Source organism: Vreelandella aquamarina, assembly GCF_044805175.1.
GTDB classification, from domain to species: Bacteria; Pseudomonadota; Gammaproteobacteria; order Pseudomonadales; family Halomonadaceae; genus Vreelandella; species Vreelandella aquamarina_B.
In genome coordinates this window covers 2,351,002-2,406,860 of the sequence record NZ_CP085232.1, presented here as the reverse complement: position 1 = coordinate 2,406,860, position 55,859 = coordinate 2,351,002, and the positions used below count along the sequence as shown (strand labels likewise).

Here is a 55,859-nt window from a genome sequence, read left to right as displayed (position 1 = left end):
AAACTCAGTCTTCATTTGCCATAGAAAACGAGACACCATCGCCGGATAAACAGCAGCGTTTCATGCAGCTATTACACCAGGCCCATGACCGTAAGCCACTTTCAGAAACCTATTTGATTGAACTACAAAACAGCACCATTAGTAACCCTTTCGATAAAGCAGCCGCCTTTCGCCATGAGCAAAACTATTTGCATAACGGCTTGCCAGGTGCCATTGGCATTAGCTACTTACCCCCACCACCTGAGCTTTGTGACGAATTGATGCACGCTTTGATAGGGTGGGCAAACCAAGTGTCAGATCCCTCCACGGCTCAGCAGGTGCCTGCGTTGGTGGTCTCCGCGGTCATTTCATTTGGGTTTGTGTTTCTGCATCCGTTCATGGATGGCAATGGAAGAATTTCCAGGTTTTTAATCCACCATGCGTTATGTCGGATGGAAAGCTTATTTCACGATCATTTGTTGCCTATTTCAGTCGCTATGAAGCGTCATGAGGCCGATTACTTGGCAGCGTTAGAAGTGTTCTCGAAACCTGCCCGAGAGCATTGGCGAGTGAACTGGTTTGACGCGAACCAGTTCGATTTTCAATTTAACGGCCATCCAGCGCTTTATCGTTACTGGGACGCAACGAATGCCGTTGCATTCATATTGAAAATGGCCAAGGTGGCGCTTGAAGATGAATTAAAATCTGAAACACGTTATTTAGCCTGTTTTGACCAAGTGAGTGCTGCTATTAATGCGCGTTACGATATTCGTGGCAGTGACTTGTCCCGCTTGGTCATGATGTGTCTCAACAACGAAGGGCGACTTTCCAAAAATCGGCGTAAACAATTTCGCTATCAAGTGTCCGAAGATGTCTTGGATGCTATCGAAGCAGAGGCACAAACGGCGCTCACCGAGCATCACCATGATAGTTACCCCCCCTAAAAGGACACCCCCATGTTTACCGGCCTGAGTGCGTTTCCATTAACCCCCATGAATGAGCAAGGCATCAACGAGCAGGAATTTACCCAGCTAGTGGCGCGCTTGGCGCAGGCGCAGGTGGATTCCATCGGCGTGCTGGGTTCTACCGGTAGCTACGCTTATTTAAGCGTGGAAGAGCGGGCGCGGGTGGCCAAGCTGAGCGTGGAGAGTGCGGCGGGGGTGCCGGTGGTGGTAGGCATTGGTGCGCTGCGCACCCGCGATGTGCTGGCCAATGCTGAGCACGCACAGCAGGCTGGGGCTGGCGGCCTGCTGTTAGCGCCTGTTTCGTACCAAAAGCTGACTGATGACGACGTGTTTAACCTGTTCAGCACCGTCAGCCGCGCCATTAGCGTGCCGCTGTGCGTGTACGACAACCCCGGCACCACGCACTTTACGTTCAGCGACGAGCTGCACGGGCGCATTGCCGAGTTGCCCCAGGTGCGCTCAATTAAAATTCCGCCAGTGCCCTACAACCTAGAAGACGCCAAAGCTCGCGTGGCGCGGCTGCGGGCGCTGATTCCTAATGATGTGACCATCGGCATCAGCGGCGACCCCGCCGCCGCGACGGGCCTGTTGGCAGGCTGCGAGGCGTGGTATTCGGTGATGGGCGGGCTCTACCCAGAACTAGCGCTGGCGCTAACACGCGCCGCCCAAGCGGGCGACGCTGAACAGGCCCAAACCCGCTCAGACGCCTTAGCACCGCTATGGGCGCTGTATCACGACTATGGCGGCAGCCTTCGGGTAGCGGCGACCATTGCCGAACTCACTGGTCGCGCTAGCGCACCTTGCTTGCCTCAACCCCTGAACACCCTGCAAGGGGAAGCTCGTCAACGGGTGGCAGCGGTGATCGAGGCACTGGACCTTCACTAAATCGCATCAAGCAAAGCGCACGTGGCTAAAGCCCTTGCGCACCGCGCCGCAGCCAGTTGTGAACAAACTCCAGCTTGCGCAGCGCCACTTTGGAAAGCACAAACGGGTAGAGATCCGACAGCCCCATCGAACGGTTTACATGGTTTACGCCTGCCACTAAGGATGCCGCAATATGAATCAGCCGCTCTGAATCCGGTTCAGCGTAGGCATCCCAATTATGGTCATCCGGTAGCACGGGCGAGGTCATGCCCGACGACACAAAGCTATCGGTGATATCGGTTAAGTGCAGCAGGTGCGAAGTGGTTTCCGCCCAATCCTCATGGGGGTGAGAAGAGGCGTAGGTCGACAGAAACCGCGTTTGCCAATCCGCAGGCGGGCCGTTTTCATAGTGGCGCTGCAGCGCTGCCGGGTAATCCTCCCGCTCATCGCCAAACATCTCGCGGAAGTCATCCAGAAAATCCTTCCGCAAGCTAAGGCGCCACCACAGCATATGAGCAATTTCATGGCGCATATGGCCAATCATGGTGCGGTAAGGTTCATCCAACGCCTCTTTACGAGTGGTGCGTAGCACGGCATCAGCTTCCGCCACGCTAATCGTCACCACGCCACCCACGTGCCCCATGGGGACAGGCGTACCGCCTTCCGCCAGCATATGAAACACCGGCGGCGCGCCGGGGTCTTCCGGGCGAAACCAGTGCCAGCGGCCTAGGTTATCAATTACCCAGCGCTTGGCTGCCTCGGTTTGCGCCCAGTTGGGTATCGCATCGGAAATGGCAGGGTCTGGGGCTAGGGCGGTCATCGCACAGGCGCGGCAGAACTCGCCATGCTTGGGGGCAATCCAGTTACAGCCAATCACTTCACGATTGGCACAGAAGGGCGGCATGGGAATAAACGCCCGCGCCTGGGGGTCGTAAGCCACCGGCACACCATCCGCCGTGACCAAATTATCGAACCAGAGTGAACCGGCACCGACCGGATTAGAAAAAACGCGCATAGGTCGGGTATCTCAAGAGAAACGAAGCTTCAGTCTAGGAGCCGAGGCCTGCCTACGCCAATAGCGATTGAGATACCCGGCCAATTAAGCGCTACGCTACCGGCACCGTGCCGCCATCAATCACAAACTCGGTGCCCGTGATCGAGCCCGCCAGCGGCGAGGCCACGAACGCAATCAGGTTCGCCACTTCCGCCGGGGTAGAAGGCCTGCCCAGCGGGATGCCGCCCAGCGTGGCCATGATGATCTGCTTGCCGCCCTCGTAATCGGTGCCTGCCTGCTCAGCCAGACGCTCCGCCAAGGCAACGGCGGCTTCCGTCTCTATCCAACCCGGCGAGACGCGCACCACCCGCACGCCTTGTGGCGACACCTCCTTCGATAAACTCTTGCTATAGGTCGAGAGCGCCGCCTTGGCCGCCGCGTACGCAGTGGTGGATTCCGGTAAAGGCAGCTCCCGTTGAATCGAGGTCACGTGAACGATCACCCCTTCACCCTGGGCTAGCATGCCCGGCAGCAGGGCGCGATCTAGCCGCACGGCGGGGAACAGGTTCAGGTTCAGCTCCTGCTGCCACTCGTCTTCACCCAGGGCCGCAAAGCCGCCCGCCGGGGCGGATGAACCGCCCACCACATGCACTATGATATCCACACCGCCCATGCGCGCCTTCACGGCTTCCGCCACTGTCGCGCAGCCTTCGGCCGTGGTGAGATCGGCGGCGACGAACAGCTCCTCGGGCAGGGCAGCGGGGCGGTTGCGGGTAGTCGTCAGCACCTGCGCGCCCTCTTCACGAAACAGCGCCACCACCGCCGCGCCCGCGCCTTTACCGCCACCCGTGATCAATACGCGACGCCCACTAAGCTGCAGGTTCATGGGGTAATCTCCAAGCTTTGAATGCGTTCATCGGCCAGTTCGATATGGTGAAACAGCTGCACCGGGCTACCGGGAAAATCGCCGGTCACGGTGGTGGTAATCACCATCTTGTCGCCATCACGAGAGACGTCGGTGGGCGCCACGTGGTACTCAAACTGGCGGCGGGTGTCGCGTAACCAGGCACGAATGGCGGCAATGCCCTGGTGGGTTTGCCCTTCATCCACCACGCGGGCATCGGCAGTAAAGCACTCCGCCAGTGGGGCATCATCCGCGCCGTTGCTAATGTCGATATAGGTGGCAATGGGAGTAGAGAGTGACACGCTCATGGGAGGCCTTCCTCATCGTGGTTGCTGTACGAGGATCTTCTGCTTAGGCTTACCGATTATCAAGAACGCACAAAAAGGTAAGTGGCTTACCCATGAGAAGGATTTACACGCCCACTAGCGCGGCCAGCGGAGTGGAAGATGTGTTAAAAATGCTGGAAGGGCGCTGGAAGCTGATTATTCTCTTCCACCTCTTTGACGGTAACGTGCAGCGCTACTCCGATTTTGAAAAGCTGATCCCCGGCATCTCGCAAAAGATGCTCGCCCAGCAACTGCGGCAACTGCAAGCCGATGGCATCGTGGCGCGCAAGGTGTACCCGCAAGTGCCGCCCAAAGTGGAGTACCGCCTAACCGAGTGGGGCCAAGCGCTCTGCCCCGCGCTGGATGCGCTGCTGAAATGGGCCGAGCAGAAAGAAGTGTTTCACCCCACCGAACACGCGGACGATGCCAGCGCCTGAGCCTCGCCAGCGCCCACGGCGGAGCTCGCCAGTCGCCAAGGCTGCCCTGGCTCAGTATCATCACCGCTCATTTACCACAGAAGCCACTGCTTATGTCTTGCCCGCCATGCCCCCGCTGCCAGTCGGAATTCGTCTACCAGGATCAACGCCTGTTCATCTGCCCTGAATGCGCCCACGAATGGAACCCTGAAGAAGCCGCCGCCGAAGAGGCTGTGAACGTGGCAGATGCCCACGGCACGCCGCTCGCCGAAGGCGACAAGGTTACGCTGATCAAAGACCTCAAGGTCAAAGGCAGCTCCCAAGTGCTCAAGATCGGCACCAAAGCCGTCATCAAACGGCTAAAAGAGGGCAAAGACCACCAGCTAGACTGCAAAGTAGACGGCGCAGGCGACATGATGGTGACCGCACAGTTTGTGAAAAAGGCCTGAAGCAGTCGTTCTGTCTTATTAGCTGTACAGGTTTGCGAGCAACGGCTAGACTTGTACCCTAAATAGTACATGTGAGGCGTGTATGAAAATTGTGTCTTTTACAGAAGCGAGGAATGGCTTAAAAGCTGTGCTGGATGGCGTCGTTAATGATGCGGATACCACCGTGATCACGCGCAGGGATGCTGAAGATGCCATTGTGATGTCGCTGGATTATTACAATAGCCTAATGGAAACAGTGCACCTGCTTCGTTCGCCTAAAAATGCTGAACACCTTAACCGCTCAATAGCGCAATATCGTGCTGGCCAAACAAGCGCACGAGAGTTAATGGATGAGTAGTCAGCGACTGTTGTGTTGGACAGATGAATCTTGGAACGACTACGTCTCTTGGCAAGCGCAGGATAAGAAAACCCTTAAGCGCATTAATAAGCTGATAAACGATGTAAAGCGCTCTCCCTTTGAAGGAATCGGCAAGCCAGAGCCCTTAAAAGAAAACCTAGCGGGCTTTTGGTCTCGACGTATAGACGATACTAATCGGCTTGTTTATGCAGTCGATCACCACGCGATCACTGTCATTTCTTGCCGCTATCACTATTAGCCCGCAACTGAATCGGCCCCGAGAGTGAGCCAGCAGTGGGAGGTGACTTTAGCCCGCGACTGTGCCTGCACCCAGCCAGCTAAGTGGAAAAAATGACAACCACCACACCAGCCCCCATCACCATTGCACTCGCCCAATTGCCTGTTATCAAAGCAGCGGTAGACGACAACCTCAAAACACACTTGGCCTACATAGAACGCGCCGCCGCGTTGGGGGCCAACGTGGTGGCCTTTCCCGAACTCTCGCTCACCGGCTACGAGCTGCCGCTACTCAGCCAACTGGCCATGCCCCGCGACGATGCAACCTTTGCCGCCCTCACCGCCGCGGCCGTCGCCAATAACACGGTAGTAATAGCAGGCTGCCCACTGCACAACCCCAACGGCAAACCCTTCATCGCAGCGGTGATCTGCTTCCCCAACGGCGAATACACCTTCTACCTAAAACAACACCTTCACGAAGGGGAGGAGGTTTACTGTGCCCCAGGCCAAGAAAGCGGCCTTATCAACGTAAACGGCACCCGCATTGCGCTAGCCGTTTGCGCCGACTTCACCCACTCCATACACGCCGCTACCGCCGCTGCCCAACAAGCGGACGTTTACCTAGCCAGCGCGCTGATCTCCCCAGGTGGCTATGCCAACGATGCCGAGCTGCTCGCCGCCATCGCAAAGCGCCACCAACTGCCGGTACTGCTCGCCAACCACGTTTCCACCACGGGTGGTTGGCAAACCTGCGGCAATAGCGGCGGCTGGAACGCAGCAGGGGAGCTAGCAGTTAGCGCCCACGGCACTCAGCCTAGCTTAGTGCTGTGCCGCATTTACAACGGTGTATTAAGCGGTCGCGTTCATGTCTAATGTTATTTGTAGATAAATATTGTAGGAGTAGCCCTTGGCTGTACCTGATTTTCAATCATTGATGTTGCCGTTGCTCGAATTCTCTGCTGATGGTAAAGAGCATACTATGCAGGAAGCTCGTGAGAAGTTGGCAGAAATAATGGGTCTTTCTCAAGAAGATCTTGAGGAAAGGCTGCCAAGCGGACGGCAAACTACATTTGCAAACCGTGTAGCCTGGGCCAAGGTCTATTTAACCCAGGCCGGGGTGTTAGAATCACCTAAGCGGGGAAGGTTCTATATTTCTGATCGTGGCCGAAAAGCTCTTTTGGAAAAACCGGAGCGAATAGACATAAAGTACTTGCAGCGGTTTGATGAGTTTCAAGAGTTTCGGCAGGCAAGCAGTAAAAACCGAACCGAGAAGGTAACTCACACTGGTGATGACGCAACAGTAACGACGACTCCTGAAGAAACATTGGAGCAAGCCTATCAGCAGTTACGTGACGAAGTGGCAAACGAGCTACTTTATCTCGTAAAGAATAATACGCCCGAATTTTTTGAGAAACTGGTTGTTCACCTGATCGTTTCAATGGGATATGGAGGTTCTGTGAAAGAAGCAGGCAGAGCTACCCGCAAGACTGCAGATGAACCGTACCGGTTTTCTCGGAGACCCGTTAGTTTGAGTCAAGCAGCCTTATTTGCCTGACTCTGTTGCTCATAATACATGGCTTCTCGCTCTGCTGGTGGGATGTGGCCAATCGGCTCCAGTAACCGCCGGTGATTGAACCAGTCGACCCACTCCAACGTTGCAAACTCAACCGCTTCTAGTTGCCGCCATGGTCCGCGTCGGCGAATCACTTCGGTCTTGAAAAGCCCTATCACGGTTTCAGCCATTGCGTTGTCGTACGAATCGCCCACGCTTCCGACAGAGGGCTCAATGCCGGCATCTGCTAAACGTTCCGTGTAGCGAATTGAGACGTATTGAACGCCTCGGTCGCTGTGGTGAATAAGATCACCTTTAGGTCGCTGAGGGCGCTCATGAAGCGCCTGTTCAAGCGCATCCAACACCATATCGGTTCGAGGTGTACTGGAAACTCGCCAGCCGATGATTCGGCGAGCAAACGCATCAATGACGAAGGCGACATAAACAAAGCCCTTCCATGTGGCAACGTAGGTAAAATCTGATACCCACAGTGCGTTCGGCTGAGCTGGCTGAAACTGCCGCTTGACCAAATCCGCCGGACAGGCCTTGTTAGGGTCAGATACAGTCGTACGCACCGGCTTACCACGTATCACACCGCGCAGCCCCATTTGGCGCATCAGGCGAGCGACGGTGCAGCGAGCCACCGGAGTGCCTTCTCGGTGTAGTTGACGCCAGACTTTGCGGATGCCGTAGACACCGAAGTTCTCTTCCCAGACGCGCTGAATTTCGGCCCTCAGCCAGCGCTCACGTTTATTGCGGGGAGGCGCTCGGTTGGGCTCGCGTGCGCGGGCACGATGCTCATAGTACGTCGACGGGGCGATCGGCAGGACACGGCAGATCGGCTCGACCCCGTATAACGCTCGGTAATCTTCGATAAAGTTGATCATCACTTCCCGCGGCGGTCGAGCTCCGCCTGGGCAAAATACGCAGAGGCCTTTCGTAGGATCTCGTTGGCTTGCTTCAACTCTCGGTTTTCACGCTCTAGCGCTTTGATCCGTTCACGCTCGGAGGTCGTAGCGCCTTCCCGACGCCCTGTGTCACGCTCGGCCTGTCGGACCCAACTGCGCAGTGTTTCAGGCGTACAGCCGATTTTTGGGGCGATGGCACCGAGGGCTGCCCACTGGGAGGAATAATCGGCCTCGTGGTCGAAGACCATACGTACCGCCCGCTGGCGAACTTCAGGGGAATATCGATTTGATTTACTCATGGCTCCATCCTCTCAAGGTTTGGAGCCTCCGGGAATCCCGGTACGGTTCAAGATGAAGGTATTGATGGTGTTATCAAAGAAGATCGTCTCGGTTTGGAAACGATATATCTCCAAGCAAAACGTTGGGAAGCACCAGTTGGCCGCCCAGAAATTCAGAAATTTGTTGGAGCCCTTCATGGCCAGCGGGCTAAGAAAGGGGTTTTCATTACAACTAGCCGATTCTCAAAAGAGGCGCTGGATTATGTCGGGCAAATTGATCCCAAGGTTGTTCTGCTAGACGGTACGGATCTCGTACAACTGATGATTGATCATGGCGTGGGCGTTAGTTCTGCGGCGGTCTATGAAATAAAGAAAGTCGATACTGACTTCTTTATCGAAGACTAACCGAGAAACATTTAACAAAGCTAAGCATAGGCAATAGCTTTCTCATGTTAACCCCCAACCCCACTAACCCTAACCACCTCCCTCACTACCGCCTCATTCAACACCCCGCGTTTGGCTTCCACCACCGTGAGCCATTCGCGGGCGCGGGTGATGCCGGTGTACACCAGCTCGCGGGTCAGGATGGGGTTTAGCGTGGGCGGTAGCAGTAGGGCGGTGTGCAAGAACTCGGAGCCTTGGGATTTGTGCACCGTCATCGCAAACACGGTTTCTACCGCGTGCAGGCGGGAAGGCAGCACCCAGCGGATGGGTTTTTCGGTGTCGCTGGTTGGGAACGCGACTCTTAATAGCTTCTGCTGCGGGTTGCGCGGGTCGGGCACGGCCAGGGTGATGCCGATATCGCCGTTCATCAGTTTTAGGCCGTAGTCGTTTTGGGTCACCAGAACCGGGCGGCCCTCAAACCAGCCTTTCTCCAAGGTGTAGTCGCTGCCGAACAGCAGCTTTTCGCGGCGTAATGTGCTGGCAATGCGCTGGTTTAAGCCTTCTACCCCCCAGGGGCCTTTGCGCAGCGCGCACAGCAGTTGGAAGTGGCTGTAGGCGCTGAGCACCTCACTGGCCCAGGTGTTATAGGCGGTTTGGTTCTCCTCGAACGACTCCCCCCGTGGGCGCTGGGCTTGCAGCACGTTGAGGTAGTGGCGGTAGCCGGTGGGCGGGGCGATGGGCTGGCCTTGGTGGTCGGTGCGGCCTTCGCCGTTGCCTGCAAAGCCGTTGGGGCTGCCGTGAATCACCAGCTTATCCAGCGCGGCGTCGTCACTCATCACCAAATGGTGCACATCTGGGTAGCCGTGGCGCAGCACGGCGCTTACCGCCTGCTGCTTTTCCCGTTCGCTTTGTGCATGGCCCGGCTGGTTAATGGCTTTTGCCAACTGGCCGATGCCGCTGCGTTCATTGAAGCGGTGGCTTACCCGCAGCATGGTAATGGCTTGGTCGAGCGGTTGGCCTGCGGGGTCGATGAACTGCCCAGGCAGCGGCTGGCCGGTGGCTTGGGCCAGCCAGTCGGCGGTGGCGGGGGTGTAGTGGGCGGCGTCGGCGCGGCGGCATAGGTCGCCGAGTACCGAGCCTGCCTCTACCGAGGCGAGCTGGTCTTTATCCCCCAGCAGAATGCACTGGGCGTGGGCGGGCAGGGCGCTGAGGGTCGCGGCCATCATTTCGATATCCACCATCGAGGCTTCGTCGATCACCAGCACGTCCAGCGCCAGCGGGTTGGCGGCGCTGTGGCGGAAGTGGCGGGTATCGGGTCGTGCGCCGAGTAGTCGATGTAGTGTCGTGACTTCTGTGGGAATCGCGATCTCGCTAGCTGCCGCAGCAGGTGAATGTTCACTTAACAGCGTTGCCAATTCAGCGAGCGGTAACGCATTCACCTGCCCGGCAATGGATTCGTTCAAGCGGGCGGCGGCTTTGCCGGTGGGGGCGGCTAGGCGAATGCGCAGCGGCTGGCTGGGGTGCTGGGCCAGTTGCAGGGTTTGCAGCAGGGCGAGCAGGCGGACCACGGTGGTGGTTTTGCCGGTGCCGGGGCCGCCGGTAATGATGCCGAAGCGGCTGCGGGCAGCCAGGGCGCAGGCGGTTTTTTGCCAGTCTAGGCCGTTGTTTTGCTTGAAGAGGATGTTCAGGGCTTGGGGGAGTAACCCAGGGTGACTGGCGTCACCCGTCGCCCAATGAATTGGCCTCCCACTTTGGCCTTCTGTGCTCGTGCTTTCTGTGCCGGTGGCTTCCAGGCGGGCGGCGATGTGTTGGTGGAGGCTTTGTTCGTACTGCCAGTAGCGGCGAAGGTAGAGCTGCGTGCTGGGGGTGCCGCTGGCTGAGTGAGTGGTCACTACGACCAACGGGGTGTTGCCGGGGCCTTCGCTGGTGAGCAGCGGGTGGTGCAGGGCGGCTTGCCATTCGCTGAGCGTGAGCGTGGCCAGCACGTTGCTGGGCAGCGGCGGCGGGTCGGTGAGGTCGTCCCCTTCGGGCGGTAGCGAAAGGGCGAAATCCGGCGCGTTGAGCGTGGCGTTAATATCCAGGCATACGTGGCCGCGGCCTAGCTGGTGGCTGGCCAGCGCGGCTGCCAGTAGCAGCAGCGTGGGGGCGTCTGGGGCTTCACTAGCGAGAAAGCGCACCAGGGCGCGGTCTAAATCCCGCAGCCAGCCTCGCGCTACCCAGCGTTCGCACAGGGCCAGCAGTTCCGGGATGCTGCCGAGTGCCGGGTGGGCGCTGGCGGCTTCTCCGAACATATCGAAGGTGTGGCTATCGTGTTGGCGGCTCATGCCGTGGCCTCCTGCTGGGTGGCGTGTGGCTCGCCTGCAAACAGGCTATCCAGGGCTTCGATGAGTTCAACCGGGGCGGGTTCGCCCACTACGCCGCGCCCAGGGCTGCGGCTGCCGCGTAGGAATACCGTCATCGAACCGCCCAAATGCTGGTGCGGGTCGTAATCCGGCAGGCGCGCTTTTAAAAGCCGGTGCATGGCGAGTAAGTAGAGCGCCGCCTGCAGGTCGTAGCGTTTGGCCAGCAGCGCGTGGCGCAGGGCCTCGGGTTCGTAGGCGCTGTCGTTGGGGCCTAGGTAGTTCGATTTCCAGTCCAGCACGTAAAAGCGCCCCTGGTGCTCGAAGGCCAAGTCGATAAAGCCTTTCAGCATGCCGTTGAGGGTGTCGGCATCCAGCGCGGGGCGCTCTACCCCTGGCAGTAAATGCTTGCTTACCAGTGCATCGATAGCTTGGGTGTTCACCCGTTTGGCGGCGAACCAGAACTCTAGCTCTACTTGGTAGCTTTCTAGCTCATTCAGCGCCACGCTTTGCGGGGTGGGCGCGGCCAGCGGTAGCGGCGTGGTGAGTAGGGCGCTTAGCCAGCCCGCCAGCGGTTCTTGCCATGCCTGCCAGCCGCGTAGCTGCACCCGCCGCCACAGCATGTCGTTGAGTGCTTCCATATCGTTGGCGGCGGTATTAAAGCCTTGCTTGCCCGCCCACTCCAGCAGCCCGTGCAGGAAGGTGCCGGGGCCGGGGCCACGGGGGAATTTGTGCAGGTGAAACGCTTCTGGTTGAGATCGTTCCTGGGGCTCATCCAGCATTTCAAACGCAGTGGCTTCTTGGGCGGTGGTGGGTTCCAGTGGCTGCAACACCGGGGCGGTGAGCGTGCCGGAAAGCCGCAGCGCGGAGTAGCTGGCAATCCACCAGTGCTCTTTGGCGGGGCGCGTGGGCGTGCGGGCGTGGCCCAGCGCTCTGCTTTGCTCCACTTGGGCAACGCGCTCTGCGGTGGGCGCGGGTGGCTGGTGAATCTGTATCTCGCTGCCTTCCACCAGTTTGTCGAGCGCGTTATTGAGCGCCTCCGGTGAAAGGGCGCTGCCGCCTTTCAGCAGGTAGCCCATCGCGCTGTTCTCCAGGCCTTTCAGCGGTGCCAGCCCCAGCCAGGTGGCGTGGCGGGCGCGGGTAAGCGCGACGTAGAGTTTGCGCAGGTCTTCCCCCAGCCGTTCGCGGTCGGCGGTGGCGAGTATCGCGTCATCGGCTTCTAGGCTGAGCTGCAGGTTGCCTTCGCTGTCGTGCCAGCGTAGCGGTACGTCGTCGGCTTTCATCGGGCGGTGGTTGGCGATGAACGGCAGGAACACCAGCGGGTACTCAAGCCCTTTGGATTTGTGGATGGTGACCACTTTGACCAAATCCGCGTCGCTCTCCAGGCGCAGTTTGTGGCTGTCGCCGTGGCTTTCCGGGTCGGCAATGGCGTCAAACAAAAAGCGAATCAGCGCGTGCTCGCCATCCAGTTCGGCGCTGGCCTGCTGCAGCAGTTCGCCCAGGTGCAACAGGTCGGTAAGCAAACGCTCACCCTCTTCAAACTCCGCCAGCAGGCGGGCGGGAATATCAAAATCCACCATCATGCGGCGCACCAGCGGCAGCACGCCCTGGCGCTGCCACAGGCGGTGGTAGTGGCTGAACTGCTCTACCCGCTCTTCCCAGGCCAGCTCGTTTTGCTGCAGGTGGTCCAGCTCTGCCAGGCTTAGCCCCAGCGCCGGCGTGGCCAGCGCGGCGCGCAGGTGCGCTTCGGCCTGGCGGGAGCTGGCTAGCGGCTCGGCGCAGGCGCGCAGCCAGCGCTCTACCTGGGCGGCCATGGGCGAGCTAAACACCTTATCGTGATCCGAAAGGTACACGCTCTTCACCCCACGGCTGGCCAGCGCTTGGCGAATGGCGCGGGCTTCCTGCAGACCGTTCACCAATACCGCCATATCCGAGGGCTTGAGCAGGGTGAGTGTGTCGTCGGTTTGAAAGCCGCTCTCGCCTTGTTGGCCTGCGCTGAGCAGTTCCGCCATGTACGAGGCGCAACGTTCGGCCATCTCGGTTTGGTAGGCGGTTTTGGAGAGCGGCTCGTCGGCGGCCAGCGGCCAGAGCGTCATGGCGGGCAGCGGTTGGCCTTGGTGAACGAGCTGTTCTCTTCGGCCTTTGGCGTCTACCGGCAGAAACGGCAGCGGGTTATCGCCGCCTTCTTCGCGGAATAGAAACGCTCCGGCCGGGTGCTGATCGGCGTAGCGGAAGCAGTGGTTCACCGCGTCGACCATGGCGCGGCTGGAGCGGTAGTTGGTGCCCAGCGTGACGTGGAGGCCTGCGGTGTCTTCGCGAGCTTTTAAGTAGGTGAAGATATCCGCGCCGCGAAAGGCGTAAATGGCCTGCTTGGGGTCGCCGATCAGCAGCATGGCGGCGTCTCGGCGGGGTTTAGCGACCTCATACACCGCGTTGAAAATACGGTACTGGATGGGGTCGGTGTCCTGGAACTCGTCGATCAGCGCCACAGGGAACTGGCGCAGTATCTGCGCGGCCAGGGTCTCTTTGTTGGGGCCTTGCAGGGCGCGGTCCAAGTGGGTGAGCAGGTCGTTGGGGCCCATTTCGGCGCGGCGCTCTTGCTCCCGCTCCAGGCGCACTTTGCACCACTGCACAGCGTGAATCAGCAGATCGTTACGCGGCTCGGGCAGGGCGTTTAGCGCGGCGGGCAGCTCGGCCAGCGCTGCCCAGGCGGCGGGGCAAGGGGGCGCGCCCTCTTTCCATATCTCGGCCATGCCGTCTGGGGTGAGGCGTTTCCAGGCGGCATCGGTGAGTGCGGGGCGGGTGGCGTCGCTGTCGCACCACTCCCGCAGAGCGCCTAGCCAGTTGGCGCGGCTTTTGGCGTTGAAGCTTTGGCCTTTGAAGGCTTTGCGCTTGGCGGCGTCTTCTAATGCGGGCACTAGGTCATCCAGCCAGGCGGGCCAGGGGGCTTTTAGCTCGGTTAGGCGTGCGCTGCGCTCGGCTTGGGCGGCGCTTAGGGTTTGCTCGGGCGCGGGGCGCGGGCTGCCCAGGGCTTCGCTTTCGGCCAGCAGTTTGCGCACCTGCCCGTGGAGTTGGTCCGGCGATTTCCAGTAGCCGGTAATGCTGCCCAGCGCTTCGGCGTCCAGCGGGTAGTAGAAGGTGCGCCAGTAGTCGCGCACTACCTCTTGCTCCAGCTCTTGCTGGTCGTTTTCTAAATTGAGCGAGAACAGGCTGCCGCTATCGAAGGCGTGTTCTCGCAGCATGCGGTAGCACCAGCTATGAATGGTGGAAACGGCGGCTTCGTCCATCCACTCGGCGGCCAGCTCCAGGCGGCGGGCGCAGGCGGGCCACGTGGCCTCGGGGTATTGGCTGCGTAGTTGGACAAGTAAAGGATCGTCAGCAGACTCGGAAGCAGGCCACTCCGAGGGCGCTGTGAACCCATCCTTGGGCGCTACTTTTTCCATCCCTGGAAAAAGACCCTCTCCGTGGCCTGCTTCCTTCGTGTTTGGTGCTTTCCTAAACACCTCCGCCGCTTCTACCAGTCGATGGCGGATACGTTCGCGCAGCTCTTGGGTGGCAGCGTTCGTGAATGTCACCACCAGAATTTCCGGCGGGGTGAGCGGGCGTATAAAAGCGGTATCGTCTTCGCTGTGCTGCCCGCCCAGCACCAAGCGCACGTACAGCAGCGCGATGGTGAAGGTTTTCCCCGTGCCTGCACTGGCTTCGATCAAACGGCTGCCGTGTAGCGGCAGCGTCAGCGGATTCAACGGGGCGGGCTGGCTCATTCTCATTCTCCGAACATCACGGCAGGCGGAAAGCAAAGCGCCTTTGGCGGGTAGCCAAAGGCACCGGCACTATATCGCGTTGCCAAGAGCTGGGCAAAAGAGCAAAGCAGCGTTAGAGGCTGGTTTGAAAGATGGTGTCGAATTCGTTGGAGAAGTCTTGGCTCATGCGGCTACCTCAAGCGTCATTGGCCGTGACTGGGCGAGTGCAATGGCTTGAAACGGAGTAGGTTCAGCTGTTGTGACGTAGGTCACGATATCGAGCGGTAGCTGGAGGCGTTGTTCTAGCGCCATTTTGAGCTCAGCACAGGCGAGTAGCGGGATGGCGTTGGGGGATATAAGCAGCAGATCGACATCGCCGCCTCGCTTACTATCATCTAGCCGCGAGCCGAAAACATGCACTGCCACCGAAGGCCCTACAAACTCACGGACGCCTGACAGAATAAGCTCGCGCTGTGATTGCGAAAGACGCATAGAGTCCGCTCCTAGTGATAAACCGGTGTTTAAACTCACGATAGCAGATAGCCGCTCGCCCGCCTGCTAGCCACAGTAAACAGGGGTTAGGCTGTGAGGTATCGTCGCCAACTGGTAATCTAGCGGGCTAGCCGCTCTTGGCGATCTGTTGATGCTGGTGAAGGGATCTCATGCCGACCTCGCTCCTGGATAACGATTTCTACAAGATCACGATGCAGAATGCCGTGATGAAACGCTTCCCCTATGCCCATGCACGCTACGCGTTTATCAATCGCGGCGAGCATGCGTTTCCCGAGGGCTTTGGCGAGGCGCTGCCCGAATCAGCCGCATGCTAAACTGCTCTTCGTATCGCTGTTTTTGCTTTGGAGGCCGCCGTGCAGGATGCCCATCGCCGCAAGCTACCCATCGGGATTCAGACGTTCTCGGATATCCGCGAGGGCGGCTATTACTACGTCGATAAAACCCCGCATATCGAGCGTTTGGTTAACCAGAACAAATACTACTTTCTCTCGCGACCGCGCCGCTTTGGTAAAAGCCTGTTGCTGGATACGCTGCGCTGCTTATTCGAGGGCCGCCAGGCGCTGTTTGAAGGGCTCTATATTCACGATCAGTGGGACTGGCAACAGCGTTACCCGGTCATCCGTATCAGCTTTGCCGATGGCGTCATGCAGAGCCGTGAAGGGCTGGATGAACGTATCCGTGACCAGCTTCGGGTGCAGCGCGAGCAGCTTGGCATTACTCAACACCATGAAGCCGATATTCCCGGCGAGTTTTCCGCCCTTATTCGCATTGCCCACCAGCAATACGGCCAACGGGTGGTCGTGCTGATCGATGAATACGATAAGCCGATTCTGGATAATATTTTGGTGCCAGAGCGCGCTCGGGAACTGCGCGAGGGGTTGAAGAACCTGTATAGCGTGCTGAAAGATGCCGACCCTCATTTGCACTTTGTGCTGCTCACAGGCGTATCAAAGTTCAGCAAGGTCAGCCTATTTTCGGGCTTGAACAATCTCAACGATATCACCTTAGACGCTCCTTTCAGCACGATTTGCGGCTATACCGACGAAGACATCAACAAGGTGTTCGCGCCGGAGCTACCTGGCTTGGATCGTGAGGCCATTCGTCAGTGGTACAACGGCTACCGCTGGGGTGGGCGCGAGGTGGTGTCCGTCTACAACCCCTTTGATGTGCTGCTACTGTTTCAAAAGCGTGAGTTCGCGCCGTACTGGTTTGAGTCTGCCACGCCGACGTTCCTGGTCGATATTCTCAAACAGCGGGGGGTATTTACGCCCTCACTAGATCACTGGGAAACCGAGTATGAACTGCTCAGCCAGTTCGATGTGGATCAGATCAGTACCGAAGGCCTGCTGTTTCAAACCGGTTACTTGACCATCCACCAAGTAGAAGAGCCGCTGCTGGGGTACCGCCAGTACACGCTGGGCTTTCCTAATCGTGAAGTCGAAACCAGTCTCAACCACGCCTTATTGCCATCGCTGGGGGTCGAAAACGCCCCGCGTGAACGTAGGACGCTGTTCCGCCATTTAAGCCAGCATGATCTTGTCGGGCTAGAAGCGCACCTAAAGGCGCTCTATGCCGGACTCCCTCACGACTGGTATCGCAACAACCCGATTGCTCGCTACGAAGGGCATTATGCGAGCGTGTTCTACAGCCACTTCGCGGCCCTAGGCCTGGATGTGACGGTGGAAGATGCCAGCCACCACGGCAAGGTGGATATGAGCGTGGATTTTGGCGGGCATATCTACCTGTTCGAGTTCAAAGTGGTCGAGCAGCTGCCGGAAGGTAACGCGCTGGCGCAAATCAAACACAAGGGCTATGCCGACAAGTACGGGGCCTCTGGCAAACCTATCCATTTGGTCGGCGTGGAGTTCTCCAGCATCAAACGCCAGATCGTGGCGTTTGATGTGGAAACGCTCGATGCTGTTTGAAAATGCGCACGGGGTGCTGACTAGTTATTTTTTGACCGCATGGTGAAGCGGCGCATAGAGCGCTTCTGTGAGCGTAGCAAAGGTGTACCCGTTGGCTTGCTCGAAGAACAGCCGCTCGAAGCGGGGCCACTGGTGGCTTAGATACGCGCTTTGGGCCACTTCACCGGTTTGGTAGCGGCCGCCTTCATAGGCGCTTTCGGCGGCGGCGTAGGCGTCGCAGTCTCGGCCTTTCTCTTGCGCCATGTCCGGCGTGCCTTGCTTACTTAGCCAAGCAAATGCGGCTTGCGGTGCGAGCGGTAGCGGGGTTTTCAGGCCCGCTTGCCACGCGGCTAGCTGGGTTTCTAAGTGCTGGCGGGCGGTCTCGGCATCCACTGGCGCTAGCGTGACATGACCCGCTTTGGAGAGCAGCTGCGTCGCCATCGGGCCATCCAGGTTGCCCGCTAGGTGCGCAACCCAGGGGCGCAGCAGGTGGCTCCAGCGGTACTGGCCGCGCCCACTGCCTTGGCTAATCAGGCTGCTACTCAGCAGCAGCAGGCGGCAGCGGTGGCCTGCGTCATCCTGGCGCAGCTCGCCCAAGGGTTCTTCCAGCGTGAGGCCGTGGGCCTCAAAGTGAATCATGGTGTCGGGCAGGGTATGCGGCCACTCGGCCAGTGCTTCTTCGTAGGCGTTGAAAAGCGCCTCCATGGGTTCGGCGAGTGCCGCGCGCATGCGTTCGCCGAACGCGCCCATGGCCAGTACGCCCTGGCCTTGAAAGCGCTCCAACGCCTCGTGCAATGCTTGCATACGCGGCTGGCCGTTATCCACCGCGTGGCGCTGGGCGGCAATTAGCTGGTCTTGGAGCTGCCAGTTTTGCAGGCCGTCGAGAGCGAAGGGCTCGGCGTCCAGCTCGGCTATGGCTTCCTGCTCGAAATAGACCCCCAAGCGAGTATTAAAGAAGCTGCGCACCGGCTCGCGCAGAAAGCTGCCTAGCTGCCCTAATGAGAGGCTGGTGGGGGCGTTTTCCGGCGCTGGCAACGTGCGGCTCGCGGCGGGCGGCGTGCGCGGGGCGTGCACCTCGCGCCATTCATGGGCATAGGTGAACAGTCGGCTTGCTGAGTGGTGGAAGTAAGCGCGGCTAAAAGGCTGCAGTGGATGCTCGGTGGTGAGTGTTTCCAGCAGCGGTTCGCCGCTTTCCGTTTGCCAGCCGGCTTCCAGGTGGTCGCGCAGTTGGCCCACCAGCACCGAGGGCGGCAGCGGGGTGTTGTCGATCTGGCTGCGGCCAACCCAACTCACATACAGCTGGTCGCGGGCGGAGAGCAGCGCTTCCAGAAACAGGTAGCGGTCGTCTTCCCGGCGGGAGCGGTCGCCGGGGCGGTAGTCGCTGCCCATCAGGTCGAAATCCAGCGGCGGCTGGGAGCGGGGGTACTCGCCGTCGTTCATGCCCAGCAGGCATACCCGCTTGAAGGGAATGGCGCGCATGGGCATCAGCGTGGCGAAGTTGACCGCCCCGGCCAAAAAGCGCTGGGAAAGGCTGTGCTCATCGATCTGCGCCAGCCAATGCTCCCGCACCATGGAGAGCGGCAGCGGGTCGTTGAGTTCGGCTTCCCGGCTGCTTTCTAGCATCTGCTGCAAGCCGCTTTCTAGCTTGGTGAGCATGATGCTCTCTTGGGCATCGTCGGTAAGAAAGAAAGTTTCCAGCAGCTCCCGTAGCCGCGCAACCCAAGTAGCGGCATCGGTGGGTTGGCAGAAGCTCTCCCAGGTGGCTTCGAGCTTTTCTAGCAGTGTCGCCAGCGGCCCAGCCAAGCCCGCTTCCAGCCCGCCGATATCGTTAAACGGCTCGATGCCTTGCCACGCGTGGCCATCGCCCACGGTGTAGCCCAGCAGCAAGCGGCGCAGGCCGAATGCCCAGGTGTTTTGGCTCAGCCCGCCGGGCAGTTCCAGCCGCTGGCGCTGCTTGGCGTTGAGCCCCCAGCGAATGCCCGTACCCTCCATCCAACGCTCCAGTACCGGCAGGTCGCGCTCTTCTAGGCCGAAGCGCTGGCGCAGGGCGGGGACATCCAGCAGGTCGAGCAAATCGCTCACCGACAGGCGCAGTTCTGGAAGCCGTAGCAGCTTTTCCAGCGCAATCATCAGCGGCAGGCGGTGGCGGCTGGCCTGGTCGGAGAGCGTGTAGGGAATGTGCCGCGGGTCGTCGGTGGGCAACTGACCAAACACCGCTTCGATGTGCGGCGCGTAGCGGTCAATATCCGGCACCATGACGATGATGTCCCGTGGGCGCAGGTGTGGGTCGGCGCTGAAGGCGGCCAGCAGCTGGTCGTGGAGAATCTCCACTTCCCGCTGGGGGCCGTGGGCGATATGGAACACGATGGAGTCATCGTCTGCGGGCAGTGCGGGCCAGTGGCCTTGCGTTTCCGCCACGGGGCGCAGCTCGCGGATGTCGTCTTGCAACTGGCTGAGCAGGCAGTGGCGATCCTCGCCGCTGAACGGCTCAAACATATCGATGCGTAGCGCCTGCTGCTCGAATAGGGTTTGGTAGTTGCCCGCGTCGTCGTGCTCATCGAGTAGGCGCAGGTAGTCGCGGCCCTGCTTGCCCCAGGCGGCTAGCAGCGGCTGGGCGTGCAGGTGCAGGGCGTCATCGGCATCGCCGGTGCCCAGTACATCCAGCGCTTCGGGCATGCCGGTTTTACGCCGCTGGCGGTAGCGCTGGGCGCGCAGCAGGTCTTTGTGCTCGATGATATCCGCCCAGTAGAACTGGCAGGGGTTGTGAACACACAGCACGATTTGGCAGCAGCGAGAAAGCGCTGCCAGCGCTTCCAGGGTTTGCTGGGGCAGCGATGAAATACCGAAGATAATCAGCCGACGAGGCAGCCCCGGCGGGCAGTCTTGGCCTTCCAGGTGCTCGGTGGCCTTCAAAAAGCGCTGGTGAACCTGGGCGCGGCTGCTGTTCAGCCCTGCATCACCTTGGGTGGCGGCCACATCGTCACGCAGGATGCGCCAGAGCGCGGGCTGCCAGCGCTGGTGCTCTTCCAGCGGGCGGTGCTCGCCTCTGGCGGTAATTAGCACATCGTGGCCGTTGGCCCAGGCGTCTAACCAGTCGGCGCGGTAGACTTGGTACTGGTCAAACAGATCCGCCAGCCGTTCGGCCAGTTGGTAGTGCTTGCGCTGGTCGCGGTCGGTTTCCAAAAACTGCGCCAGCGGTTCGAATACCGGCTGCCCGGCCAGGGTAGGCAGCAGGCGCAGCAGCCGCCATACCAAGCGCGATTTATCGAATGGCGAGGTTTCCGGAACGGCATCGGCGTTTTGCGACACGTGAGTGAGCACCGTGCGGTAGGCCTGCCATAGAAAGCGTGCGGGCAGCATCACCTCCAGTGCTGCCGCAATGCCCGCGCCGCCATTTTTAGGATCTTCCGCCAGCGCCAGCTTCAGCCACTGCCCAATGCCGTTACTCTGCACCAGAATGGTTTCGTTCTCCAGCGGCCCCAACGGGTGCAGCCGCATCCACTCCACCGCCAGAGCGCGCAAATCCTCCAATCGATTAGCGTGTACCACCATAAAACCGGGGTTGAGGGAGGTGGGAGAGAGCAAAGCATTAGCAGGCATACGGCGGCGTTCCTTCACGGCAATCAGCGTCACGGGTGGTGGTGACGCTATGGTGCCATAAGTTAAGTACCTTGCGGGATGTAAGATATATCGCCAAGCTGTGCCCTCTGCCATGCAATTGAGAGGAGTCCGTGATGACCGAGCCGACCAACCATAATACCCGCCGCCACTCTGCCCCGGTGGTGGATGGCCCCGGTAAAGCGGCTAGCCGCGCCATGCTGCGCGCCGTGGGCTTCAACGATGACGATTTTCAAAAGCCCCAGGTGGGTATCGCGTCTACCTGGAGCATGGTGACGCCGTGTAATAGCCATATTGGTGAGCTAGCGGAGCTTGCCCGGGATGGGGCCGATGCCGCCGGTGGTAAAGGCGTGGTGTTCAATACCATCACCATTTCCGATGGCATTGCCAACGGCACCGAAGGCATGAAGTACTCGCTGGTCTCGCGGGAAGTGATTGCCGACTCCATCGAAACCGTGGCGGGCTGCGAAGGGTTCGATGGCTTGGTGGCGATTGGCGGCTGCGATAAGAACATGCCGGGCTGCGTGATGGGGCTGGCACGGCTCGATCGCCCCAGCGTGTTTGTTTACGGCGGCACCATTATGCCCGGCAAGGGGCACACCGATATTGTCTCGGTGTTTGAGGCGATGGGCGCCCACTCCCGTGGCGACATCGACCTGATCGAGCTGAAAAACATCGAAGAGACCGCAATTCCTGGCCCTGGTTCCTGCGGGGGTATGTACACCGCCAACACCATGGCCTCGGCCATCGAGGCACTGGGCATGAGCCTGCCGGGCAGCTCGGCGCAGAATGCCATCTCCCAAGAGAAGCGTGACGACTGCAAAGCCGCTGGCGAAGCCGTGCTGGCGCTGCTGGCGCAAGACATCAAGCCTTCCGATATCATGACCCGCGAGGCGTTCGAGAACGCCGTCACCGTGGTGATTGCTCTCGGTGGTTCCACCAACGCGGTGCTGCACCTGATTGGGATGGCGCGCACCATCGGCGTCGAGCTGACCCTGGCAGACTTCACCGAAATCGGCAAGCGTGTGCCGGTACTGGCCGACCTGCGTCCCAGCGGCCACTACATGATGAGTGAGCTGGTGGCGATTGGCGGCATTCAGCCGCTGATGAAAATCCTGCTGGATGCTGGGCTGCTCAACGGCAACTGCTTAACCGTGACCGGTAAAACGCTGGCGGAAAACCTCGCAGACGTTGAGCCGTACCCGATGGATCAGCAGATCATCGCGCCGCTGGGCAACCCGATCAAAGCTGAAAGCCACCTGCGTATTCTGTTTGGCAACTTAGCGCCGGAAGGGGCGGTGGCGAAAATTACCGGCAAAGAGGGCACGCGTTTTAGCGGCTCGGCGCGGGTGTTTGGCTCGGAAGAGGAAGCCCAGGCACGCATCAACGATGGCACCGTAGTGGCGGGCGATGTGGTGGTGATTCGCTACGAAGGCCCAAAAGGCGGCCCCGGCATGCGCGAAATGCTCACGCCTACCTCGGCCATTATGGGCCGTGGCTTGGGCAATGACGTGGCGCTGATTACCGATGGCCGCTTCTCCGGCGGCAGCCACGGGTTCGTGGTGGGGCATGTGTCGCCGGAAGCCTTCGACGGCGGCCCGCTGGCGCTGGTTGAAGATGGCGACCCCATCACCATTGATGCCGAAGCCGATACCATTGATGTGCATATCAGCGATGAAGAGATGATGCGCCGCCGCGCGGCCTGGCAGCAGCCAGCGCCTCGATATACTCGTGGCGTATTGGCTAAGTACGCGCGGCTGGTGAGTTCGGCAAGCACCGGAGCAGTCACCGACCAAGAGTAACGTGTACGGTTAGGCTGTCACTAAGCCGTCAAGCGCAAGGCATACTCTTAATGCCTTGCGCTTTTTAATGGGTAAACGGTGGACATAATGTCAGAAGAGAATCCGGTTCGAGGGCGAGCCAGTGAGGTGTTCTGGGCGTTTTTGGCGCTGGGGCTGACGTCGTTTGGTGGCCCCATAGCGCACCTTGGCTATTTTCGCATGGCGTTTGTCGAACGCCGCCAGTGGCTCAGCGAGCAGGCCTACGCAGACTTGGTCGCGCTGTGCCAGTTTTTGCCGGGGCCAGCCAGCAGCCAGGTAGGCTTTGCCTTAGGGTTAATGCGCGCTGGCCCCTGGGGGGCGGCGATGGCGTGGCTGGCGTTTACGCTGCCTTCCGCCATTGTGCTGGTGCTGTTTGCATTGGGCGCGGCGGTGCTGGATGGCCCGGTGGCCAGCGGCATCATTCACGGCTTAAAAGTGGTGGCGGTGGCTATTGTGGCCCACGCGGTATGGGGCATGGCGCGCAACCTCTGCCCGGATAAAACCCGCACGGGAATTGCCCTGGCAGCGGTGTTGGCGGTGGTGCTGGTCAGCGGGCCGTTGGGGCAGGTGTCGGCGATTGTGCTAGGTGGCGTGGCGGGGCTGCTGCTTTGTCGTCAAAGTGCCGCAGCGGCGTCTAGCGAATCGCTGCACTTCCCAGTGACGCGTAGAGCGGGCACACTGGCATTAGGCTTGTTTGCCGTTTTGTTGGTGTTTTTACCGCTGTTAGCGGCGAGTGCCGGATGGTTAAACGTAGTCGATGCGTTTTATCGTTCAGGCGCGCTGGTATTTGGCGGTGGACACGTTGTGCTGCCGCTGCTGGAAGCGGAAGTGGTGCAATCGGGTTGGGTCACGGCAGGTGAGTTCTTGGCGGGTTACGGCGCAGCTCAGGCGGTGCCGGGGCCGCTGTTTACCTTTGCCGCCTACTTGGGGGCGCTTCTTCCGGGAATGCCTAGCGTGATCGGCGCGCTTTTGGCGCTGCTGGCGATTTTTGTACCGGGGTTTTTGCTGCTGGTCGGCGTGTTGCCATTTTGGAACCAGTTCCGCCAGTGGAGCAGCGCTCAAGCGCTGATGCGCGGTGCTAATGCAGCGGTGGTGGGGATTTTAGGCGCGGCGCTCTACCAGCCGGTGTGGACCAGTGCCATTATCGGGCCTTACGAGTTCGTGCTGGCGCTCACGGGCTTTCTACTGCTCACCGTATGGAAACTGCCTGCCTGGCTGGTGGTTATCATGGTGGCGCTGGGGGGGAACTGTAGCTTATTGAGGTTTTAAAGTGATTATTTGATTTATAGCCCCCTCGGCGGGGGCTAATCCTTAACTCAGGAAATACTAGAATAGCAAATTTGGCAACCAAAGTGCGATGCTCGGAAAAGCGACAACCAGTATCAAACCGATGATCTGAAGGCCTACAAAAGGCAATGCAGAGCGATAAATATCTACGATTGTGATAGAACTGGGGGCTACCGAGCGCATATAGAATAGGTTATAGCCAAATGGTGGGGTTAAATAAGCTGACTGCATACTGAGAATGAATAGGACCGCAAACCAAGTTGTGTCGAAACCAAGGTCACGAACAATAGGGATATAAAGCGGTACGGTAATGAATAAAATGGCGAAGTCATCCAAAAACATACCCAGCAGAAAAAAGCTAAATAGCATAAATATAATGATGGTGTAGGGGGAAAGAGAAAAGTCGTCGATGATATCACTAATCATCATTCCTGCTCCTAATCCCATATAGATACGGCTAAAAAAGACAGCAGCGATAGCAATCCAAATTAGCATTCCAGTGATTTTAGTAGTATTTAGCATCACATAGCGCAGTAAGTTCCAGGTAAGCTTACCTCTTGCCATGGTGATAAGAAGAGCGCCTGCCGCACCAACCGCAGAAGCCTCGGAAGGTGATGTAATTCCGCCTATGATACAGCCGAGCACGATGAATACTAGAAGCCCTGGTGCAACAATGTGCTTTAACGACTTAATTTTCTCTTTGTTAGAGAAGCGCTCCTCTGGACGAGTAGGTGGGCCAAGTTCAGGATTAAACCGGCAGCGGAGTAAAATATAGATCATATATATACTGGCCAGCATCAAGCCTGGTATAAGGCCAGCTGCAAACAGTTTGCCCACCGATTCACGGGCGAGAAATGCATAGACAATCATTAGGACGCTGGGTGGGATCAAAAAACCCAGGGCACCTCCCGCCATAATAGTGCCGGTGATCAGTCGTTTATGGTAGCCGCGCTTGAGCATAGCTGGTAATGCGATAATACCTAGGCTTACTGTTGCTGCACCAGAAACGCCAGCCATGGCGGCAATGATTGCGCATATCAGTACGGTACCAACTCCTAGACCTCCTGGGATGCTCCCCATTAATTTGTGAATCATGCCGAATAAATCATCGGTGATACCCGAGCGCTCCAGCACTAAGCCCATGAAAATAAACATAGGCAATGAAACAAGCAGGAAATTGTCCATGGCGCTATAGGCAGATGCTAGAAGGAGGTCTAGGCCACCAGGCCCAAACATCAGATAGGCACTCCCCATCCCTGAAATCATCAGCGCTAGAGCTAGTGGTGCTCCCATAGCCATCAATACCAGCATGGATAGAAACATGATGGTAGTAATTGTTAGGGGCTCAAGTTCAGCCATAGTAAAGCCCTTGTTATGACGCGCTCTAAGGGCGCATCAGTAATGATAGAATGAACACGAGCGCTTAATGCTCGATATCGTTTAGGTCGACGCGCGGATCCTCGAAGCTTATGCCGGCTAACCTTAGTGCTGCCCTGACCAGTTCGGCCAGACATTGGAGAATGAAAAAGCCAATAGCCAGAGGAATCATCGCCTTAATTGGCCATAGCGGTGGTCGCCAGACACTGCGGTTAGAGAACTCATCGATACGCCAGGAGTGATACGCAAAGTCTATTGACATATGTAAAACTACGGCTAGTACCATGATTGCTAGGATGAATATCACTAGGTCGCAGAATGCTTGAACACGGCTGGGCATTAAGCGGTAAATAACGTCACTGCGAACATGCCCTTGATGGCGTAATGTATAACTTCCCGCTAAGATGCTCATTGAACCAAAAAGCATCGTAGACAACTCATGCCCCCAGATAGTGGGAGAGTTGAGAAGATAGCGCGCCACGACTTCGTAGAGAAGCACGCCAATGATGCCTAATGTTAGCCATGAAGTAGCCTTTCCGACCCAGTCGGAAAGGCTATCCTGCACCCTTAGATAGTGGGTGACTTTACTCACTCAGACGCCCCTGTTCGATTGCATTGTTAATCAGTATCTCAATGGCCTGAGCGTTGCGCTCGGACTTCTCTGCTTCTGCTTCCCAGATAGGCAGAGAGGCTTCTGCTAGCCGGTTAGCATCTGCTTTCGGCAGGGTAGTGAATTCAAACAACTCTCCCTCATCTATCAGACGCTGGTTACCCTCCTCTAACCAGTTGTGGATATCTTCCAAATACTGGGTAATTTCGGAGGTTAGAATTTCTTGCTGTTCATTAGACATTTTTCCCCAAGTATCTGGGTTGATTAATACTGTCTCTATCCAGCCGGGGTTGAGGAGCTGGATGTCAGTATAGTATTTGGCAACTTCATTTAACTTGAGCTGCTCGTACTCAACAGGGCCACCGTAGATGGCTCCATCGATAACGCCTGTAGAAAGTCCTACATAGAGCTCTTCGCCAGGGAGAAATACGGTAGGAATATCAAATTTTTCTAAAACGGTAGCGATGGAGCTAGTTGCGCGTATACGCATGCTTTGCAGGTCTTCTAGGCTGGTAACTGGTTTGCTAGTCAACAAGCCATAGTCGCTACCATAGCCGCGGCCAATTAACTTAGTTCCCTGCTCTGCATAGGCGTCGGCAATCAGTGTATCGAGTCCCTGATTTGTGAATATATCCCGTGCCTCGTCTACGTTCACCCATGCACCTGGGAGCCCGGCTTCAATAGTGCCAATCCCCACACGGCCAGGCCAATAGCTGCCTACTCCATGGGCTATATCGATGGTGCCCCGTGCCACTGCATCAACGAACTGGTCACTATTGACTAGCTCACCTCCACGAAAGAACTGAATGCGCACTGATCCATCGCTTGCTTCACTAACGCGATCACGCAGGCTTGCAGAGATCTCGTCGATTTCTGTTCCATAGAAAGTGTGCATTCTTAGCCTAATAGTATCGGCATAAGCTAATTGACTCACCACCAGGGTGGTAACCACTGATGTTGCTAAAGTAGTTTTGAAAAAAGTTGAAAGTTTCATGGGACTCTCTCTGCGATGTTTTTGGAATTGGTATTGAATCGCCCTACTGCACTCTTAGCAGGCTATCGCCAGAACTCTAGCTAGTAGAAAAAAGAAATCACTGTGGCATAAAGAATTTCTGCTTTCTCCTGTTCTGTCGGTGTAGGTATTACAGCTTATCGAGATTGCTACTGAGCTAATGAAAATTTTGTCCAGCATTATAGGGTCGGGGATACAGCGTTGAGTAAAAGCCGAATCACTTAACCCAACGGCTACGCTAGCAACATTTTGTAGCGCGATGATGGACCAATGCTATTTTTTAAATGGACCAATTAGGAAGCTAGGAGGCCAAGAGACGTGAAAGAGTATGTCTCAAGCGTAAAGCTTCAGCAGTTAGTGTTCTTCCAGAGAGCATGCCAATCCCAAGGATCAGACCTCTACGGTAGTCACCTTCAGCGCAGACTAAGCTCAGTGGGCGGGTGATCAGGTGTGACTGCAGCAGCTTACGAGCAATACGTTGGTCGTCTATTTCTGGAGAAAATTGCAAGCATAGGCTAATTGAGTGACTAGGTGGAGATACATCGATAACACCAGGAACCTGTACCAACTGGTCGTGCATAACTTGCTGGCGTGCCAAATAGTCGCGTTGGATACGGCGATACCACGTGTCTAGTACGCCTTCGGCCAGAAACTGCGCAAGTGTTGCTTGATCTAATAGCCTTCCTTCACGGAAGACCTCGCTGCGTAAACGATTGAGTGAATCCACTAGGCCATGAGGAGCAACTAAGTAACCGAGACGCAGGCCTGGGAACATCAGCTTAGAAAAGGAGCCTATAAGCACGTGTTGCTCCGAACGGCTATTGAACATCAAGTTAGTACTGTCTGTTCCGGTGAATTCATAATCATCTTCCAGCACATAGCGGGGTTTTACTTTATCGCACAGTGCTTGCCGGTGAAGCCGTGATGTAGGAATGCTCAAAGGGTAGTGATGTGACCCCGTAAAATAGGCTAGTTGAATGGGGCGTGGAGAGTGTCTCTGAGAATGTCCTGTTTCGGGGTGCCAAGCGACTCTCTCGACTGTTGCACCAACCGCAGTAAAGATATTATGCGCTCCCCAGTAGCAGGGTGACTCCATTAGCACATGATCGCCGACATCAGATAATGCCAAAGCACACAATTCAATACCGTGGTGGGTGCCATCCGTAATAATAATTTGGTCTGAGTCACAGGCCACGCGTCGCCAGCGCCAGAGAAAGTCGCGAATAGCTCGCTTGAGCGGGCCGTAGCCGCCCCCAGAGTAGGACAGCAGCAGTGCATTGCGTGGCACAGTCACACTGGCATAAAGCTCTCTCCATTTAGCCATAGGAAACTGAGTGATATCTGGGATACCAGGCATAAAAGCACCGCTTTGGATGGCGCTGGCGCTAGGGGTTTGAAGAATGGCGTTGGCGCGTGAAGAGAGCTGCGCTGTAGCTGGTTGAAGTGCTTGGCGGGATGTTGCTGGTCGCCGAGTCCAGGTTCCTTGCCCTTGTCCGGTGATGATGTAGCCTTCTTCTATTAATGTCCGCATAGCCTGGGCCAAGGTGTCGCGTGCCACGCCTAAGTGGCTGCATAAAGTGCGATGTGAGGGGAGTCGGCTTCCTTCAGGCCAATCATGCACAATAGCCAACCTCAATGCTTGCTCAATTCGCACGCTCTTGCCTAACCGTTCTGGTTGTAGGCTGAGATACTCCATTAAAGGTGTTAGAAGGAGATTTGGGGGCATAGCTTACGCCATCAAAAAAGAGAAAGGGGATAAAGGATTATGCCGCGAATCTGATGCATTGGTCCATTTAGCCTGTTAATTGGTCCATAGCTCGGTATTAGAGAGAGCTGTTAGCGTGCCTGCTGATAACAATATCAGGAGGTATCCATGAGGCTGTTTGAATCATTATTGTCCGATGGTACTGCTGCTGCGCTGATAGGAGGACGCTGGCAAAAAGGTACCAATAGCTTTCCTGTAACCAACCCGGCGACTGGAGAGATATTGGCTCAAGTAGCTGACCTTGGTGAGCAAGAGGCTCGCGAAGCGGTGACTGCAGCCCAGGCTGCGTGGAGTGAATGGAAAGCGTTGCCAGCCAAACGGCGAGCAGTCATTTTACGCGCTTGGTTTGAACTCATTCATGAGCATACCGAAGCATTAGCTGAACTCATGACGCTGGAGCAGGGTAAGCCATTGGCTGAGTCTCGTGGTGAGGTTGCTTATGGGGCAAGCTTTATCGAGTTCTTCGCCGAAGAAGCTAAGCGAATGTCAGGGGAAACGCTTCCTACTCATGCTTCTGATAAGCGGCTACTGGTACTGCGAGAGCCGGTGGGCGTTGTGGCAGCAATTACACCTTGGAACTTCCCCATGGCGATGATCACTCGCAAGTGCGCACCCGCTATTGCTGCTGGCTGTACGGTCGTTATCAAGCCAGCAGAAGCGACGCCTCTGACAGCCCTAGCTCTTGCCAAGCTAGCAAATGAGGCTGGTATGCCCGAAGGCGTTATCAACGTAGTCACTGCGTCGACACCTGACGCAGTGGGTAAGGTATTAACTACTGACCCAAGGGTTAGAAAAGTATCTTTTACTGGGTCCACGCCTGTAGGCAAGAAGCTTCTGGCGCAGTGTGCTGGTACTGTCAAAAAAGTATCTATGGAGTTAGGAGGTAACGCACCTTTCATTGTCTTCGACGATGCTGACTTAGATGCTGCTGTTGCGGGTGCCATCGCCTCTAAGTTCCGCAATGCAGGACAAACTTGTGTTTGTACCAACCGCTTTTTGGTGCAAGAAGGTATCTATGATGCTTTTGTTGAAGCGTTGGCTGAAAAAGCCAAAGCGCTATTGGTGGGTGATGGACGAAAACCTGGAACGCAAATTGGGCCACTCATTAACCAGGCGGCGGTGGGTAAGGTTCAGTGTCATGTGGATGATGCTGTGGCTAAGGGTGGGCGCTTGTTATGTGGTGGTCATTTACATGAACTAGGGCATAGCTTTTATGCTCCCACTGTAATTGCTGGTGCCACACTAGAGATGAGAGTGGCAAGTGAAGAAACTTTCGGCCCTTTAGCGCCAGTGTTTTGCTTCAAGGAGGACGAAGATGCGATCGCTATGGCAAATGATACTCCTTTTGGCCTAGCAGCTTATTTCTATACTCAGGACTACCGTCGTATCTGGCGTGTTATGGAGGGATTAGAGTACGGCATGGTGGGGGTCAATGAAGGGTTGATCTCTACTGAAGTTGCTCCTTTTGTTGGCATTAAAGAGTCTGGGCTAGGTTGCGAGGGTTCACGCCATGGCTTGGAGGATTTCACTGAACTCAAATATGTATGTGTAGGTGGGTTATAGGCAGCTTCCTCTACCGCTCTATAGTCTCGCTGACTAATTCTATATCGTTTTATTTATCAGCGAATCTTACTGATTGCTTATAAATCTTGAAAATTCGTAAGGAATATCCATGACCAGCAAGTTCACGAACGCAGAATTGAATGAGCTTAAGAAACGCTACGTTGCCAATGGGGCTGCTACACCTACTGAACACTTTGTGGCTCGTGCCGAAAATGCCGAGTTGTGGGATGAGGATGGTAGGCGCTGGATTGATTTCGCTGGAGGTATAGGTGTACTCAACCTGGGGCATCGCCATCCCCGTATCGTCAAGGCCGTACAGGAGCAACTCAAGTGTGTGATGCATACCTGCACGGCGGTGATTTCTTATGCGCCTTATGTGCAGTTATGTCAGAGGCTGTGCGAAAAGGTACCGGTAAAGGGCCCAGAGCGAAAAGCCATGCTGGTTAATACAGGGGCAGAAGCTTTAGAGAATGCGGTTAAGATTGCTCGGGCTGCCACCGGCCGTTCTGGTGTTATAACCTTTGACGGTGCTTTTCACGGCCGTACCATGCTAACCCTAGCGATGACCGGCAAAGTATTGCCTTACAAAAATGATTTTGGCCCCATGCCAGGTGAAGTTTATCGTGCCCCTTATCCCAACCCTATGCACGGTATTAGTGATGAGATGGCATTAAGCGCATTAGAAAAGCTTTTTAAAACGGATATACCAGCACATCGAGTAGCAGCGATCGTTATTGAGCCAGTTCAGGGGGAGGGAGGATTTTATATTGCCTCACCGGCCTACCTGAGGGCGTTACGAGAACTCTGTGACCGTCATGGGATTCTGTTGATTGTAGATGAAGTGCAATCGGGCTTTGCTCGTACTGGTAAACTGTTTGCCTTAGAGCACAGTAATATTGAAGCAGATCTGTTGACTACGGCTAAGTCACTGGCTAACGGTATGCCTTTATCGGCAGTGGTTGGTACGGCTAAGGTTATGGATGCTTCAGGTCCAGGCTCTCTAGGGGGAACTTATAGCGGTAATCCGCTTTCTTGTGCAGCGGCGTTGGCTGTACTGGATACCATTGAAGAGGAAAATATTCTGGCGCGTAGCGAGCAAATGGGGCGCTTGCTTGCTGAACGCTTTTCTGTTTGGGAGCAACGCTTCAAAATGGTAAATTACCCGCGCAATCTTGGTGCCATGGCGGCGTTTGAGCTGCTTGATACTAATGGAAGACCTGATGCAGCCATGGCACAGGCTCTGTGTGCAAAAGCCCGAGAGCAAGGGTTAATTTTGCTTTCTTGTGGTTTTTACGGAAATACCATACGTATATTAGTACCTATCACTGCGCCCTCCGATGTGCTTGAGGAAGGGCTAAGTATTATTGAGCAGTCACTAGAGACTCTGTCAGTCAGTTAAAGAGCCTTTAAAGCCAGAAGTAGAAGTCATTGGCTGTTGAACTTATTGTTTATATAGATTAGCCAAAGCTTTGGCACTCTTTACTCAGCGCATGATATGTGGCTAGTAAGGAGTGCCAGTAAGCATCGCTTTTTTTAGCTAATTATTTGCAGAGCTTGTTTCGGGTTGCTGCTATGGCGCCTCCGGCTCTAACGTGCGACGCAGGACATTCAGCTCATCAATGTCCAGATGCTCAAGCCTTCCGGCGAGCAGGTCGCTGATCTTTTGCACTGGTAGGCCAGCCCGGCGGGCGATTTCACGGCTTCCCAGGTCTGATACGGCGATCAGGCGGGTGATAATACGCATTAGGCGCGTACGTTTTTCGAGTTCCCTGACATCGAGGTCAGGGCTGCTTCGCGGAGGATCTAGCGTTTCTGCGCGAGCAGTTGAGTATGCCGTACTCATGTGACTCCATCAGTCGGAAATGACAAACACACAATGCCGCCAACTCACGCGGTTTTCAATGCCTAATTTGATGAAAATTTCACAAGCTCGGTAACACCTGCAAATGCCCGTGGCTCTGGTAAACTATAGGACTTCCTATTTCTGAGTGAGCTGCGCGCTGTGCGCGGCTTATTGACTGCTTTCTAGCTTACATTAGGCCGTTGGCCGAGGAGTTTTGCATGTCGAACAGCGCACCCAAGGTGGGCGTGATCATGGGGTCGAAGTCAGATTGGCCGGTCATGGAGCACGCGGTAACCATGCTGGAGCGGTTGGGCGTTGCCTACGAAACCCGCGTGGTATCGGCGCATCGCACGCCCGACCTGCTGTTCGAATATGCGAAAAGTGCCTCTGAGCGTGGCCTGCAGGTGATTGTGGCAGGCGCAGGTGGCGCGGCCCACCTACCCGGCATGGTGGCTTCACAAACAGCGCTGCCGGTGCTGGGTGTGCCGGTAGAGTCTAAAGCATTAAAGGGCTTGGATTCGCTGCTCTCCATTGCCCAAATGCCGGGCGGTATTGCGGTAGGCACACTGGCCATCGGCAAAGCCGGTGCGACCAACGCAGGCCTGCTGGCCGCGCAGATTGTTGGCCTTCAGGACAGCGCCGTGCGCGAAGCCGTTGAGGCGTTTCGTGCCGAGCAGACCCAGCTGGTACTGGATAACCCCGACCCGCGCCCCGACGCAGATTCTCAAGCCCAATAGGTAGCCCATCATGAGCGCGCAGATTGCAAAACGTATGATTGCAAAGAACATTGGCGTCCTCGGCGCAGGCCAGTTGGGCCGTATGCTGGCGTTGGCAGGCTATCCGCTGGGCAACACGTTCACGTTTTTGGATACCACCGGCAACCCCAGTGCGGGGATCGGTGAGGTGATCGTTGACCCGGACAACCAGCGCCTGGCGGCGTTTCTCGATAAGGTTGATGTGGTGACCTATGAATTCGAGCACTTGCCCGTGGAACTGGTAAAACAGATCGAGCAGCATAAACCGGTTTACCCCGGCAGCCGTGCCATTGCGGTGTGCCAAAACCGGGTAGAAGAGAAGGCGCTGTTCGACCGCTTGGGCATTCCTACGCCCGCCTATCGCGTGGTGGAAAGTGCCGAGCAGCTCGCCGCCGCCGCCGCCGAATTGGGCTGCCCAGTGGTAGCGAAATCGGTTACCGAAGGTTATGACGGTAAAGGCCAAGCGGTACTCAAAACGCCGGAACAGGCCCAGGAAGCGTGGGCGTCGATTGGCCACGCTCAGCTGATCGTTGAGGCGTTTGTCGATTTTGTGCGCGAAGTCTCGATGATCGCCGTGCGCGGTCGCGATGGGGAAGTGGTGTTCTACCCGATGGCGGAGAACCAGCACGTGGGCGGCATCCTACGCTACTCCGTGGCCCCGCTGCCGGATTTGGCTCCCAGCGTTCAACAAACCGCCGACAGCTACATTCGTGCGCTGCTGGATGAGCTGGATTACGTGGGCGTGCTGGCGCTGGAGCTGTTCCAAACCCGCGACGGTAGCCTACTAGCCAACGAAATGGCCCCGCGAGTGCATAACTCCGGCCACTGGACCATGGATGGCGCGGCCACCAGCCAATTTGAAAACCACCTGCGGGCGGTCCAGGGCCTGCCGCTGGGTTCAACCCAAGCCATTGCCCCCACCTGTATGGTGAATGTGATTGGCCTGGAAGGGGATAACGCCGCGCTGCTGGCAATTGAGAATACCCACCTGCATCGCTACGACAAAGCCGAGCGCCCAGGGCGCAAGCTGGCTCACGTCAACGTAGTGGCCACCAGCCACGCCGAACTGCTTGAAAAAGTGCGCGCCTGCCAAGCACTGCTGCCGGACGCCCCACCCGTCGAATGGAGTTTTGAATCCGCGCTGTAATACGAGAAGCCGCCTGAGTGGGCGGCTTTTTATTCTGATTACCGCTACTTTTATAACTTAAACGTGATAAAACAGATGTATTAAAAAAAGCCTAACCAATAAGATTGGCGTTAAGCCGACTGAAGAAAAGGGAGTTTGTATGTCGTCCCCCATCCCCCTCGCCGCCACGGCGACGGCCTCTGGTCTGCGCAGTAGTTATCAGCGTGACCACCATATAACCATGCAGCGTTTGCGTGGCGAAAAAGTACGCTTACTGTACGACAACTTATGGCAGCCGGTGCTGAGTAGCTTGCTGGCAGGTGGGCTATTAGTGGTGGCTATGTGGCCCGTGGCAGATATAGCGCTGCTATTGGGGTGGTTTATAGCGCTGGCGATTATTTCAGGGCTTAGACTTCTGTTGGCGCAGCGCTTCAAACGGTTGCCAGCACGGCAGCAGCAGCGCCAGCGATGGCTACGCTGGTTTGCTATGGGGGCGATTGCCTCAGGCTGTGTATGGGGGGCTTCTGGACTACTGCTATTCAGCCATGACCATCCAGGCCAAATAGCCGCGCTCTCTATTGTGCTGGCAGGCATTTCCGCCGGAGGAGTGACCACGCTCTCGGCAGTGTGGTGGGTGGCGATTAGCTTTGTTCTGCCCATCCTTTTGCCGTTGAAGCTGCAGTTTATGTTTCAAGGCTCGCCGCTTTCCCTATTGATTGGTTTAATGCTAGTGCTGTTTTTAGGCCTCATTATGGCTACCAGCCGCCGTTTTAGCCGCACTATCCACGATAACATTGCCCTACGGGTCAGCATGGCAGCCCGTGAAGCGCAGTTGCGGGAGAGCGAAAGCCGCTACCGCTCGATTTTTCATCAATCACCGCTGGGCGTACTACATTTTGACGCGCAGGGGCAGGTTACCGACTGCAATAGCAAGCTGCTGGATATCCTGGGTATTGAACGCTCCAAGTTGCTGGGGTATCGAATGTTGGACCGCTCGGCGGATCAGGACGTAGCTCGGGCGGTCAAGGATGCGCTGGAAAAGGGTTCGGGCTACTACGAAGGCACCTATCGACTGCCGAAAGCCAGCGTGGGTACCCCTTTGCGGGCGTTCTTCAACGGTGTGCATAGCGCCAGCAACCAGATGGTGGGCGGTGTCGCTATTATTGAAGATTTCACCGAACGAAAGCGCAGCGAAGCGATTATTTACCGTCAAGCCTACTACGATGCGCTCACCGACTTGCCCAATCGCCGGCTATTTATTGAGCGTTTAGAGGCAGTGTGTAACGAGCAGGCCAGCAGCCAACGCGGTGGCTTGGTGATGTTTATGGACATGGATCGCTTTAAGTTGGTTAACGATACCCTGGGGCACGCGGCGGGCGATGACCTATTAGTAGAGGTGGCGCGCCGCTTAGAGTCGTGTCTGCGCAAAGGGGACATGGCGGCCCGCCTCAGTGGCGATGAATTTGTGTTGCTGGCGCTGTTTGATATGACTGAAGCGGAAACGCTAGACACACAGGCAGCACGCTATATGGAAACCGTGCAGCAGGCGTTGGCTGGAGAGTACCGCCTAGAGAACCGTTGGGTAGAAGTCACGCCAAGCATGGGCTACACCTGCTTTGATGCAGCGGCCTGCAACCATGGTGATGTGCTAAAACAAGCGGATATAGCGATGTATCAGGCTAAAACCGAGGGCCGAGCGCGGCTGCGCCGCTACCAGCCCTGGATGCGTGACGAAATAAACAAGCGCGTGGCCGAGCAGGCGCCTAACCTACCAGTTGACCGCTAAGCAGTAGCCATAGCGCAATCAAGGCAAAGTGCCCTGGATACCAAGCCAACCACAGGCGGCGCGGCATCGCCAATGCCACCGGAGGGACCCGTTGGGAGGCGCCTGCGGCCAGCATCAGCACGATCACGCAGGTGGCGACGGTAAACGACTTTGCCATATCGGAGGCGTTCATCTGCCCGGCAATCCATAGCACGGGAAACGCTGCCAGCCCCGCCCACAGGCGGGACTTGAGCGCATTACAGGTTTCGCTGAGGGCCTGCATGGCAAACATGAACAGCGGAATCAGCAGTAGGCCATTGTGGCCATACTCTACCCAAAACCCCAGCAGGTACCACACGGTCACGCCCACGGCGGCGCCCAGCATCAGCCAGCCCAACCCTAGGGTTTGCTGCTGGTAGTGTTGCCAGCCCTGGCGTACCAGTGCCCCTAGCGCTAGGCCACTGGCTAGGGTAAAGCAGACATTCAATATGAACGCATCGGAGGCGCGGGGCATCATCATATAGGGCACCTGCGCGACTAAGCCGATGACCAGAATCCGCCGCGAGTAGCGCAGTGGATTGCGAGTATTGAATAGCCCGTGCCACGCCACCATGGCGGCAAACAGTGGGAACGCAATGCGCCCGATCGATGAACCCGCCCAGCTTAAATCCCAATCCCCCGGCAGTACGTAGCGGGTGAGATGGTCTACGGACATGGTAAACAGTGCCAGCCACTGCCCCCAGGCGGTCCAGTGGGATGAGGGCCGTAGCGCGGCCGCCGCATCTGCGGCTGGGGCCGAGTGAGCCGCCGTTGTTTCAGCCATGCTACCTCCTTGTATGTTGTTGGGTGATAGTAAAGACCCGGTTTGGCTGAGCAAGTTCGCTGGGCGGCATTTGATACTTAGCTGGCGCTGAAAATCGGTTTGCCCAGCGCCCAGACATGCTCAATGGCCCAACGGTCATCGTTTAATACGATGAAATCCGCATCCGAGCCGGTCTGAAGGCGGCCTTTACGGGGCAGCTTCAACGCATCGGCGGCGGTGGTGGAGGCACAACGCAGCGCGTGCTCCATGCTGATCTGGTGCTCATGGATACACTCACCTAGCACCTCGAACAGGCTGCTGAGTTTACCGGGTTTTAGGCCGATAAACCGATGCTGGTCATCAAATTCTGGCAGCGAAGCGTTGGCATCTGATGAGAGGCTGAGCTGGCTGGGCTCGATCCGCGCTTTCAACGCTCGTGCCACCGCCTCAGAGGCGGGCACTTCGCCACCGGCCAGCAGCTCGGGCGTAGTGCTGGTGGTGAAGTCGATGCGGCCCCCTTCACGGGCAAAGCGCAGGCCATCTTCAAATAGTGCGCTAGTGCGGTTGATATGAGTAGGATAGAACTGCGCTAGCGGAATGGCGCTGGTTTTTGCCACTTGGCGCAGCGGTTCCAAGTGTGAGTCGGCATCGCCAGTGTGGATAAATACGATGCCCGATTTCCCCGCCAGCAGCCCTGCGGTGCGTGCGTCGGAGGCTAGCCGCGTCAGCTCATGGGTGGTGGGCTGGGAGCCACGGTGGTCGCTAATCGCGACTTCGCCCACGCCGATAAATTCAGGAATATAGAGAATGTCGCTGGCCACCGACCCGGTAAGCGTTACCGGCGGTAGCTGATAAGAGCCAGTGTAGGCGTAGGTGCTTAGCCCGCCCGCGGCCAGCTCCCGCGCTTTGCCAATCAGGTTGGCGGGGCTGCGAGTAAGCGCATCGGTGCCCAGCGCGCCAATCAGCGTGGTCACCCCCGAGGCGCAGGTGTCTTCCAGGCTGAGTTCGGCGGTGCGGTTACCAAACCCGCCTTCACCGCCGCCGCCAATGTAGTGTACCAATGGGTCGACTAGGCCTGGGATCACGCGGCGGCCTTCCAGGTCGATGGTCTGAATCAGTGTGCCAAGCTGGTACGCCTCGCTGGCGTCTAGCACTGCCGCAATGCGCTGGTCGGCAATCAGCAGGTGGCAGAGCCCGCGGGGTTCGGGGGCAAAGAGCTGGGCGTTTTTTACAAGTGTCAGCATGGGCTTCCCAGAGAGTGATCGGCAAACGATAAGCGCCGACCTGGGGCCGGCGCTCTTATTGGCGTCGTAACGCTGTTTAAGCAGATTGGTTGTTACCGCACTTATAACCGCACATCGTAGTTGAAGTAGCGGTTCATGATTTCATCATAAGTGCCGTCCTCTTTTAGCGCACGCAGGGCTTCGTTAAAACGCTCCGCTAGGGCCTCGTCACGGGGGCGAAACGCCACGCCAACGCCTTTGCCAAAGATATGTTCAGGCTGTTTGATGAAGTCGCTGATGCGTTGGAAATCGCTCTCCGGGGTGTCGATATCGATGGTGGCCTCGGCGATGGGGTAGTCCATGAAGGTGAGGTCTAGGCGGCCGGCCATCAGGTCGGTGACCACATCGTCCGCGCCGGTATAGCGGCGGATTTCTAGCACGTCGCCGTAGAGTTCCGTGACATAATTATCCTGCAGCGTGGCGCGCTGAACGCCGACGGTTAAGCCTTCCAGGCTGGCCCGGTCTTCGATATTGATCTCTTTGTCGCGGGTGGTGATCCAGGCACTGGGCGTGGTGTAGTAGGCTTCGGAGAACAGCACCCGCTGGGCACGCTCGTCGGTAATCGCCATGGAGGACATGATGGCGTCGTAGTTACGCGCTAGCAGGCCCGGAATGATGCCGTCCCAGTCCTGCTCTACCCAAGTGCAGTTAGCTTCCAGATAGTCGCATACGGCGTTGCCCAGCTCGATTTCGAAGCCGGTCAGGGTGCCGTCGGCTTCCCGGTACATGAAGGGCTCGTAGGGTATGTCGACCCCAAGCCGAATTTCGTCGTAGTCCCGCGCGAGGGCGGCGGTGGATACCGCTGAGAGTGAAACACCCGCCGCGAAAATGGCGGCCACGGACAGCGTTGCATAACGCATAGTCAGTCTCCTGAAGCGATTTTTAGTAGGTATGTGGGTATGGCTTTATGCCAAGTGCCGCAAAGGGCGGCTACAACATGGGGTGCGCTAAGCGCAGGAGGGCCGTGCGTCTCTCACGCATGGCAAGGTTCACGCGCAGGGGCGTGTATTGGCACGGGCGTGCCAAAAGGAGGGTAGGGCTATTCGTCGAACCATTCGCTCAGGTAGAAACGGGCAATGGTGCCACGGGTACCTGGGCGAAGCGCGTGCAGCGCGGGGGGTAAGAGGTGGCGTGAGGGCATGATGGCGTCTCGCTTGAATGCCTCCCCAGGTGGGGAGGCACGCTTAGGCAGTTAGCGCTTACTTTTCGCCGAAGTAACGGGCGTAGATTTCATCGTAAGTGCCATCTTCCTGAAGCTCCGCGAGGGCTTCGTTGAACTGCTCGGCCAGCGCTTCGTCACGCTGACGGAAGGCGATACCGAAACCGTCGCCAAAGTACTCCTTCGGCTCGCTGATACGCTCACCAACCACCACGTACTCGGCTTCATCGCTCTCTAGCAGGGTAGACTGGCCGATCGGGAAGTCGAGGAACACGATATCCAGACGCTGCGCTTCCATATCCAGCACCATGTCATCGGCGGTGGAGTAGCGGCTAATCTCGGCCACGCTGCTGAATTTATCGGTAACGTAGTTATCCTGCAGGGTACCACGCTGAACGCCAATGGTTTTGCCGGCGAGGGTCTCTTCATTGGCTTCGCTGATGCCGAGGCTGCTAGGTGCAAACCAGGCAGACGGCATAGTGATGTAGGGGTCAGAGAATAGCACCTGCTGGCGGCGCTCGTCGTTGATGGTCATGGAGGACATAATCGCATCATAGTTGCGCGACATCAGGCCAGGAATAATGCCGTCCCACTCTTGTTCCACCCACTCGCAGGTAACACCGATGCGCTCGCATAGTGCGTTGCCCAGCTCGATATCAAAACCGGTGAGCTCGCCTTCAGCGGTGCGGTACTCCATTGGCTCGTAAGGTACGTCAACGCCGATACGCACGTTGTCGTAGTCGCGTGCCTGCGCGGAAGACGCCGCCGCAACGGCCAGGCCCAGCAGGGAAACAGTCAGCAGTTTTTTCATTTTAAACTCCAAAGGAAGCAGGTTCACCCGAGGTGATCCCCTTTAAGCTACCCCAGGTTGAGGTTGGCGAAAAGGGGGTACCTGAAGATAAACCAACGCTTGTTTTACGCTAGCGCGCGTTGGACTTGTTGTGGTTAGTTGTTTTGCGGCTGCAGGTGGGCCAGCAGCTTTTTCTCCAGAAAGCGGAAGAAGTACAGAATTGCAAAGGTTAGGCACAGATAGATCGCCGCGACAAACAGAAAGGCATCAAACGGCGCATAAAAGCGAGCATACACAAAGCGCGCTGCGCCGGTGAGATCCATCAGCGTGACCACGCTGGCAATGGCGCTGGCGTGGAGCATGAAAATCACCTCGTTGCCGTAAGCTGGCAACGCGCGGCGGAAAGCGCTGGGCAGAATGATCCGCCGCATCATCAGGCTTTGCGACATACCGTAAGCCCGCGCTGCCTCAATTTCGCCTTTAGAGGTTGCCTTAATGGCCCCACGGAAGATCTCGGTGGTGTAGGCTGCCGTGTTGAGCGTAAAGGCAATGAGGGCGGGATAGAACGCCTCTTTCAGCACCGGCCACAGGAAGGTCTCCTGAATGCCGTCGATAAACACCACGCCGTAGTAGATGATGTAGAGCTGGATCAGCAGTGGCGTGCCGCGAAACACATAGGTGTAGAGATACACCGGCAAACTGATCCACTTATGCTTGGAACTACGCATAATGGCCAGCGGCACCGCGAGAATTAACCCTGCCACCAGCGAGAGAAAGACCAGGTGTGTGGTGGTGACTAACCCTTCCCAGTAATAGCCCAGGGTGGTGGGCGTAAAAATCTGGTTGTCCGCGAGCAGGTCGTTGAACCATGCAGAAATATCTAGCATATCACTGCCCCCCAAAGCCGGTGTCATAGCGTTTTTGTAGTAGCGCAAAAATCCACTCGGAAACGCTGGCAATCAGCAGGTAGGCCACCGCCACAGGGATCAAAAACACAAAGGGCTCGTGGGTAGCGCGGGAGGCTTCGGCGGCAACGCGCACCATATCGGTTAGGCCAATCACCGAGACCAGCGCGGTGGTTTTGAGCAGCACCATCCAGTTGTTGGAGAGGCCGGGCAGGGCGTGGCGCATCATCTGGGGGAAGCGAATGCGCCGAAAGACCAGCGCGTTGCTCATGCCGTAGGCTTTGCCTGCTTCAATCTGGCCGTTATCCACCGCCATAAAGGCGCCGCGAAAGGTTTCACCCATATAGGCCCCGAAGATAAAGCCAATGGTGATCACGCCTGCGGCAAAGGCGTTGAAATTGATATAGATATCGATTTCGTAGTTGTAGTACAGCAGGTCGCTGATGGCGTTGACACCGATCTGGCCGCCGAAGAATAGCAACATCATTAGCACTAAATCCGGTACCCCGCGAATCACCGTGGTATAGACGGTGGCGGTGCGGCGCAATAGCCAGTTACGCGACATCTTGGCGCTGGCGGTAAGTAGGCCAAGGACTATCGCCAGAATCAGCGACAAAATGGCCAGTTGAACGGTAACACCCGCCCCTTCGATCAGGCGGGGGCCGTAACCTTGCAAATCAAGCATGGTGTGCGTGCCTCGCGGATCAGTATTTAGGTGCCAGGAACTGCTTTAAGCGCGGTGACTGAGGGTTGCCCAGCACATCGTCCGGCGCGCCTGCTTCTTCCACCAACCCCTGGTGCAGGTAGATCACTTTGCTGGAAACATCCCGAGCAAAGCCCATTTCATGGGTGACCACTACCATGGTGCGCCCTTCCTCGGCAAGGTCGCGCATCACTTTCAGCACATCGCCCACTAGCTCTGGGTCGAGCGCGGAAGTGGGCTCGTCGAATAACATTACTTCCGGGTCCATGGCCAGTGCTCGGGCAATGGCTCCACGCTGCTGCTGGCCTCCAGACATCTGCGCCGGATAGGCGTTGGCCCGGGCGCTTAGCCCGACGCGCTCCAGCAGCGCATGGGCGTGCTCGATGGCCTCTTTTTTCGGCTTGCCGAGTACGTGAATCGGCGCTTCGATGATGTTTTCCAGCAGCGTCATGTGCGCCCACAGGTTAAAGCTCTGGAATACCATGGAGAGCTTGGCGCGCATTTGCACCACCTGTTTCCAGTCGGCGGGTTCGCGGCCATGTTTGGTGGTTTTGAAGCGGATTTGCTCGCCGTGAACATACAGCTCGCCTTCGTCCGGCTGTTCCAGCAGGTTCATACAGCGCAAGAAGGTGCTTTTGCCTGACCCTGAGGCACCAATGAGGGTGATAACGTCACCTTTTTGGGCTTCCAGGGAGAGGCCTTTGAGGACTTCTGTATCGCCAAAGCGCTTTTTAATATTACGCACTTCAAGGGGAGTAGGCGTAGCGGCCATAACTTAGGCTCCAGTACAGGGTTGCCGCAGCAGCAACGGATGAATCATCGTGCTTTCAGTGCGGCTGGCGCGAAAAAAGGGGCGATTCTATCAGGAGTGCGCCTAATGCGCGTACTTTATCAGGACGACATTGGTCTTGCTGTGGCGTTGTGTATCCTGACGGCCCCTTTACGTTGTTGTTATCAAAGCGACTTTTTCGGCGCTAACGGGTTTGCTCGGGTCGTGTGGCGTCACAATGCGGTATGACTTGGCACCACCAGCAGGGCAGCCCGTGCCCCTTTTTCTACCTGGGCATTAGGAAACACCACATGCAGCGGTGTCTCTTCTACAATAAAGTCGCCCGCGATGCTGTCTTTGGCCAGGCAAGTGCCTGGCTCGAAACGGCTGAAGTTGGGCATATCATCGGCAAAGCAGAGGGTAAAGTCATCTGCCTGGCGCATCAGTTCATGCTGCACTTTGAAGAAGTCCATTGTTTCAGCAGGTTTTTTCGGCGGCGTGTAGCCTTCGCCGAGCGCACTGAGCAGGGTGAGCATCGGCGCTAGGGTGGCCATATCGTTCTTCCCGAAGGGGGCCACGCGGCCAAGCTCGAAGGTAAACGCCTGGGCTTGGTGGTAGTGCTTGCTGTAGTGGGAAAAGGTCCAACTGTGCTGGTGCTGATGCAGCACGGCCTGCATATCGGCGGCGGCTAGCCACTGCCACTGTTCAGCGTCTGTGGCAGTAGCTGCATAGGGCTCTACCACAAAGCGCGTGTATAAACTGCCGCGTATGGCGGTGTGCAGGTCATAGTGTAATTTAGGCAGTGCGTGGTGGCGGGTGAAGAACGTATCCACCGCTTCCATCAGCTCCCTCGCTCGGTCGGGTTCGCTGCCCTGTTCGTCGAGTTCGCGTTTGAAGAGCCGGTTTAGATTGGTGGTGATAAAGCGCTGCTGCGCTTTTAGGGCGTGAATATTGCCCAGGATCACCAGCACCGGCGCGCCTAGCCGCACTGTGCCGGCCTCCAGTGCACTGAGCCAGTCGCCAACTAGCTCCACCGGCGCGGTTTCGTTGCCGTGAATGGCGGCGGAGAAAATACACGCACGGGCATCAGGGCGTTGGGTATGGGGCGTTAGCTCCAGAATACCTGGCCCGTGAAGGTGGTAGCAGCCGCTGGAGAAGCGGCCTGTACGCGGCGAAGGGTGTTTGTCGTCAAGCGTCCAGTCGAGCCAGTGGCCTAGCATGGAAGTGTCCTTAAACATGGGCAGTCGCTTTTGTTGTTGTTCTACCTTTACCACGCTAGCGGCCTGCTACAAGGGCTAGCGTCGTTCCCATGAAAATGGCCGGTGGGAGGATGAAAGTGGCCGGTACAAAAAAGCGCCTATGACAACCTGCCACAAGCGCTCTTCTATACAGCGGGTGCGAAAAAGCCGAGCCGTTTGCGATTAGCCAGCCCGCTGTCGCTGCATCTCCTTTTGGTACTCTTTGGCCAGCGCTGATTTCTGATTCTCCTGCAGGCCACGGCCCGCTAGCTGAAATACCTCTTGCTCCTCTTCATCCAAGTGATGGGTGACCAGATGCTGCAGCTGTTTGGCATGGGTGAGCCAGTGGCTGGCGCTATAGTCGGTGTCGTCCAGCAGCTCGAGGAGCTCATCAATCTCGTGGTGTTCGGCCACGCTGTGACGCGCTTTTTCCTGGGTAAGATCGATCTCCATCATCGGCATATAGAGCGCACGCTCTTCGGCGTTGGCGTGGTATTTCAGCTCGGCGCGCACTTGCTGGTACAGCGAGTCGCGCTCTTCGCTATCACCGTGGGTTTCTACCAAACGTGCCAACAGGTCCCGCTGAATATCGTGGTCTTTACGCAGTGCTTCGAAAATCGTCATGCCGGACTCCTTGGCGTTATACGTGAATAAACGTGCGAGGAAGAACGATACAAAAAAATTAGTGGTGAAGTGGCAAAAGCGCAAGGCGGGCACATCGATGAAATCGAAGCGGGGCATCGAAAACATTCGCTTTTAACTAGGCTTAACTAAGCTATGGTTTAGTAAGTTTTCGCTGCCCACCGTGGGCAATCTGGCTCAGTGCACAAGTGCAAAAGTGCTTAAATGCAAAAATGCTTGAATGCAGACGCAAAGGAGAGAGTAATGACGAAGGTACTGGTGCTTTATTATTCTATGTATGGACATATCGATACCTTAGCCGCCGCCGTAGCAGAAGGCGCAAAAGGCGTTGATGGCGTAGAGGTGACGGTGAAACGCGTGCCTGAAACCATGCCGGAAGAGGCGTTTAAAAACGCGGGTGGCAAGCAGGACTTTACCACGCCGGAAGCTACACCCCAGGAGCTGGCCGATTACGATGCCATCATTTTTGGCACGCCGACCCGCTTTGGCAACATGGCCGGCCAGATGCGCACCTTCCTCGATCAAACCGGTGGCCTGTGGGCCAACGGCGCGCTGCGCGGCAAGGTGGCGAGCGTGTTCACCTCCACCGGTACCGGCGGTGGCGATGAGATGACCATTACCTCCACATGGACTACCTTAGCCCACCACGGCATGGTGATTGTGCCGATTGGCTACGGTATTGAAGAGCAGTTCGATATTTCCAAGGTGAGCGGCGGCACGCCTTACGGTGCCGCAACGCTGGCCGGTGGTGATGGTTCCCGCCAGCCGGATGACCGCGAGCTCAAAATCGCCCGCTTCCAGGGCAAACACGTGGCTGAGATTGCCGCCAAACTGGCAAGTTAATCTTTAGCTGAAAACTGACGACGCCTCGCTACTAGTGCAGCGAGGCGTCGTCGTTATGGGGCATTGTTTTAGAGAATTAGCCGCTAATCCGCTCGGCGATGGCGTTCCCTAGGCTTACTGTAGTGCCCTGTCCACCTACATCGCGGGTGAGCACTTGGCTATCGCCTTCGCTCAGCACCGCTTCAATGGCCTCGACCATCGCGTCGCCGGCTTCTTTATAGCCCAGGTGCTCCAGCATCATCGCCCCAGACCAGATTTGGCCGATGGGGTTGGCAATCCCTTTACCGGCGATATCCGGTGCGCTGCCGTGTACCGGCTCGAACAGGCTGGGGAACTTACCTTCCGGGTTGATGTTGGCCGAGGGCGCAATGCCGATGGTGCCGGTGCAGGCGGGGCCCAGGTCGGACAGAATGTCGCCAAACAGGTTGCTGCCCACTACCACGTCGAACCAGTCCGGGTGCAGTACAAAGTTCGCGGTCAGAATATCAATGTGGAACTTATCCACGGCGATCTCTGGGTACTGCTTGGCCATCTCGGCTACGCGCTCGTCCCAATAGGGCATGGTGATGGAGATACCGTTGGACTTGGTGGCCGAGGTCAGCTTTTTACGCGGGCGAGTTTGCGCTAGATCAAAAGCGTACTTCAGCACGCGGTCCACGCCGGTGCGGCTCATCACGGTTTCCTGGATGACGATTTCACGCTCGGTGCCTTCGAACATCTTGCCGCCGATGCTGGAGTACTCGCCTTCGGTGTTTTCACGCACTACGTAAAAGTCGATATCGCCGGGCTTGCGGCCCGCCAGCGGGCTTTTAATGCCGGGCATTAACCGGCAGGGGCGCAGGTTAATGTACTGGTCGAACTGGCGACGGAACTGCAGCAGCGAGCCCCACAGAGAAATATGGTCCGGCACTTTCTCCGGCCAACCCACGGCTCCATAAAACAGCGCGTCAAAGCCTTTCAGCTGCTCGAACCAGTCGTCGGGCAGCATCTTACCGTGCTCCAGGTAGTAGTCGCAGCTGCCGAACTCAAACGTGGTGAATTCCAGGTCGATATTGAAGCGCTTGGCGGCGGCTTCCAGCGCACGAATACCTTCAGGCATTACCTCGGTGCCGATACCGTCGCCAGCGATGACTGCAATACGATGGGCCATGAGTGCTCCTTGTTTTATTGGTCGTTACGAAATTGGGCGTTACGAAAATAGTAGGGCGTGTCCCAGATGGTATGAGTGTAGCGCCTGTTGGCGGCGGGATAATCAGGCTACTATGCAAGCTATTGTTGCCTTAAAGTGAAGAATCCTATGATGTTGGATGACCTCGCCTTTTTTCAGCGGTTAGCCCGGGCGGGGAGCTTAACCGCCACCGCCCGGGAGTTGGGGCTGTCACTCTCAGCGGTTAGCAAGCGCTTAAAGCAGTTAGAAGCCAGGTTAGGGGTCACGCTGGCGGCACGCACCACCCGTCGTTTGACGCTTACCGCAGAAGGGGAGCGCTATCTTACCCAGGGCGGGCTGATTCTGGAGGAGCTGCAGGCACTGGAAAGCGCGCTTAGCGATACCGCCCGCCACGGGCTAAACGGGCGGCTACGGGTAAACGCCACCTTCGGCTTTGGCAGGCGGCATATCGCGCCGCTGCTATCGCGCTTTTGCGCGGAGCATCCGGCGGTGGAGAGCTGGCTGGAGCTGACCAACTTCCCGCTCAATTTAAGTGACCACGGTTTTGACGTGGGCATTCGCATTGGCGAGCCACCAGACTCCCGCTTGGTGGCGCGGCGTATTCTGCCCAACCGGCGGGTGCTGTGCGCTTCGCCCCGCTATATAGCTGAAATGCCCGCGCTGAACGCGCCTAGTGATCTCGCCCAGCATAGCTGCCTGGTAATTCGTGAGAACGATAGCGACTTTCCGCTGTGGCGCTTTGAGCATCGCCATTCTCAGCAGCGCCAGGCGGTGAAGGTCAGCGGGCAGCTGGCCAGTAACGACGGCGAGGTGATTACCCGGTTAGCGCTGGATGGTCACGGGGTGATGCTGCGCTCCTGGTGGGATGTGAATGAACACTTAGCCAGCGGTGCCCTACAAACGTTGCTGCCCGATTGGCAGGGCGTGCGCGCTGACTTTTACGCGGTGTTTGAGCATCGCCGCCATATTCCCGCCCGCATCAGCGCGCTGATCGATTTCCTTCAGCGGGAGATGGAGGGGCGGGTGCCCGCGTTGCCCAATGGCTAATGTGCGGGATGCACTAGCGGCCTGGGCAGGTTTGATCCTGAACTACGTCAATGAGCTCCTCGGCGGGGAAGTCCAGCTCGGCGGCGCGCTGGCGCAGGCGCTGTTCAACGTCGCCTTCAAGGGTGGGCGTGCGGGCTAGAATCCATAGATAGTCGCGATTGGGGCCTGCCACCAACGCCCACTGATAGTCGTTATCTAGCTCAAGCACGTTATAGCCGCCGTAAAACGGGCCGAAAAAGCTAACCTTTAGCCGCCCCACGCTCTCGTCATCGATGAAGTAGGCGCGTCCTTCGGCTTCATCCCAGGCTTGCTCCTCCAGGTTGTAGCCGCGGTTGATCACCTTGACGCCGCCATCGTCGCGCAGGCTGTAGGTGGCGGTGACGCAATCCAGCCCCTCTTCGAAAGAGTGGTCCAGGCGGGCGATTTCGTACCACTCGCCCAGGTAGCGCTCCAGTTCAAAACTGGTGACCGGCTCGGTGCCGTCGGGAATGCCGGTGCAGCCTACCAGCAGTGTGCCAGTTGCGGCGACCGCTGCCAGCGTGGCCATGCTCCTTGGCCGCGATGTGGATTTCATCATCTCGCTCCTTGGTTAACACTCGAACAATAAACGTTAAATCTACCAGTGTGGTGCAATCAACGCCAAGGATGGCGGGGTGGCGATACCCGGCGGATGGCAGAAATAGGCTATGGTATGTCTGTTACCGTATTCACTTAACAATGCTGATAACAAATCAACAATGCTAATAACAAAGGAGTGATTATGTGGCATCAACAAGAGATTCACTTACCGGAAATGCCCAGGGGCTTTCACCTCATTACCGACGACATTGCCAGGGCACTGCCTTGTTTAGCGGAGTGTAGCCACGGTTTACTGCATCTACAGTTGATGCATACCTCTGCCTCGCTGACCCTTAATGAGAATACCGACCCGGATGTGCGCCACGACCTGGACGCCTTTATACGCCGTCTGGTGCCGGAAGGGCTAAGCTACTTCCGGCATACCTTGGAAGGCCCCGACGATATGCCCGCCCACGTTGCCTCTAGCCTATTGGGTACCCAGCTTAGCCTAGCGGTACGCGATGGCCGCTTAGCCCTTGGCACTTGGCAAGGGGTGTGGTTAGGTGAGCACCGCGAGCAGGGCGGTTCACGTCGCCTGCTGGCCACGCTGAATGGCTGTGCGGAATCTTAGCAATTGCCTTTTTCTGATGACTTTTTGAAGTAAGCACCCCACCATGCCCCGACGCCTTTTTCGCCTCTCCCGCCAGCGCTGGTTAAGGCTGTTCTTTGCCCTGAACCTGCTGCTGGTGGTGGGTCTGATTGCCCACCAGATATGGCTCTATGTAGCTGAACCCGAGTTTGAATCACTGCACACGGTGGAAGTTGCGGAGATACGCAAGCGGTTGGAGGGGCGTGACGCTTACCGCTTTGCGGTGGTGGGGAATATCAATAACTCGGTGAACGTCTTTCACGATGAGATCATTCCGCTGCTGAACCAAAGCGATATCGACTTTATGATCTCGGCGGGCAATGCGGTAAGCGGCGGCCAGCAGGAGAGCTACCAGGCGATATACCACAGCCTGGAGCTGCTTAACATGCCCTTTCTGCTGACGTATGGCGACAACGAGGATAGCGACTTCGGCAGCTACCTGTTTTACGACTACTTCGGCCCGCACTTCTACTCGTTTGCGGCGGGCAATAGTCACTTTATTTTTCTGGATGGTACAGGTAAATCCTCCACCTCCTGGCAACTCGACTGGCTAGAGCGGGAGCTGGCCGCCTCGGAAGCGTTGCACCGTTTTGTGTTCGTCGGGTTGCCGCTGCATAACGTCATTCCAGATGCCCCGCCGTTTGAAGCGGATAACTACCTCAACGACCCAAGGCTAAGCGAAGGGATTATGCGCCTAGCCGAGCGCTATCGGGTCGATACGGTGTTTTCGGCCAACCTGTCGCTATACGCTCGGCAAACCGTTAACGGAGTGGGTTATGTAACGACCGGCGGTGCCGGCGGTATCTTGATGGATGCCGACGAGAGCTTTCACCACTACGTGGTGGTTGAGGTGGCGGGCGAAAGCGTGGGTGTGACGCCCGTGCGCCTGAACGTGGACCGCCCCGGCTGGTGGCGTATGTTAAGCAGCGTCGCTTCAACGATCTACGCCTTTTTCTACGTCAGCTACCCGCGGTTTTTGCTGATTGTCGGGCTGTTAACCCTGCTCGCCATGCGCCTATACCGGCTGATTTTTGAAGAGCGCCACTACTATCCCGACTTCGATATCGACCCAACACCCTATCTGGAAAAACGCCTGCGGGTGGCAATGGTATCGAACAACTACTTCCCGTTTGTTTCCGGCGTGTCAGTCTCCGTTGAGCGGCTGCGCCAGGGCCTGGAGGGGCTGAAGCACCGCGTTCAGTTACTGGTGCCCCGCTACCGTGAGCCGTGGCAGGACGATGACACCATTGTGCGGGTGCCTACGCTCATGGCATTTGGAGAGAAGCGTGAGTTTCGCTTAACGAATCCGTTTAGCGCCCGTTTCCGCCGCTGCCTGCGTGAGTTCAAGCCCGATGTGATTCACGTGCATCACCCGTTCTGGCTAGGGTCGATGGGGCTATGGATGGGACGCAGGCTCAAGGTACCGGTTATTTACACTTACCACACGCGCTTGGAGCACTACGCTCACTTTGTACCGCTGCCGGGGGCGCTGTTCCGCAACCTAATTTCCCACTACCTGATCAAGCGTTTCTCCAACCGCTGCCAAGGCGTTATCGTGCCGACTTACTCGGCGGAGGAGTACCTGCGGATGATCGGGGTCAAAACCCCTTCGCTGATTCAGCCTACCGGCATTGATACGGCGCGCTTTGCCGATGCCGATGAAGAGGCGCTGGCAGCGCTACGCCAGCAGTGGGCAATCGACCCCGCCGATACGGTGTTGGTCAGCGTTTCCCGCATCAGCAAAGAGAAGAACATTGGCTTTATGCTGGAAGCGCTAGCGGAGCTAAAACACCAGGGGCACACATCGCTGCGCCTATTGCTGGTAGGCGATGGGCCGGACCGCCAGGTGATTCAGCAGCAGATCGAAACGTTGGGCTTGGAAGCACAGGTGACGCTGGTGGGCGCCGTACCCCCAGAGGAGATGGCGCTCTACTACCATGTGGGAGATATGTTTGTGTTTGCTTCCACTTCGGAAACCCAGGGCATGGTGATTTTAGAGGCCATGGCCGCCGGGCTGCCGGTGGTCGCGGTGCGCTCCAGCGGGATTGATGACGTGGTACGGGACGGTTTTAACGGCTATAAAACGCCGCAAAATCGCCAAAAATGGGGTAAGCGGGTGGTGGAACTGGCCGAGGACGGGGCGCTGCGCGATACCTTGGGCAGCCAGGCAAAACACTTCGCTGCCGACTACGACATTGCCAAATTTGCGGGTGCCGTGGCGCACTTCTATGCGGAAGTACTGGCTAAGTATTACTCTAACCAGGACTACGCCGCTAACACCTACACCAGCAAGGAGCCTACGTGCTAGCAGCGCGTTAGGTGTGATCACGTTTGATTCTGGCGGCGGTGCGGGCGGTAGCCACGCGCTTAAGCAGCCAAAGCAGGCCCACGCCCGCCACTAAGCCTGCCACCGCCACTGCCAGTTCCTGTTTGGAAGCGGCGGTAAACAGCGCACCCAACTGGCTGCCGAGCAGAATGACCGCTGCCAGCCCCGGCACAATGCCCAGGGTGGAGCCAATCATGTAGTCGCGGAAGTTAAGATGAAACGCCCCCGCAAGCATATTGGTCAGCGTGAACGGGGCAAGCGGTAGCAGGTTAATCACCGTCATGGTGCGGATACCGCGTTTGGAGAGGTAGCCGGAGAGGCCGCGCAGGTGGCGGCCCCCGTAGCGCATCAGCGCGTCGCGCCCCAGCCAGTGGCCCACCCAGTAAGACACCACCGATGAACTCAGCGTGCCCAAGGTGGCGTAGGCCAAGCCCCACACTGGGCCAAATAGCAGGCCGGTGAGCACCACCAGCAGGCTCAGTGGGAACATAATCAGCAGCGAGCTTGTGTACACGGCGATGACCGCTGCAAACATCCATGGCGCTCGCTGCCACTGGCTAAGGGTGGTGGTCAACGCTTCGAGATTCGCCTGGGTGAGCAGCCCCTGCTGCTGCAGGTAGCGCCACATCACACCCAGCATCACCAGCGCGATTAATAGGCCAAGACCTTTTAGTAACGTCCGTGACATTCCACTCCCACCGCCTGCCTTGCAAAAAAGCGACAGCATACGCCACTGCGACGGTGGGGTGAACGTGCTCGTTACGGCAGGCGCGCTTCAATGACGGGCCAAGCGGGCTCGCCCTCGGTGGTGGTGACGTTTGCCAGCATCGCTTCCACACGCTCAGGGTGGTCGTTGATCCACTGCTGGGCTACCTCGGCTAGGTCGCGCTCTTCCTGGCCAAAGGCTTGAATCATCCAGCTCTGCTCGTCGGCGGTAAAGCTGAACTGCTCGAAGAAAGTGACCAGAGCAGGGTTGGCGTCAGCGTAGTCGCTGCGAAGCAGGGTGAGTACGTCGCTTTCACCGTTGTTCTCACCGAACAGGTTTTGCGGGTCTTCCAGATAGCGCATGGGCAGCTCAAGGTTCATCCAGTGGGGCGTCCAGCCGACCCACACGATGGCCTCTTCTCTGGAAATGGCGTCTTGAGCGGCAGAGAGCATCCCCACTTCGCTGGTATCGACCAGGTTCCAGTCGCCCAGCCCCCAGGTGTCGTTATCAATTGCGTTATGCAGGATTTCGCTCGCCGCTGATCCCGCCCCGAAGCCATGAATTTGGCCGTTGAACTCCTCGCGGTGTTCATCTAGATCCGCAAAGCTTTGAATGCCGCGCTCGTGGAGGTAGGCCGGCACGGCCAGGGTCATCTGCGCGCCATCGACGTTGTTGGCCACATCCACCAGTACACCGGATGCTTTACGCGGCTCGAACATCTCGTGCTGGGCGGGTAGCCAAGCCCCTAGAAATACATCAACGTCGCCGCTTTCGATGCCTTGATAGATCACCTGCAGGCCAATTTCATGGGTGCGGGTCTCGTAGCCCAATGGGTTAAGTAGCTGTTCAGCAATCTCGGTTTTGACGGTAATGCCGGGCCATGCCGGAACGCCGAAGTCCAGCGTGGTGTCATCAGCCACGGCGGCTTGGGCGGTCAAACCTACCAAGCTCAGTGTGATAGCAGAAACGATATGGCAACGTGGGATCGAGAGCGTCATGGGATGGGGTCTCCTTGCTTGGGTTATTATGATATAGCGGTATTACCTGCGGGCGAGTACACGCAGACGTGATGCCAGCATGTCACGATCTAAATAGGTGCCCTGAAGGTGGCGCGCGCCGCTATTAGGGTCGAATTCACGGCGACCGTGAAGTACGCGACGGTTATCGAAAGCCACCATCTGCCCCGGCTCTAGGGTGAACTCAAGCTGGTGGGCGTGGCTATGGAACAGCTGCCACAGCACCTTGTAGGCGCGGTACCAGGCGGCCATTTTCTCTGCAGGTAGATGCAGCGTGTCGCGTATCCAGTTATTGAGGCGAATCTCCACCAGCTCACCCTGGCTATCTAAGGTGATCACTGGGGCTTTTACGGCGATGTCGTGGGTGTCATCCTGAAAGCGGAAATCAATCGGGGTTTCGCTGAGAAGGACGAGCGCCTCTGGGTCCTGCTCACGCAGCGCCTTCACTACACGGGCGCCGTCGGCAAACAGGGATTCACCGCCGCTGGCTTCATTTTGCAGGCAGTAGAGCAGTTGAATGTCTGGCGGCTGCCGCCAGTTGGGCAGGTCGATATGCAGCGGTAGCCCCACGGCGGTATAGGCCGCATTGTTGGGGTTGGGTTTTGAGCGTACATCGAAGCGTGCCCCAAAGTTGGTTGCCCGCTGGGGGCCAATCCGTTCGGCAAGGCGGCTGACTTCCTCCTCCACCAACGGTGCCTCTGTCACCAGGGCAAGGCCATCCCGTAGCATGGCGGTGAGCCACGCTTTTTCGCCCGCAGGGGTGAGGAAGTCGGCGTGGCGAATGCGCTCGGGAAAGAAGTTATCCCGCCACGGCTGTTGCGCGGGCAGCGCTGATAAGACTGGGGCTTCTGGGCGGCGCTGGTAAAGCCAGCCGCTGTGAAAGGCGCTGATATGCCCATCCTGCCACTGCAAGTAGAGGTGGCCTTCGGCGAGGGTAACGCTAGGCGCTTGTTCGATATCTTCTAAAGGCAGGTAGAGCCGTTCGCGGGTTTGTGGGTGGCGGCACTCTGCACAGGCGCAGTGGTCGCGCAGCCATAGCAGCGGAAGCGCCGTTTGCGTACCGTCTTGCCAGGACAGCGCGAGGCCGCTATCGGTTAGCGTGGCATCGCTTAATGCCGGGCCGTGCTCATAGGGCGTGAGTTCGCTCATTTGAGGGGATGAACGTTTTTTTGTCGCCGCTAATGCGCTGGTCATAGGAGCCTCGCTGTGGGTGGATAACGTGTTGCTGGGTTAGCCTGCTAGGATGCTGAGTCCTCTACGCAGTGACAAACGATTAATTCGGCCCCAAAGACCCTGTTTAATTTATAGGTTGCTTTTTCATGAGCCAATTACCACCGCTGTTATGGCTGCAAGCCTTTGAGTCCGCTGCCCGTACCCTAAGCTTTACCGCCGCCGGTAACGAGTTGGGCGTTACCCAGGCGGCCATCAGTCAGCGCATCCGGCTGCTGGAAGATCGTCTGGGCCAGAAGTTGTTTGTTCGCCATGCCCGTAGCCTCACCCTGACGCCTGCGGGGCAGGCGTGGCTGCCTAGTATCCACGATGCGTTTTCCCGCATTAGCGAGGGTACCTCGGAAGTATTTGGGATGACGAGCGAGAAGCCGGTGACGCTGCGCGCAACGCCAGTCATTCAGCAGTCTTGGCTGGCGCCACGGCTAGTGGCGCTGCATCAGCAAAAGCCTCATATCCTGCTGCGTTTGGTCAGCGCGATCTGGCCCGACGACTTTGGCCCGGAAGGGGCGGACATTGAAATTCGCTATGGCCGTGGCGAGTGGAGCGGGCTAGAGATGCGGCCGCTGGGTGATGAACATTTGCTGCCCGTATGTGCCCCGTCGCTTGCCCGTGAGTTAACCGAGCCCAGTGACCTGGCAGGGCACACGCTGCTGCACGCGGTAGGCTTTGGCGTGGGCTGGCCAGGTTGGCTGCAGGCAGCGGGAGTCGCCCATTTAGAGGCCGAATGCCTGCCGCTTACCTGCGATAACCAAGTGATGACCCTGGCATTAGCTAGCCAAGGGTGCGGTGTGGCATTAACCCATCGCCGTTTGCTGGAGCAGCGGCAGGATTTGGTGGCACCGTTTGATATCGATGTTCCTAGCGACGAGCGCTTCTGGCTGGTGCGTCCCAGCAAGCGCCAGGTAAGTAAAGAGGCGGGCGAGGTATGGGAGTGTTTAGTGGCTGCTATCTAAATAGAACCTCTATCTAATGAAAACTTCTATCTAATCAGAGGCTGCTGGCTAATGGGTTTTTCTTGCGGCTAACCCATGCTCGAGCGGGGCTTTTGGCGGGCAGGATAATTCGATTTTGTCGAATGAAACTCGGAAAACGTTGCGCTTTTGCTTAACGAAAAGCGCCGTAGAATAGCATTCAACCTTCCCACTGATTTATAAGGAGTTTTTGATGACAACTCGTGCCCTGCTAGTGACCTCTTCTATCCTTGGTGAAAACGGCCAGTCCAATGCGTTGGCAGACCACTTCAAAAGCCAAGCTGCGGCGCGCGGTGGTGTAGAACTTACGCACCGGGATGTCGTGGCGAACGCGCTGCCGCACCTCGCCATTGAAGAGCTGGGCGCGTGGCAAACCCCTGCCGAAGAGCGCACCGCCGAGCAGCAAGCGCTGGCTGCCCATTCAGACGAGCTGCTGGCCGAACTGCGCGCCAACGACGTGTTGGTGCTGGCGGTGCCAATGTATAACCTGGGTATTCCGTCGCAGCTGAAAGCCTGGTTCGACCGCGTACTGCGCGCCGGTGAAACCTTCCGCTACACTGAAAACGGCCCCCAAGGGTTAATCGAAGGCAAGCGGGCCATCATTCTGGCCGCCCGTGGCGGTCAATACGCAGGCACCGAGTTTGATAGCCAAACGCCGCACCTGAAAACCATGCTAGGCCTGATGGGCATCAGCGATGTGGATGTGGTGTTTGCCGAAGGCCTGAACATGGGCGACGCCCACCGCGATGCCGCGCTGAAAGAAGCCTTCCAAGCCATTGATCAGCTCGTCGAAGCGCTCTAAACCAACGCCATCATGCACATGAGGCCACCATGCCGCGCCCGGAACTGCTTGAACAGATTTACACCATTGTGGATCAGATTCCGGCGGGTCGGGTGACCACCTATGGGCGTATTGCGGCGATGACCGAAGGGGCTACGCCGCGTATGGTCGGCTCCGCCATGCGCCACCTGCCCGATGGCCACCAACTGCCCTGGCACCGAGTGATTGCCGCCTCGCTTAAACTAGCCGACCACGGCGGTGCGGCACGCCAGCATGAGAAGCTGCGCGATGAAGGGGTAGTGTTTGATAGTAAGGGCAGGGTGCCTGCCCATTTGGTGTGGCCTGACTAGCTGCGTAGGGCGGTGAGTCAAAAAATATACCGCTCGATGAGCGGTATATGTGTGGCGGTCATCAATGCGTGAGTGGTTTTACCCCCTCACTCCTCCAGGTTAGCCCCGGATTTCCACGACCAGTCCCGCCAGCGTAGATCGAACAGATCCTTGCGGCGGTCTTTAAGGTTGGTAACCGAGCCCTCGGCGCGTACCACGGTGAGGCGAGTCAAATCCAGGTCCGAGAAGAAGATCATCTCGGTATTGGGCGTGGTTTCAGCCAGCACCGCATCGTGGGGGAAGGCAAAGTC

53 protein-coding genes and 1 other annotated feature (2 of these 54 only partly in view) are annotated in these 55,859 nt (G+C 57.4%); of the genes, 25 read left to right on the top strand and 28 right to left on the bottom strand.

What is annotated here, in order from left to right:
• Both LG300_RS11265 and LG300_RS11260 read left to right on the top strand, forming a co-directional pair.
• On the top strand, window positions 1–923 hold the 3' portion of the coding sequence (locus LG300_RS11265) for a Fic family protein (protein ID WP_404375407.1). The gene continues 583 nt to the left of window position 1, outside the view; the window shows 923 of its 1,506 coding nt (coding positions 584–1,506); the start codon falls outside the window, past its left edge; it ends in the stop codon at window positions 921–923.
• Between the two features lie 12 nt (window positions 924–935).
• The gene (locus LG300_RS11260) at window positions 936–1,829 is read left to right on the top strand and encodes a dihydrodipicolinate synthase family protein (protein ID WP_404375406.1); all 894 of its coding nucleotides are present in this window, start codon (window positions 936–938) and stop codon (window positions 1,827–1,829) included.
• A 25-nt stretch (window positions 1,830–1,854) separates the two neighbouring features.
• Here the strand turns inward: LG300_RS11260 and LG300_RS11255 are convergent, their stop codons facing one another.
• From LG300_RS11255 to LG300_RS11245, 3 genes are all read right to left on the bottom strand, one after another.
• Complete coding sequence (locus LG300_RS11255; RefSeq protein ID WP_404375405.1) at window positions 1,855–2,823, bottom strand: putative zinc-binding metallopeptidase; 969 nt, start codon at window positions 2,821–2,823, stop codon at window positions 1,855–1,857.
• A gap of 91 nt (window positions 2,824–2,914) precedes the next feature.
• Window positions 2,915–3,688: an SDR family oxidoreductase gene (locus LG300_RS11250; protein ID WP_404375404.1), complete on the bottom strand. Its 774-nt coding sequence runs from the start codon at window positions 3,686–3,688 to the stop codon at window positions 2,915–2,917.
• Entirely contained in the window at window positions 3,685–4,014 is a 330-nt protein-coding gene (locus tag LG300_RS11245; protein WP_404375403.1) for a nuclear transport factor 2 family protein, read from the bottom strand. The genes LG300_RS11250 and LG300_RS11245 overlap by 4 nt, the downstream gene beginning before the upstream one ends.
• Window positions 4,015–4,106: 92 nt before the next feature.
• On the opposite strand from LG300_RS11245, the gene LG300_RS11240 reads away from it, so the two are divergent.
• The 6 genes from LG300_RS11240 to LG300_RS11215 all read left to right on the top strand — a co-directional run bounded on the left by LG300_RS11240 (window position 4,107) and on the right by LG300_RS11215 (window position 7,026).
• Entirely contained in the window at window positions 4,107–4,469 is a 363-nt protein-coding gene (locus tag LG300_RS11240; RefSeq protein WP_404375402.1) for a winged helix-turn-helix transcriptional regulator, read from the top strand.
• Between the two features lie 92 nt (window positions 4,470–4,561).
• A complete protein-coding gene (locus LG300_RS11235; protein WP_253507406.1) occupies window positions 4,562–4,897 on the top strand; it encodes a zinc ribbon domain-containing protein YjdM in 336 nt (111 codons plus the stop codon).
• Between the two features lie 82 nt (window positions 4,898–4,979).
• Entirely contained in the window at window positions 4,980–5,234 is a 255-nt protein-coding gene (locus tag LG300_RS11230; RefSeq protein WP_404375401.1) for a type II toxin-antitoxin system Phd/YefM family antitoxin, read from the top strand.
• Window positions 5,227–5,493, top strand: a complete 267-nt coding sequence (locus LG300_RS11225; RefSeq protein WP_404375400.1) for a Txe/YoeB family addiction module toxin — start codon at window positions 5,227–5,229, stop codon at window positions 5,491–5,493. The genes LG300_RS11230 and LG300_RS11225 overlap by 8 nt, the downstream gene beginning before the upstream one ends.
• Before the next feature lie 92 nt (window positions 5,494–5,585).
• On the top strand, window positions 5,586–6,344 hold the full coding sequence (locus LG300_RS11220; protein WP_404375399.1) for a carbon-nitrogen hydrolase family protein: 759 nt from the start codon (window positions 5,586–5,588) through the stop codon (window positions 6,342–6,344).
• 34 nt (window positions 6,345–6,378) lie between these two features.
• Complete coding sequence (locus tag LG300_RS11215) at window positions 6,379–7,026, top strand: winged helix-turn-helix domain-containing protein (protein WP_404375398.1); 648 nt, start codon at window positions 6,379–6,381, stop codon at window positions 7,024–7,026.
• On the opposite strand, the gene LG300_RS11210 is transcribed toward LG300_RS11215, so the two are convergent.
• Window positions 7,005–8,230 (bottom strand): IS3 family transposase gene (locus LG300_RS11210; RefSeq protein WP_336275339.1). Its coding sequence is split into 2 segments (ribosomal slippage): window positions 7,005–7,945 and window positions 7,945–8,230, totalling 1,227 coding nucleotides; the frame shifts between segments, so codons are not numbered across the junction. The two genes, LG300_RS11215 and LG300_RS11210, sit on opposite strands and share 22 nt — an antisense overlap.
• Window positions 7,836–7,952: a sequence feature (AL1L pseudoknot), on the bottom strand. (Overlaps the previous gene by 117 nt.)
• Window positions 8,231–8,236: 6 nt before the next feature.
• On the opposite strand from LG300_RS11210, the gene LG300_RS11205 reads away from it, so the two are divergent.
• Window positions 8,237–8,614 (top strand): restriction endonuclease, encoded by a 378-nt coding sequence (locus tag LG300_RS11205; protein ID WP_404378029.1) that lies wholly within the window; start codon window positions 8,237–8,239, stop codon window positions 8,612–8,614.
• Between the two features lie 47 nt (window positions 8,615–8,661).
• Here LG300_RS11205 and recD read toward each other — a convergent pair whose 3' ends face one another.
• The 3 genes from recD to LG300_RS11190 all read right to left on the bottom strand — a co-directional run bounded on the left by recD (window position 8,662) and on the right by LG300_RS11190 (window position 15,167).
• On the bottom strand, window positions 8,662–10,917 hold the full coding sequence (gene recD, locus LG300_RS11200) for an exodeoxyribonuclease V subunit alpha (protein ID WP_404375397.1): 2,256 nt from the start codon (window positions 10,915–10,917) through the stop codon (window positions 8,662–8,664).
• The gene (recB, locus tag LG300_RS11195; protein ID WP_404375396.1) at window positions 10,914–14,696 is read right to left on the bottom strand and encodes an exodeoxyribonuclease V subunit beta; all 3,783 of its coding nucleotides are present in this window, start codon (window positions 14,694–14,696) and stop codon (window positions 10,914–10,916) included. Before recB ends, recD begins: the two co-directional genes overlap by 4 nt.
• 162 nt (window positions 14,697–14,858) lie before the next feature.
• Window positions 14,859–15,167, bottom strand: a complete 309-nt coding sequence (locus LG300_RS11190; protein ID WP_228219902.1) for a nucleotidyltransferase domain-containing protein — start codon at window positions 15,165–15,167, stop codon at window positions 14,859–14,861.
• A 170-nt stretch (window positions 15,168–15,337) separates the two neighbouring features.
• On the opposite strand from LG300_RS11190, the gene LG300_RS11185 reads away from it, so the two are divergent.
• Together LG300_RS11185 and LG300_RS11180 are read left to right on the top strand one after the other, a co-directional pair.
• Window positions 15,338–15,502 (top strand): hypothetical protein, encoded by a 165-nt coding sequence (locus tag LG300_RS11185; RefSeq protein ID WP_404375395.1) that lies wholly within the window; start codon window positions 15,338–15,340, stop codon window positions 15,500–15,502.
• Window positions 15,503–15,541: 39 nt separating this feature from the next.
• Complete coding sequence (locus tag LG300_RS11180) at window positions 15,542–17,113, top strand: ATP-binding protein (protein ID WP_404375394.1); 1,572 nt, start codon at window positions 15,542–15,544, stop codon at window positions 17,111–17,113.
• A gap of 24 nt (window positions 17,114–17,137) precedes the next feature.
• On the opposite strand, the gene recC is transcribed toward LG300_RS11180, so the two are convergent.
• Entirely contained in the window at window positions 17,138–20,692 is a 3,555-nt protein-coding gene (gene recC / locus LG300_RS11175) for an exodeoxyribonuclease V subunit gamma (protein ID WP_404375393.1), read from the bottom strand.
• A 134-nt stretch (window positions 20,693–20,826) separates the two neighbouring features.
• Here recC and ilvD point away from each other — a divergent pair, with 134 nt between their 5' ends.
• Both ilvD and chrA read left to right on the top strand, forming a co-directional pair.
• The gene (gene ilvD / locus LG300_RS11170; protein WP_404375392.1) at window positions 20,827–22,512 is read left to right on the top strand and encodes a dihydroxy-acid dehydratase; all 1,686 of its coding nucleotides are present in this window, start codon (window positions 20,827–20,829) and stop codon (window positions 22,510–22,512) included.
• Between the two features lie 87 nt (window positions 22,513–22,599).
• A complete protein-coding gene (chrA, locus tag LG300_RS11165) occupies window positions 22,600–23,799 on the top strand; it encodes a chromate efflux transporter (RefSeq protein ID WP_404375391.1) in 1,200 nt (399 codons plus the stop codon).
• Window positions 23,800–23,856: 57 nt separating this feature from the next.
• Here the strand turns inward: chrA and LG300_RS11160 are convergent, their stop codons facing one another.
• The 4 genes from LG300_RS11160 to LG300_RS11145 all read right to left on the bottom strand — a co-directional run bounded on the left by LG300_RS11160 (window position 23,857) and on the right by LG300_RS11145 (window position 28,512).
• Window positions 23,857–25,176: a TRAP transporter large permease subunit gene (locus LG300_RS11160; protein WP_404375390.1), complete on the bottom strand. Its 1,320-nt coding sequence runs from the start codon at window positions 25,174–25,176 to the stop codon at window positions 23,857–23,859.
• A 64-nt stretch (window positions 25,177–25,240) separates the two neighbouring features.
• Window positions 25,241–25,786, bottom strand: coding sequence for a TRAP transporter small permease subunit (locus tag LG300_RS11155; RefSeq protein ID WP_404375389.1), 546 nt, complete (start codon window positions 25,784–25,786; stop codon window positions 25,241–25,243).
• Window positions 25,779–26,798, bottom strand: a complete 1,020-nt coding sequence (dctP, locus tag LG300_RS11150) for a TRAP transporter substrate-binding protein DctP (RefSeq protein ID WP_404375388.1) — start codon at window positions 26,796–26,798, stop codon at window positions 25,779–25,781. Before dctP ends, LG300_RS11155 begins: the two co-directional genes overlap by 8 nt.
• 319 nt (window positions 26,799–27,117) lie before the next feature.
• Complete coding sequence (locus LG300_RS11145) at window positions 27,118–28,512, bottom strand: PLP-dependent aminotransferase family protein (RefSeq protein WP_404378028.1); 1,395 nt, start codon at window positions 28,510–28,512, stop codon at window positions 27,118–27,120.
• A 177-nt stretch (window positions 28,513–28,689) separates the two neighbouring features.
• Between LG300_RS11145 and LG300_RS11140 the strand changes: the two genes are divergently transcribed.
• Together LG300_RS11140 and gabT are read left to right on the top strand one after the other, a co-directional pair.
• Window positions 28,690–30,144 carry an NAD-dependent succinate-semialdehyde dehydrogenase gene (locus LG300_RS11140; protein WP_404375387.1) on the top strand — a complete coding sequence of 485 codons (1,455 nt, stop codon included), beginning with the start codon at window positions 28,690–28,692 and terminating at the stop codon, window positions 30,142–30,144.
• Between the two features lie 109 nt (window positions 30,145–30,253).
• Entirely contained in the window at window positions 30,254–31,543 is a 1,290-nt protein-coding gene (gene gabT / locus LG300_RS11135; protein WP_404375386.1) for a 4-aminobutyrate--2-oxoglutarate transaminase, read from the top strand.
• Between the two features lie 171 nt (window positions 31,544–31,714).
• Here the strand turns inward: gabT and LG300_RS11130 are convergent, their stop codons facing one another.
• Complete coding sequence (locus LG300_RS11130; protein ID WP_404375385.1) at window positions 31,715–31,987, bottom strand: XRE family transcriptional regulator; 273 nt, start codon at window positions 31,985–31,987, stop codon at window positions 31,715–31,717.
• Between the two features lie 218 nt (window positions 31,988–32,205).
• Between LG300_RS11130 and purE the strand changes: the two genes are divergently transcribed.
• The 3 genes from purE (at window position 32,206) to LG300_RS11115 (ending at window position 35,654) form a co-directional block, all read left to right on the top strand.
• On the top strand, window positions 32,206–32,724 hold the full coding sequence (gene purE / locus LG300_RS11125) for a 5-(carboxyamino)imidazole ribonucleotide mutase (protein WP_404375384.1): 519 nt from the start codon (window positions 32,206–32,208) through the stop codon (window positions 32,722–32,724).
• A 10-nt stretch (window positions 32,725–32,734) separates the two neighbouring features.
• Window positions 32,735–33,889 (top strand): 5-(carboxyamino)imidazole ribonucleotide synthase, encoded by a 1,155-nt coding sequence (locus LG300_RS11120; RefSeq protein ID WP_404375383.1) that lies wholly within the window; start codon window positions 32,735–32,737, stop codon window positions 33,887–33,889.
• A gap of 139 nt (window positions 33,890–34,028) precedes the next feature.
• Window positions 34,029–35,654, top strand: a complete 1,626-nt coding sequence (locus tag LG300_RS11115) for a diguanylate cyclase domain-containing protein (RefSeq protein ID WP_404375382.1) — start codon at window positions 34,029–34,031, stop codon at window positions 35,652–35,654.
• Here the strand turns inward: LG300_RS11115 and LG300_RS11110 are convergent.
• The 9 genes from LG300_RS11110 to LG300_RS11070 form a co-directional block, all read right to left on the bottom strand.
• Entirely contained in the window at window positions 35,632–36,456 is an 825-nt protein-coding gene (locus LG300_RS11110) for a TraX family protein (protein ID WP_404375381.1), read from the bottom strand. The genes LG300_RS11115 and LG300_RS11110 overlap by 23 nt on opposite strands.
• A 77-nt stretch (window positions 36,457–36,533) precedes the next feature.
• Window positions 36,534–37,679, bottom strand: coding sequence for a beta-aspartyl-peptidase (iadA, locus tag LG300_RS11105; protein ID WP_404375380.1), 1,146 nt, complete (start codon window positions 37,677–37,679; stop codon window positions 36,534–36,536).
• A gap of 101 nt (window positions 37,680–37,780) precedes the next feature.
• Entirely contained in the window at window positions 37,781–38,578 is a 798-nt protein-coding gene (locus tag LG300_RS11100) for a transporter substrate-binding domain-containing protein (protein WP_404375379.1), read from the bottom strand.
• Between the two features lie 339 nt (window positions 38,579–38,917).
• Window positions 38,918–39,688 carry a transporter substrate-binding domain-containing protein gene (locus tag LG300_RS11095; RefSeq protein ID WP_404375378.1) on the bottom strand — a complete coding sequence of 257 codons (771 nt, stop codon included), beginning with the start codon at window positions 39,686–39,688 and terminating at the stop codon, window positions 38,918–38,920.
• Window positions 39,689–39,822: 134 nt separating this feature from the next.
• Window positions 39,823–40,554, bottom strand: a complete 732-nt coding sequence (locus LG300_RS11090; RefSeq protein WP_404375377.1) for an ABC transporter permease — start codon at window positions 40,552–40,554, stop codon at window positions 39,823–39,825.
• 1 nt (window position 40,555) lies between these two features.
• Window positions 40,556–41,257: an ABC transporter permease gene (locus tag LG300_RS11085; RefSeq protein ID WP_404375376.1), complete on the bottom strand. Its 702-nt coding sequence runs from the start codon at window positions 41,255–41,257 to the stop codon at window positions 40,556–40,558.
• 19 nt (window positions 41,258–41,276) lie between these two features.
• On the bottom strand, window positions 41,277–42,047 hold the full coding sequence (locus LG300_RS11080) for an ABC transporter ATP-binding protein (protein WP_404375375.1): 771 nt from the start codon (window positions 42,045–42,047) through the stop codon (window positions 41,277–41,279).
• A 230-nt stretch (window positions 42,048–42,277) separates the two neighbouring features.
• Window positions 42,278–43,264 (bottom strand): succinylglutamate desuccinylase, encoded by a 987-nt coding sequence (locus tag LG300_RS11075; RefSeq protein WP_404378027.1) that lies wholly within the window; start codon window positions 43,262–43,264, stop codon window positions 42,278–42,280.
• Between the two features lie 201 nt (window positions 43,265–43,465).
• The gene (locus LG300_RS11070; RefSeq protein ID WP_404375374.1) at window positions 43,466–43,906 is read right to left on the bottom strand and encodes a hemerythrin domain-containing protein; all 441 of its coding nucleotides are present in this window, start codon (window positions 43,904–43,906) and stop codon (window positions 43,466–43,468) included.
• A 261-nt stretch (window positions 43,907–44,167) separates the two neighbouring features.
• Here LG300_RS11070 and wrbA point away from each other — a divergent pair, with 261 nt between their 5' ends.
• Window positions 44,168–44,767 (top strand): NAD(P)H:quinone oxidoreductase, encoded by a 600-nt coding sequence (gene wrbA, locus LG300_RS11065; protein ID WP_213262353.1) that lies wholly within the window; start codon window positions 44,168–44,170, stop codon window positions 44,765–44,767.
• Window positions 44,768–44,843: 76 nt separating this feature from the next.
• Here the strand turns inward: wrbA and LG300_RS11060 are convergent, their stop codons facing one another.
• Window positions 44,844–45,917 carry a tartrate dehydrogenase gene (locus LG300_RS11060; RefSeq protein WP_404375373.1) on the bottom strand — a complete coding sequence of 358 codons (1,074 nt, stop codon included), beginning with the start codon at window positions 45,915–45,917 and terminating at the stop codon, window positions 44,844–44,846.
• 147 nt (window positions 45,918–46,064) lie between these two features.
• Between LG300_RS11060 and LG300_RS11055 the strand changes: the two genes are divergently transcribed.
• Window positions 46,065–46,982 (top strand): LysR family transcriptional regulator, encoded by a 918-nt coding sequence (locus LG300_RS11055; RefSeq protein ID WP_404375372.1) that lies wholly within the window; start codon window positions 46,065–46,067, stop codon window positions 46,980–46,982.
• Window positions 46,983–46,995: 13 nt separating this feature from the next.
• Here the strand turns inward: LG300_RS11055 and LG300_RS11050 are convergent, their stop codons facing one another.
• Window positions 46,996–47,556 (bottom strand): lipocalin family protein, encoded by a 561-nt coding sequence (locus tag LG300_RS11050; protein ID WP_404378026.1) that lies wholly within the window; start codon window positions 47,554–47,556, stop codon window positions 46,996–46,998.
• Window positions 47,557–47,742: 186 nt separating this feature from the next.
• Between LG300_RS11050 and LG300_RS11045 the strand changes: the two genes are divergently transcribed.
• Both LG300_RS11045 and LG300_RS11040 read left to right on the top strand, forming a co-directional pair.
• Complete coding sequence (locus LG300_RS11045) at window positions 47,743–48,171, top strand: secondary thiamine-phosphate synthase enzyme YjbQ (protein WP_404375371.1); 429 nt, start codon at window positions 47,743–47,745, stop codon at window positions 48,169–48,171.
• 43 nt (window positions 48,172–48,214) lie between these two features.
• Window positions 48,215–50,497, top strand: a complete 2,283-nt coding sequence (locus LG300_RS11040; protein ID WP_404375370.1) for a glycosyltransferase — start codon at window positions 48,215–48,217, stop codon at window positions 50,495–50,497.
• A 7-nt stretch (window positions 50,498–50,504) separates the two neighbouring features.
• Here the strand turns inward: LG300_RS11040 and LG300_RS11035 are convergent, their stop codons facing one another.
• The 3 genes from LG300_RS11035 to LG300_RS11025 all read right to left on the bottom strand — a co-directional run bounded on the left by LG300_RS11035 (window position 50,505) and on the right by LG300_RS11025 (window position 53,431).
• A complete protein-coding gene (locus LG300_RS11035) occupies window positions 50,505–51,203 on the bottom strand; it encodes a TVP38/TMEM64 family protein (RefSeq protein ID WP_404375369.1) in 699 nt (232 codons plus the stop codon).
• Between the two features lie 71 nt (window positions 51,204–51,274).
• On the bottom strand, window positions 51,275–52,219 hold the full coding sequence (locus tag LG300_RS11030) for an ABC transporter substrate-binding protein (RefSeq protein WP_404375368.1): 945 nt from the start codon (window positions 52,217–52,219) through the stop codon (window positions 51,275–51,277).
• Between the two features lie 42 nt (window positions 52,220–52,261).
• A complete protein-coding gene (locus LG300_RS11025) occupies window positions 52,262–53,431 on the bottom strand; it encodes a TauD/TfdA family dioxygenase (protein WP_404375367.1) in 1,170 nt (389 codons plus the stop codon).
• Between the two features lie 125 nt (window positions 53,432–53,556).
• On the opposite strand from LG300_RS11025, the gene LG300_RS11020 reads away from it, so the two are divergent.
• The 3 genes from LG300_RS11020 to LG300_RS11010 all read left to right on the top strand — a co-directional run bounded on the left by LG300_RS11020 (window position 53,557) and on the right by LG300_RS11010 (window position 55,569).
• Window positions 53,557–54,420, top strand: a complete 864-nt coding sequence (locus LG300_RS11020) for a LysR substrate-binding domain-containing protein (protein ID WP_404375365.1) — start codon at window positions 53,557–53,559, stop codon at window positions 54,418–54,420.
• Between the two features lie 211 nt (window positions 54,421–54,631).
• A complete protein-coding gene (locus tag LG300_RS11015; RefSeq protein WP_404375364.1) occupies window positions 54,632–55,240 on the top strand; it encodes an FMN-dependent NADH-azoreductase in 609 nt (202 codons plus the stop codon).
• A gap of 29 nt (window positions 55,241–55,269) precedes the next feature.
• Window positions 55,270–55,569, top strand: a complete 300-nt coding sequence (locus LG300_RS11010) for an MGMT family protein (RefSeq protein WP_404375363.1) — start codon at window positions 55,270–55,272, stop codon at window positions 55,567–55,569.
• An 86-nt stretch (window positions 55,570–55,655) separates the two neighbouring features.
• Here the strand turns inward: LG300_RS11010 and LG300_RS11005 are convergent, their stop codons facing one another.
• On the bottom strand, window positions 55,656–55,859 hold the end of the coding sequence (locus LG300_RS11005) for a GNAT family N-acetyltransferase (protein WP_404375362.1). It continues 1,365 nt past the right edge of the window; the window shows 204 of its 1,569 coding nt (coding positions 1,366–1,569); the start codon falls outside the window, past its right edge; the stop codon is at window positions 55,656–55,658.

Excerpts from the sequence above, each read along its gene's own strand:
- LG300_RS11030 (WP_404375368.1), bottom strand. The coding sequence starts at position 52,219 with ATGACGCTCTCGATCCCACGTTGCCATATCGTTTCTGCTATCACACTG.
- LG300_RS11185 (WP_404375395.1), top strand. The coding sequence starts at position 15,338 with ATGCCGACCTCGCTCCTGGATAACGATTTCTACAAGATCACGATGCAG.
- LG300_RS11145 (WP_404378028.1), bottom strand. The coding sequence starts at position 28,512 with ATGGAGTATCTCAGCCTACAACCAGAACGGTTAGGCAAGAGCGTGCGA.
- dctP (WP_404375388.1), bottom strand. The coding sequence starts at position 26,798 with ATGAAACTTTCAACTTTTTTCAAAACTACTTTAGCAACATCAGTGGTT.
- LG300_RS11235 (WP_253507406.1), top strand. The coding sequence starts at position 4,562 with ATGTCTTGCCCGCCATGCCCCCGCTGCCAGTCGGAATTCGTCTACCAG.
- LG300_RS11010 (WP_404375363.1), top strand. The coding sequence starts at position 55,270 with ATGCCGCGCCCGGAACTGCTTGAACAGATTTACACCATTGTGGATCAG.
- recD (WP_404375397.1), bottom strand. The coding sequence starts at position 10,917 with ATGAGCCGCCAACACGATAGCCACACCTTCGATATGTTCGGAGAAGCC.
- LG300_RS11095 (WP_404375378.1), bottom strand. The coding sequence starts at position 39,688 with ATGAAAAAACTGCTGACTGTTTCCCTGCTGGGCCTGGCCGTTGCGGCG.
- LG300_RS11190 (WP_228219902.1), bottom strand. The coding sequence starts at position 15,167 with ATGCGTCTTTCGCAATCACAGCGCGAGCTTATTCTGTCAGGCGTCCGT.
- LG300_RS11080 (WP_404375375.1), bottom strand. The coding sequence starts at position 42,047 with ATGGCCGCTACGCCTACTCCCCTTGAAGTGCGTAATATTAAAAAGCGC.
- LG300_RS11220 (WP_404375399.1), top strand. The coding sequence starts at position 5,586 with ATGACAACCACCACACCAGCCCCCATCACCATTGCACTCGCCCAATTG.
- LG300_RS11025 (WP_404375367.1), bottom strand. The coding sequence starts at position 53,431 with ATGACCAGCGCATTAGCGGCGACAAAAAAACGTTCATCCCCTCAAATG.
- recC (WP_404375393.1), bottom strand. The coding sequence starts at position 20,692 with ATGCCTGCTAATGCTTTGCTCTCTCCCACCTCCCTCAACCCCGGTTTT.
- purE (WP_404375384.1), top strand. The coding sequence starts at position 32,206 with ATGTCGAACAGCGCACCCAAGGTGGGCGTGATCATGGGGTCGAAGTCA.
- LG300_RS11260 (WP_404375406.1), top strand. The coding sequence starts at position 936 with ATGTTTACCGGCCTGAGTGCGTTTCCATTAACCCCCATGAATGAGCAA.
- LG300_RS11115 (WP_404375382.1), top strand. The coding sequence starts at position 34,029 with ATGTCGTCCCCCATCCCCCTCGCCGCCACGGCGACGGCCTCTGGTCTG.
- LG300_RS11140 (WP_404375387.1), top strand. The coding sequence starts at position 28,690 with ATGAGGCTGTTTGAATCATTATTGTCCGATGGTACTGCTGCTGCGCTG.
- LG300_RS11070 (WP_404375374.1), bottom strand. The coding sequence starts at position 43,906 with ATGACGATTTTCGAAGCACTGCGTAAAGACCACGATATTCAGCGGGAC.
- LG300_RS11160 (WP_404375390.1), bottom strand. The coding sequence starts at position 25,176 with ATGGCTGAACTTGAGCCCCTAACAATTACTACCATCATGTTTCTATCC.
- LG300_RS11120 (WP_404375383.1), top strand. The coding sequence starts at position 32,735 with ATGAGCGCGCAGATTGCAAAACGTATGATTGCAAAGAACATTGGCGTC.
- gabT (WP_404375386.1), top strand. The coding sequence starts at position 30,254 with ATGACCAGCAAGTTCACGAACGCAGAATTGAATGAGCTTAAGAAACGC.
- LG300_RS11130 (WP_404375385.1), bottom strand. The coding sequence starts at position 31,987 with ATGAGTACGGCATACTCAACTGCTCGCGCAGAAACGCTAGATCCTCCG.
- iadA (WP_404375380.1), bottom strand. The coding sequence starts at position 37,679 with ATGCTGACACTTGTAAAAAACGCCCAGCTCTTTGCCCCCGAACCCCGC.
- LG300_RS11060 (WP_404375373.1), bottom strand. The coding sequence starts at position 45,917 with ATGGCCCATCGTATTGCAGTCATCGCTGGCGACGGTATCGGCACCGAG.
- LG300_RS11255 (WP_404375405.1), bottom strand. The coding sequence starts at position 2,823 with ATGCGCGTTTTTTCTAATCCGGTCGGTGCCGGTTCACTCTGGTTCGAT.
- LG300_RS11085 (WP_404375376.1), bottom strand. The coding sequence starts at position 41,257 with ATGCTTGATTTGCAAGGTTACGGCCCCCGCCTGATCGAAGGGGCGGGT.
- LG300_RS11245 (WP_404375403.1), bottom strand. The coding sequence starts at position 4,014 with ATGAGCGTGTCACTCTCTACTCCCATTGCCACCTATATCGACATTAGC.
- LG300_RS11040 (WP_404375370.1), top strand. The coding sequence starts at position 48,215 with ATGCCCCGACGCCTTTTTCGCCTCTCCCGCCAGCGCTGGTTAAGGCTG.
- LG300_RS11020 (WP_404375365.1), top strand. The coding sequence starts at position 53,557 with ATGAGCCAATTACCACCGCTGTTATGGCTGCAAGCCTTTGAGTCCGCT.
- LG300_RS11015 (WP_404375364.1), top strand. The coding sequence starts at position 54,632 with ATGACAACTCGTGCCCTGCTAGTGACCTCTTCTATCCTTGGTGAAAAC.
- LG300_RS11100 (WP_404375379.1), bottom strand. The coding sequence starts at position 38,578 with ATGCGTTATGCAACGCTGTCCGTGGCCGCCATTTTCGCGGCGGGTGTT.
- LG300_RS11090 (WP_404375377.1), bottom strand. The coding sequence starts at position 40,554 with ATGCTAGATATTTCTGCATGGTTCAACGACCTGCTCGCGGACAACCAG.
- LG300_RS11045 (WP_404375371.1), top strand. The coding sequence starts at position 47,743 with ATGTGGCATCAACAAGAGATTCACTTACCGGAAATGCCCAGGGGCTTT.
- ilvD (WP_404375392.1), top strand. The coding sequence starts at position 20,827 with ATGACCGAGCCGACCAACCATAATACCCGCCGCCACTCTGCCCCGGTG.
- LG300_RS11110 (WP_404375381.1), bottom strand. The coding sequence starts at position 36,456 with ATGGCTGAAACAACGGCGGCTCACTCGGCCCCAGCCGCAGATGCGGCG.
- LG300_RS11240 (WP_404375402.1), top strand. The coding sequence starts at position 4,107 with ATGAGAAGGATTTACACGCCCACTAGCGCGGCCAGCGGAGTGGAAGAT.
- LG300_RS11055 (WP_404375372.1), top strand. The coding sequence starts at position 46,065 with ATGATGTTGGATGACCTCGCCTTTTTTCAGCGGTTAGCCCGGGCGGGG.
- LG300_RS11230 (WP_404375401.1), top strand. The coding sequence starts at position 4,980 with ATGAAAATTGTGTCTTTTACAGAAGCGAGGAATGGCTTAAAAGCTGTG.
- wrbA (WP_213262353.1), top strand. The coding sequence starts at position 44,168 with ATGACGAAGGTACTGGTGCTTTATTATTCTATGTATGGACATATCGAT.
- recB (WP_404375396.1), bottom strand. The coding sequence starts at position 14,696 with ATGAGCCAGCCCGCCCCGTTGAATCCGCTGACGCTGCCGCTACACGGC.
- LG300_RS11050 (WP_404378026.1), bottom strand. The coding sequence starts at position 47,556 with ATGAAATCCACATCGCGGCCAAGGAGCATGGCCACGCTGGCAGCGGTC.
- LG300_RS11075 (WP_404378027.1), bottom strand. The coding sequence starts at position 43,264 with ATGCTAGGCCACTGGCTCGACTGGACGCTTGACGACAAACACCCTTCG.
- chrA (WP_404375391.1), top strand. The coding sequence starts at position 22,600 with ATGTCAGAAGAGAATCCGGTTCGAGGGCGAGCCAGTGAGGTGTTCTGG.
- LG300_RS11035 (WP_404375369.1), bottom strand. The coding sequence starts at position 51,203 with ATGTCACGGACGTTACTAAAAGGTCTTGGCCTATTAATCGCGCTGGTG.
- LG300_RS11225 (WP_404375400.1), top strand. The coding sequence starts at position 5,227 with ATGAGTAGTCAGCGACTGTTGTGTTGGACAGATGAATCTTGGAACGAC.
- LG300_RS11250 (WP_404375404.1), bottom strand. The coding sequence starts at position 3,688 with ATGAACCTGCAGCTTAGTGGGCGTCGCGTATTGATCACGGGTGGCGGT.